At 66.3% G+C, this 43,754-nt stretch carries 43 protein-coding genes; 25 read left to right on the top strand and 18 right to left on the bottom strand.

Going from position 1 to position 43,754, the window contains the following annotated elements; genetic code table 11:
• The coding region (locus IP86_RS26160; RefSeq protein WP_054165375.1) for a hypothetical protein at window positions 1–323 on the bottom strand (323 nt) is incomplete at its 3' end.
• 247 nt (window positions 324–570) lie between these two features.
• Between IP86_RS26160 and IP86_RS26155 the strand changes: the two genes are divergently transcribed.
• On the top strand, window positions 571–2,631 hold the full coding sequence (locus IP86_RS26155) for an ATP-dependent helicase (RefSeq protein WP_054165373.1): 2,061 nt from the start codon (window positions 571–573) through the stop codon (window positions 2,629–2,631).
• A gap of 149 nt (window positions 2,632–2,780) precedes the next feature.
• On the top strand, window positions 2,781–2,999 hold the full coding sequence (locus IP86_RS26150; RefSeq protein WP_054165372.1) for a hypothetical protein: 219 nt from the start codon (window positions 2,781–2,783) through the stop codon (window positions 2,997–2,999).
• Window positions 3,000–3,012: 13 nt separating this feature from the next.
• Here IP86_RS26150 and IP86_RS26145 read toward each other — a convergent pair whose 3' ends face one another.
• Entirely contained in the window at window positions 3,013–3,330 is a 318-nt protein-coding gene (locus IP86_RS26145) for a YdhR family protein (protein ID WP_054165371.1), read from the bottom strand.
• Window positions 3,331–3,539: 209 nt separating this feature from the next.
• Between IP86_RS26145 and IP86_RS26140 the strand changes: the two genes are divergently transcribed.
• Entirely contained in the window at window positions 3,540–5,837 is a 2,298-nt protein-coding gene (locus IP86_RS26140; RefSeq protein ID WP_156332626.1) for a DNA/RNA non-specific endonuclease, read from the top strand.
• Between the two features lie 9 nt (window positions 5,838–5,846).
• Here the strand turns inward: IP86_RS26140 and IP86_RS26135 are convergent, their stop codons facing one another.
• Window positions 5,847–6,653, bottom strand: a complete 807-nt coding sequence (locus IP86_RS26135; protein WP_054165369.1) for an enoyl-CoA hydratase/isomerase family protein — start codon at window positions 6,651–6,653, stop codon at window positions 5,847–5,849.
• A 90-nt stretch (window positions 6,654–6,743) separates the two neighbouring features.
• Between IP86_RS26135 and nthA the strand changes: the two genes are divergently transcribed.
• The 4 genes from nthA (at window position 6,744) to IP86_RS26115 (ending at window position 10,020) form a co-directional block, all read left to right on the top strand.
• Window positions 6,744–7,388 (top strand): nitrile hydratase subunit alpha, encoded by a 645-nt coding sequence (nthA, locus tag IP86_RS26130; protein WP_054165368.1) that lies wholly within the window; start codon window positions 6,744–6,746, stop codon window positions 7,386–7,388.
• The gene (gene nthB, locus IP86_RS26125; protein ID WP_054165367.1) at window positions 7,388–8,044 is read left to right on the top strand and encodes a nitrile hydratase subunit beta; all 657 of its coding nucleotides are present in this window, start codon (window positions 7,388–7,390) and stop codon (window positions 8,042–8,044) included. Before nthA ends, nthB begins: the two co-directional genes overlap by 1 nt.
• A complete protein-coding gene (locus IP86_RS26120) occupies window positions 8,044–8,436 on the top strand; it encodes a nitrile hydratase accessory protein (protein ID WP_054165366.1) in 393 nt (130 codons plus the stop codon). Before nthB ends, IP86_RS26120 begins: the two co-directional genes overlap by 1 nt.
• A 477-nt stretch (window positions 8,437–8,913) precedes the next feature.
• The gene (locus tag IP86_RS26115) at window positions 8,914–10,020 is read left to right on the top strand and encodes a GNAT family N-acetyltransferase (protein ID WP_245290740.1); all 1,107 of its coding nucleotides are present in this window, start codon (window positions 8,914–8,916) and stop codon (window positions 10,018–10,020) included.
• On the opposite strand, the gene IP86_RS26110 is transcribed toward IP86_RS26115, so the two are convergent.
• Together IP86_RS26110 and queC are read right to left on the bottom strand one after the other, a co-directional pair.
• Complete coding sequence (locus tag IP86_RS26110; RefSeq protein ID WP_082364269.1) at window positions 9,993–11,246, bottom strand: serine hydrolase domain-containing protein; 1,254 nt, start codon at window positions 11,244–11,246, stop codon at window positions 9,993–9,995. The genes IP86_RS26115 and IP86_RS26110 overlap by 28 nt on opposite strands.
• Window positions 11,247–11,596: 350 nt before the next feature.
• Complete coding sequence (gene queC / locus IP86_RS26105; protein WP_054165363.1) at window positions 11,597–12,313, bottom strand: 7-cyano-7-deazaguanine synthase QueC; 717 nt, start codon at window positions 12,311–12,313, stop codon at window positions 11,597–11,599.
• Window positions 12,314–12,423: 110 nt separating this feature from the next.
• Here queC and mazG point away from each other — a divergent pair, with 110 nt between their 5' ends.
• The 3 genes from mazG (at window position 12,424) to IP86_RS26090 (ending at window position 14,993) form a co-directional block, all read left to right on the top strand.
• Window positions 12,424–13,257, top strand: a complete 834-nt coding sequence (mazG, locus tag IP86_RS26100; RefSeq protein WP_054165362.1) for a nucleoside triphosphate pyrophosphohydrolase — start codon at window positions 12,424–12,426, stop codon at window positions 13,255–13,257.
• An 84-nt stretch (window positions 13,258–13,341) separates the two neighbouring features.
• Window positions 13,342–14,637 carry a hemolysin family protein gene (locus IP86_RS26095; protein WP_054165361.1) on the top strand — a complete coding sequence of 432 codons (1,296 nt, stop codon included), beginning with the start codon at window positions 13,342–13,344 and terminating at the stop codon, window positions 14,635–14,637.
• Entirely contained in the window at window positions 14,634–14,993 is a 360-nt protein-coding gene (locus tag IP86_RS26090; protein WP_054165360.1) for a hypothetical protein, read from the top strand. The genes IP86_RS26095 and IP86_RS26090 overlap by 4 nt, the downstream gene beginning before the upstream one ends.
• A 74-nt stretch (window positions 14,994–15,067) precedes the next feature.
• Here the strand turns inward: IP86_RS26090 and IP86_RS26085 are convergent, their stop codons facing one another.
• A complete protein-coding gene (locus IP86_RS26085; RefSeq protein WP_054165359.1) occupies window positions 15,068–15,613 on the bottom strand; it encodes a single-stranded DNA-binding protein in 546 nt (181 codons plus the stop codon).
• A 465-nt stretch (window positions 15,614–16,078) separates the two neighbouring features.
• Between IP86_RS26085 and IP86_RS26080 the strand changes: the two genes are divergently transcribed.
• The 6 genes from IP86_RS26080 (at window position 16,079) to IP86_RS28885 (ending at window position 22,842) form a co-directional block, all read left to right on the top strand.
• On the top strand, window positions 16,079–16,795 hold the full coding sequence (locus IP86_RS26080; RefSeq protein ID WP_054165358.1) for an outer membrane protein: 717 nt from the start codon (window positions 16,079–16,081) through the stop codon (window positions 16,793–16,795).
• 423 nt (window positions 16,796–17,218) lie between these two features.
• Entirely contained in the window at window positions 17,219–17,986 is a 768-nt protein-coding gene (locus tag IP86_RS26075) for an outer membrane protein (protein ID WP_054165357.1), read from the top strand.
• 265 nt (window positions 17,987–18,251) lie between these two features.
• A complete protein-coding gene (gene uvrA / locus IP86_RS26070; RefSeq protein WP_054165356.1) occupies window positions 18,252–21,284 on the top strand; it encodes an excinuclease ABC subunit UvrA in 3,033 nt (1,010 codons plus the stop codon).
• A gap of 6 nt (window positions 21,285–21,290) precedes the next feature.
• Complete coding sequence (locus IP86_RS28345) at window positions 21,291–21,614, top strand: DUF4258 domain-containing protein (protein ID WP_082364267.1); 324 nt, start codon at window positions 21,291–21,293, stop codon at window positions 21,612–21,614.
• The gene (locus IP86_RS26065) at window positions 21,611–21,826 is read left to right on the top strand and encodes a hypothetical protein (protein ID WP_054165374.1); all 216 of its coding nucleotides are present in this window, start codon (window positions 21,611–21,613) and stop codon (window positions 21,824–21,826) included. Before IP86_RS28345 ends, IP86_RS26065 begins: the two co-directional genes overlap by 4 nt.
• A gap of 392 nt (window positions 21,827–22,218) precedes the next feature.
• Complete coding sequence (locus tag IP86_RS28885) at window positions 22,219–22,842, top strand: hypothetical protein (protein WP_156332625.1); 624 nt, start codon at window positions 22,219–22,221, stop codon at window positions 22,840–22,842.
• Window positions 22,843–23,124: 282 nt separating this feature from the next.
• Here IP86_RS28885 and IP86_RS26060 read toward each other — a convergent pair whose 3' ends face one another.
• Window positions 23,125–23,352: a DUF433 domain-containing protein gene (locus tag IP86_RS26060; RefSeq protein ID WP_054165355.1), complete on the bottom strand. Its 228-nt coding sequence runs from the start codon at window positions 23,350–23,352 to the stop codon at window positions 23,125–23,127.
• 209 nt (window positions 23,353–23,561) lie between these two features.
• On the opposite strand from IP86_RS26060, the gene IP86_RS26055 reads away from it, so the two are divergent.
• Window positions 23,562–23,930: a hypothetical protein gene (locus IP86_RS26055; protein ID WP_054165354.1), complete on the top strand. Its 369-nt coding sequence runs from the start codon at window positions 23,562–23,564 to the stop codon at window positions 23,928–23,930.
• 79 nt (window positions 23,931–24,009) lie between these two features.
• Here IP86_RS26055 and IP86_RS26050 read toward each other — a convergent pair whose 3' ends face one another.
• Window positions 24,010–25,137, bottom strand: coding sequence for an acyltransferase family protein (locus IP86_RS26050; protein WP_054165353.1), 1,128 nt, complete (start codon window positions 25,135–25,137; stop codon window positions 24,010–24,012).
• Between the two features lie 817 nt (window positions 25,138–25,954).
• Here IP86_RS26050 and IP86_RS26045 point away from each other — a divergent pair.
• Together IP86_RS26045 and IP86_RS26040 are read left to right on the top strand one after the other, a co-directional pair.
• On the top strand, window positions 25,955–26,731 hold the full coding sequence (locus tag IP86_RS26045; protein ID WP_054165352.1) for a potassium channel family protein: 777 nt from the start codon (window positions 25,955–25,957) through the stop codon (window positions 26,729–26,731).
• 225 nt (window positions 26,732–26,956) lie between these two features.
• On the top strand, window positions 26,957–27,247 hold the full coding sequence (locus IP86_RS26040; RefSeq protein WP_054165351.1) for a GNAT family N-acetyltransferase: 291 nt from the start codon (window positions 26,957–26,959) through the stop codon (window positions 27,245–27,247).
• 290 nt (window positions 27,248–27,537) lie between these two features.
• Here IP86_RS26040 and IP86_RS26035 read toward each other — a convergent pair whose 3' ends face one another.
• Window positions 27,538–27,930: a DUF3597 domain-containing protein gene (locus IP86_RS26035; protein ID WP_054165350.1), complete on the bottom strand. Its 393-nt coding sequence runs from the start codon at window positions 27,928–27,930 to the stop codon at window positions 27,538–27,540.
• A 419-nt stretch (window positions 27,931–28,349) separates the two neighbouring features.
• Between IP86_RS26035 and IP86_RS26030 the strand changes: the two genes are divergently transcribed.
• From IP86_RS26030 to trmFO, 3 genes are all read left to right on the top strand, one after another.
• Window positions 28,350–29,249 carry a DUF2189 domain-containing protein gene (locus tag IP86_RS26030; RefSeq protein ID WP_054165349.1) on the top strand — a complete coding sequence of 300 codons (900 nt, stop codon included), beginning with the start codon at window positions 28,350–28,352 and terminating at the stop codon, window positions 29,247–29,249.
• A 476-nt stretch (window positions 29,250–29,725) separates the two neighbouring features.
• Complete coding sequence (locus IP86_RS28340; protein ID WP_011441614.1) at window positions 29,726–29,878, top strand: DUF1127 domain-containing protein; 153 nt, start codon at window positions 29,726–29,728, stop codon at window positions 29,876–29,878.
• Window positions 29,879–30,025: 147 nt separating this feature from the next.
• Window positions 30,026–31,465: a methylenetetrahydrofolate--tRNA-(uracil(54)-C(5))-methyltransferase (FADH(2)-oxidizing) TrmFO gene (gene trmFO / locus IP86_RS26025; RefSeq protein ID WP_054165348.1), complete on the top strand. Its 1,440-nt coding sequence runs from the start codon at window positions 30,026–30,028 to the stop codon at window positions 31,463–31,465.
• A 208-nt stretch (window positions 31,466–31,673) separates the two neighbouring features.
• Here trmFO and IP86_RS26020 read toward each other — a convergent pair whose 3' ends face one another.
• The 5 genes from IP86_RS26020 to yajC all read right to left on the bottom strand — a co-directional run bounded on the left by IP86_RS26020 (window position 31,674) and on the right by yajC (window position 36,108).
• Window positions 31,674–32,531 carry a phytoene/squalene synthase family protein gene (locus tag IP86_RS26020; protein WP_054165347.1) on the bottom strand — a complete coding sequence of 286 codons (858 nt, stop codon included), beginning with the start codon at window positions 32,529–32,531 and terminating at the stop codon, window positions 31,674–31,676.
• Window positions 32,528–32,911, bottom strand: a complete 384-nt coding sequence (locus IP86_RS26015; RefSeq protein WP_054165346.1) for an Mth938-like domain-containing protein — start codon at window positions 32,909–32,911, stop codon at window positions 32,528–32,530. The genes IP86_RS26020 and IP86_RS26015 overlap by 4 nt, the downstream gene beginning before the upstream one ends.
• Before the next feature lie 2 nt (window positions 32,912–32,913).
• Entirely contained in the window at window positions 32,914–33,939 is a 1,026-nt protein-coding gene (gene secF, locus IP86_RS26010; protein ID WP_245290741.1) for a protein translocase subunit SecF, read from the bottom strand.
• Window positions 33,940–34,033: 94 nt separating this feature from the next.
• Window positions 34,034–35,635 (bottom strand): protein translocase subunit SecD, encoded by a 1,602-nt coding sequence (gene secD, locus IP86_RS26005; protein WP_054165344.1) that lies wholly within the window; start codon window positions 35,633–35,635, stop codon window positions 34,034–34,036.
• 41 nt (window positions 35,636–35,676) lie between these two features.
• Window positions 35,677–36,108 (bottom strand): preprotein translocase subunit YajC, encoded by a 432-nt coding sequence (gene yajC, locus IP86_RS26000; protein WP_054165343.1) that lies wholly within the window; start codon window positions 36,106–36,108, stop codon window positions 35,677–35,679.
• Window positions 36,109–36,296: 188 nt separating this feature from the next.
• Between yajC and IP86_RS25995 the strand changes: the two genes are divergently transcribed.
• Together IP86_RS25995 and IP86_RS25990 are read left to right on the top strand one after the other, a co-directional pair.
• Entirely contained in the window at window positions 36,297–37,289 is a 993-nt protein-coding gene (locus tag IP86_RS25995) for an ATP-binding protein (RefSeq protein WP_054165342.1), read from the top strand.
• Window positions 37,290–37,421: 132 nt separating this feature from the next.
• The gene (locus IP86_RS25990) at window positions 37,422–39,131 is read left to right on the top strand and encodes an outer membrane beta-barrel protein (RefSeq protein WP_054165341.1); all 1,710 of its coding nucleotides are present in this window, start codon (window positions 37,422–37,424) and stop codon (window positions 39,129–39,131) included.
• Between the two features lie 398 nt (window positions 39,132–39,529).
• Here IP86_RS25990 and IP86_RS25985 read toward each other — a convergent pair whose 3' ends face one another.
• Both IP86_RS25985 and IP86_RS25980 read right to left on the bottom strand, forming a co-directional pair.
• Window positions 39,530–40,936, bottom strand: coding sequence for a LysM peptidoglycan-binding domain-containing M23 family metallopeptidase (locus IP86_RS25985; RefSeq protein ID WP_054165340.1), 1,407 nt, complete (start codon window positions 40,934–40,936; stop codon window positions 39,530–39,532).
• Between the two features lie 112 nt (window positions 40,937–41,048).
• Window positions 41,049–41,702, bottom strand: coding sequence for a protein-L-isoaspartate(D-aspartate) O-methyltransferase (locus tag IP86_RS25980; protein ID WP_054165339.1), 654 nt, complete (start codon window positions 41,700–41,702; stop codon window positions 41,049–41,051).
• Between the two features lie 209 nt (window positions 41,703–41,911).
• Between IP86_RS25980 and IP86_RS25975 the strand changes: the two genes are divergently transcribed.
• Complete coding sequence (locus IP86_RS25975; RefSeq protein WP_054165338.1) at window positions 41,912–42,283, top strand: response regulator; 372 nt, start codon at window positions 41,912–41,914, stop codon at window positions 42,281–42,283.
• Between the two features lie 6 nt (window positions 42,284–42,289).
• Here IP86_RS25975 and IP86_RS25970 read toward each other — a convergent pair whose 3' ends face one another.
• Together IP86_RS25970 and surE are read right to left on the bottom strand one after the other, a co-directional pair.
• Window positions 42,290–42,808: a GrpB family protein gene (locus tag IP86_RS25970; protein WP_054165337.1), complete on the bottom strand. Its 519-nt coding sequence runs from the start codon at window positions 42,806–42,808 to the stop codon at window positions 42,290–42,292.
• Between the two features lie 16 nt (window positions 42,809–42,824).
• A complete protein-coding gene (surE, locus tag IP86_RS25965; RefSeq protein WP_054165336.1) occupies window positions 42,825–43,592 on the bottom strand; it encodes a 5'/3'-nucleotidase SurE in 768 nt (255 codons plus the stop codon).
• Window positions 43,593–43,754 lie beyond the last annotated feature (162 nt).

Here is a 43,754-nt window from a genome sequence, read left to right as displayed (position 1 = left end):
CCGGCGGCGCCCGCCTCGCCCTTCGGGCCGCGCGGGCCGCAATTGGCGACGATCAGGTCCTTGACGGTCTCTTCGCCGGCCTTGAGGTCGAGCTTGCAGGTTTCGGGCAAATAGCTCAGCGAGAATTTGAAACGGCGCGAGGACGAACTCTTGATCTTGTCGCCGGTGCCGACGACCTCGACCTCCTGCCCCGGCTTGGTGGTCTTGCCGGTGATCACCAGCTTGCCGCTTTCGATCGCCACCGTGTCGAGATCGAGCGCCATCGCGCTCGCAGAGGTCATCACCACGATCGCAGCCCCAACAAATATGGATCCTCGCACCATCCAGCTCCCTCTGCTCGGCGTCGTTCGCACGCCATCGACCTGCACCCCGGCCACAGACCGCCCGCAGCCGCCACCGAACCATAACGCAACATCTGCGGCAGCATAGCCGGGACCGTGTGACATTTTTTCCGCAGCGTGGTCCGTCTGCCGGCAATTCCCCACCGCACGCGCCGGCGCGCCCACAACGCCGTTGCGAACAAAGCAGGAATCTGGAAGCGTCGCCTTTCATCCCGACAGGCGCTGATTCGTGTCTCTGCCCGCTTCATATCTCGACGCCCTGAATCCAGAGCAGCGCTGCGCCGTCGAGCACGGCGTCGGCGCGGCGGCGTGCCCGCCGCTGCTGGTGATCGCGGGCGCCGGCAGCGGCAAGACCAACACGCTGGCGCACCGCGTCGCGCATCTGGTGCTGAACGGCGCCGATCCGCATCGCATCCTGCTGATGACGTTCTCGCGCCGCGCCGCGAACGAGATGACGCAGCGGGTCGAGCGCATCGCCCGCAGGGTGATGGGCGATCGTGCCGGCGCCCTCACCGGCGCGCTGAGCTGGGCGGGGACGTTCCACGGCATCGGCGCGCGGCTGATGCGCGAGCATGCCGAGCGGATCGGGCTCGATCCGGGCTTCACCATCCACGATCGCGAAGACTCCGCCGACCTGATGAACCTGGTCCGGCACGACCTCGGCTTCTCCAAAACCGAGAGCCGGTTTCCGACCAAAGGCACCTGCCTCGCGATCTATTCGCGCTGCGTCAATGCCGGCCAGCCGCTCGATCAGGTGCTCGGCGCCAACTATCCGTGGTGCGCCGGCTGGGCGGCCGAGCTGAAGCAGCTGTTCGCCGCTTACGTCGACGCCAAGCAGCGCCACAACGTGCTCGATTACGACGATTTGCTGCTGTACTGGGCGCAGACCATGGCCGAACCGGATCTCGCCGAGGAGATCGGCGGCCGGTTCGATCACGTGCTGGTCGACGAGTACCAGGACACCAACGCGCTGCAGGCGCAGGTGCTGCTCGGGCTCAAGCCGGACGGACGCGGCCTCACCGTGGTCGGCGACGACGCCCAGGCGATCTACTCGTTTCGCGCCGCCACGGTGCGCAATATCCTGGACTTTCCCAAGGCGTTCAGCCCGCCCGCCCGCCTGATCACGCTCGATCGCAATTATCGTTCGACCCAGGCGATCCTCGGCGCCGCCAATGCGGTGATCGATCTTGCCCGCGAGCGCTTCACCAAGAACCTGTGGACCGACCGCGCCGCCGGCTCGCCGCCTCAACTCGTCGGCGTCCGCGACGAAGCCGATCAGGCGCGCTACATCGTCGAGCGCGTGCTCGAGCATCGCGAGAGCGGCACCACACTGAAGCAACAGGCGGTGCTGTTCCGCACCTCGTCGCATTCGGCGCCGCTCGAGCTCGAACTGACCCGCCGCAACATTCCGTTCGTCAAATTCGGCGGCCTGAAGTTTCTCGATGCCGCGCACGTTAAAGACATGCTGGCGCTGCTGCGCTTCGTGCAGAACCCGCGCGACCGCGTCGCCGGGTTTCGCGTGCTGCTGCTGATGCAGGGCGTCGGTCCGGCGTCGGCCCAGAAGGTGCTCGACGGCATCGACGCCGCCGCCGATCCGCTCGGCGCCCTCGCCGATCTGCCGGCCCCGCCGCGCGCCGGCGACTGGCGCGGCTTTGTCGAAGCTGTCGGTGAACTCCGCAGCGGTGCCGCCGGCTGGCCGACCGAAATCGAGCGCGCGGTCGCGTGGTACGAGCCGCATCTCGGCCGCATCCACGAAGACGCCGAAACGCGTCGCGCCGATCTGGTGCAGCTCGCGCAGATCGCCTCGGGTTATCCGTCGCGCGAACGCTTCCTGACCGAGCTGACGCTCGACCCGCCGGACGCGACGTCCGATCAGGCGGGGGTGCCGACGCGTGACGAGGACTATCTGATCCTATCGACGATCCATTCCGCCAAGGGCCAGGAGTGGAAGTCGGTGTTCGTGCTCAACGTCGTCGACGGCTGCATGCCGTCCGATCTCGGCACCGGCACCTCGGCGGAGATCGAGGAGGAACGCCGGCTGCTTTACGTGGCGATGACACGCGCCAAGGACGATCTGCACCTCGTGGTGCCGCAGCGCTTTTTTGTCCACGGCCAGGCCGCGATGGGTGACCGCCACGTCTATGCGTCGCGCAGCCGCTTCATCCCGGACCGGCTGCTCGGCGCCTTCGAGCGCGTGAGCTGGCCGAAAGCCACGGCGACGCCGGGTTATCCGACCCGCAAAGCGCCGCCGATCGATCTCGGCGCCCGGATGCGCCGGATGTGGCAATAGCCGCGCAGATAGATTGCGTCGCTGCACCAGACAGCGCCGGACGCCTGTCACGTGCAGCATCGTGCGCTTGCTCGGATTTCTCCCAATTGCCGCGGCTGCATCGGCAGCGCAGGGTGAGTTCCCGACGGTTCCCGATTCCGAGTCCATTGATGGCAGTCTTATTCATCTTCTTCGCGATCGCTCTGGGAGCGGCTGCGGCGATCTTCTCCAATGCGCACGGCCAGCTGTACTACGGCACGTCGTGGGCGGTCAGCGCCTGCGAGACCGCGCCGCTGTTCTGCGGCCATCCCGAATATTTGGCCTACGCGGCCGGCGGCTGCCTGGTGCTCGGCCTCGGCGCGGCGCTGGGCGGCGCGCTCAGCTCGTGAACGCCTGCCCCGGTCAGGCCGCCGCCGTAATCGCGCCGCCGGCGGCATTGTCGACGATCACCGGGCTATCGAACCACGAGATCACCGGCTCGGCGCCATAGAGCTGCGCAACCCGCGTCCGCCATTCACCGGAGTAAACCGCCTCGGCGGCTGCACGCGAGTCCCACAGATAGACGCCGCCTGCGGTGCATCCGTCTTCGGAGCGGATGTAATATTTGCGGATCAGGCCCGGCATCTTCTGATACTTCGGCGCGCTGCTCCTAAACCGCTTCGCCGCCTCCCCGAGGCTGATCGGCTCGGCCAGAGCGAACTGCACGATGGTAGTGATCATCGAACTCCTCCCCGTTGGTCCTGATATTCGAAAGTTTTCAGACGGAATGGCATAACATCAGTCCAGCCCCGGCAGAGGGAGAGAATTTTCCGAACTTCACGGTTTTGATCGAACAAAACACTGACAACTTACGACCAAGCGACGTAAGCTAATCCAGCTTATTTCCAAATGCCCGATTTTTACCCAAGTGTTTTCAGGAGTTGCAGCCCATGGCCGCCCCGATAGATAGCGATCAAGCCTACGATGAACTCTTGTTGCAGCGCGCGCGGGAAGCCGCGGAGCGCTGGGACGCGCGCAGCCAGGTCCGCGACGCCCGCACCGCGGCGGTCGAGGCCGGCAAGCCGCTGCAGGCGGACAGCCCGGCCCGGCTGGCACTGCGGGTCAACTACCTGATCGACGACATCCGCCGGACCTCGCAGGGCGAGCGGCCGCCGTCGAGCCCGCTGCTCAAAGAGCTGATCGCCAGCCCCGATCCGGTCGCGCCCGAGGATCTCAACGATCGCCTGGTCAACGAAGTGGTGATGGGTGCCCGCGATTTCCTGTCGATCGAATTCCTGCAGCGCGGCCTCGCGAGTGCCCGCTCGGTCGGCCGCGTGGTGGTGAAGGCCAGCAGCGGCGTCCGCGAACTGGCGACCGGTTTTCTGATCGGTCCGGGACTGATGCTCACCAACAAGCACGTGCTGGACACCGCCGACACCGCGGCGGCGTGCGGCGTCGAAATGGATTACGAGCACAGCGCCTACGGTCCTGCCAAGACCCCGCAGGTGTTCTGGTTCGAGCCGGAGCGCTTCTTCGTCGCCGACGACAAATTGGACTATGCGCTGGTCGCGGTCGCGCCGAGGAGCGTGCGCGACGCCCCGCTGTCGCGCTACGGCTGGCTGCCGCTGCACCAGGCCCAGGGCAAGATCGCCATCAACGGCAATGACTATCTCAACATCATCCAGCATCCGCTTGGGCGGCCGAAGGAAGTCGTGCTGCGCGAGAACCGGGTGCTGGACCTGCGCACCGGCGACGAGAAGGACGCCAACGACGCGATGGGCCCGTTCATCCACTACGAGGCCGACACCGAAAAGGGATCGTCGGGCTCGCCGGTGCTGAACGACCAATGGGACGTCGTCGCGCTGCACCATTCCGGCGTCCCGGCCCGTGACGCCAACCGCAACTGGCTCAACAAGGACGGCGGTATCTGGCACCAGGGCGATCCGGTGGCGAGCATCCAGTGGGTCGCCAACGAGGGCATACGGGTCTCCAGCCTGATCGGCGCGCTGTCCGGCCTCAAGGTCAGCGGCGACGCGCTGGCGCTGCTCAAGGAGACCCTCGCGGCGAAGGAGCCCGATCCGCCGGCGGCCGAACCGCCGACGCCTGAAAACATCCAGCCGGAGCCGAAGCCGAAACCGACGACGAAGGTGTCGCCGAAAGAGTCCATCGTCGACGTCGTCGTCGACCCCGTCCGCAGCGCCGGCGCGCGCACGCTCTCGGTCGACATTCCGATCCGCGTCACCGTGTCGATCGGCGACGTTGCGGCGGCGACGACTGCGCGGGTTGAGGCGGCGTCCGCCGCGCCGGAGTCGCTGCGGTCGGAACTCGTAGTCGAGCGGATCAATCCGGCCGACTACGCCGATCGCGACGGCTACGACCGCAAGTTCCTCGGCGTCGAGGTGCCGCTGCCGACGATCAAGCGCCGGCCGCGGTTCGGCCGCCTGCTACGCGTCCCGCGCAAGGCGCGGCCGGACGACACCTACGAACTGCGCTATCATCATTTCAGCGTGCTGATGAATGCCGACCGGCGGCTCGCTTACGTCTCAGCCTGCAACGTCGATTTCGACGCCGCGGCGCAGGCGTCGCGCAAGGAAGGCGGCGGATCGTGGCGGCTCGATCCGAGGCTGGACGATGATCAGCAGCTCGACAACGAATACTACAAGGGGAAAGACAACCTCTACGACCGCGGTCACCTCACGCGTCGTGACGATGCCGCCTGGGGCGCCGACGACGCCGCGGCGATCGCCGCCAACAAGGACAGCTTCCATTACACCAACTCCGCCCCGCAGCACTATCTGCTCAACCAGTCGAACGAGTTCACCGGCGCGAACCTGGATCTTTGGGGCGATCTGGAAAACTACATCACCGAACAAGGCAACGCCCAGCGCACCCGGCTGAGCGTCTTCAACGGCCCGGTGTTCGGCACCAACGACAAGCCGCTGAAGGACGCGCTGGTGCCGCTGGCGTTCTTCAAGATCGTGATCTGGCGCGACGGCAACGCCGACCCCGGCGCAATCGGCTTCGTGCTCGACCAGGCGGACCTGGTCCGCGATCTCGCCGTGGAGGCCATCAATCCCGGCCGGTTCGAAATCCGTCAGCGCCGGATCGCTGACATCGAGAAGTCGCTCGACATCAGCTTCGGCCCGGTCAGCGGCTGGGACGTGCTGCGCGAGACCGTGACCGAGGAAGCGTTCTCCGACCGCGGCATCACCATCCGACGCACCGCGGACATCCGCCTGCCGAGCTGACCGCAGGCGTCAGCGCCCGCGAAACCGCGGCTTACGCCGCTGCAGGAAGGCGCTCACGCCTTCCTTGTGGTCCTCGCTCATGCCGGCGAGTGCGAACTGGTCGAGGTCCATGTGGCTGGCGAGGTCGTCGAGCGCGTGGGCCAGCCGGTTGACGGTGAGCTTGGTCATCGCCACCGACATCGGCGGCTGCGCGGCGACTTTCTCGGCGAGCGCCATCGCTCCCGCGAACGCCTGTCCCGGGTCTGCAAGTTGTTCGACCAGTCCCCATTGGTAGGCTTCATCCGCGCCGATCCGGTCGTCGGCCAGGATTACCGCCTGCTTGGTGCGCGCCGGCCCGATCAGATGCAGCATGCGCGGCACGCTCTGCCAGCTCATGTTCATGCCGAGGCCGATCTCCGGCACGCGGAGATGCGCGTCGCGGGCCATCACCCGGAAATCCAGCGCCACCGCGAGCGCCACACCGCCGCCGACGCAGAAGCCCTCGATCGCTCCGATCGTGATCTGCTCCATCTCCTGCCAGGCCCGCGTCAGCCGTGGGCCGAGCTTGAGATGCCGGCGCAGCGCGCCGAGATCCATTTCGGCCCGGCTGCGGCCCTCGGGGTCCTTGAGGTCGAAGCCGGCGCTGAACGCCTTGGTGCTCCCGGCGAGCACGACGACCGAGGTGTCGCCATCATCCTCGAAGCTGCGCGCCGCGTCGGTCAGCTGCCGCATCGCCTCGGGCGACAGCGCGTTGAGCCCGTCGCCGCGATCGAACCGCACGACCGCAATGCGGCCCTCCGGCCCGAGCCCCCGCTCGATCGTCACGAATTCCGTCACGTCGCCTCCCCGATCGTCGTTCTTGATTGCCCGCAGGCTAACAGCTTCCCGGCTCGACAGCGCGACAATTTCCAATCTATGTTGCGTCGCATGAGCAACCATCACGACGCGCCTGCGCACCACTATCATCAAGATCACGACCATTCCGAGCTGTCCGAGACCGAACTGCGGGTGCGCGCGCTCGAGACCATCCTGACCGAAAAGGGCTATGTCGATCCGGCGGCGCTCGACGTGCTGATCGAGACCTATGAAACCAAGGTCGGGCCACGCAACGGCGCGCGCGTCGTCGCCAGGGCCTGGAGCGATCCGGCGTATCGCGAGCGGCTCTTGAAGGACGCGACGGCGGCGATTGCCGAACTCGGCTACACCGGCCGCCAGGGCGAGCACATCGTCGCGGTCGAGAACACGCCGGCCACCCACAACATGGTCGTGTGCACGCTGTGCTCCTGTTATCCGTGGTCGGTGCTCGGCCTGCCGCCGGTCTGGTACAAGTCCGCGCCGTATCGCTCGCGCACCGTGAAGGAGCCGCGCGCGGTGCTGGCCGATTTCGGCGTGACGCTGCCGGACGAGACCGCGATCCGCGTGTGGGATTCGACCGCGGAGATCCGCTATCTCGTGGTGCCGATGCGGCCCGAAGGCACCGAAGGACTGAGCGAGGACCGCCTCGCCGATCTCGTCACCCGCGACAGCATGATCGGCACCGGGCTCGCCCGCTCACCGGCGGAGATCGCCTGATGGACGGCGCGCACGATATGGGCGGGATGGACGGGTTCGGGCCGGTCATCCCCGAGCCGAACGAGCCGGTGTTCCACGCGCCATGGGAACGCCGCGCCTTCGCGCTGACGCTGGCGATGGCGCGGCCTGGCGGCTGGAACATCGATATGACGCGCTTCGCTCGCGAGAACCGCTCGCCGGCCGACTATTTGTCAAAGAGCTACTACCAGATCTGGATCGCTGGCCTCGAACAGCTGATGGCGGAGCGCGATCTGGTGACGCCCGACGAGATCGCCGCGGGCCGGCCGCTGCATCGCCGCCGCGATGTCGCTGCGCTGCGCGCCGACGAGGTCGCGCCCATGCTGGCGCGCGGCGGCCCGACTGATCGTCCGGCTACGGGGCCCGGCCGGTTCAAGATCGGCGACCGCGTCCGCGCCCGCACGTTGCATCCGCGCGGCCATGTCCGGCTGCCGCGCTATGTCCGCGGCCATGTCGGCGTGGTCGAACTGCTGCACGGCGCTCACGTCTTCCCCGACACCAATGCGCGCGGCGCCGGCGAGCAGCCGCAATCGCTCTACACCGTGACCTTCGATGGCCGCGACATCTGGGGCGACGAGGCCGAGCCCGGGCTCCGGGTCTCGGTCGACGCCTGGGACAGCTATCTGGAGCCGGCGTGATGAGCGCTCACGCGCAAGCTTCCGCGAGTGCCGCCGGCAGCGTGCCCGGCCTGCCCCGCGATGCCAACGGCCCGGTGTTTCGCGAACCCTGGGAAGCGCATGCCTTCGCCTTGGCGGTCACGCTGCACGCGCGCGGGCTGTTCACGTGGCCGGAATGGGCGGCGGCGCTTGCCGAAGAGATCACCCGCGCTCAGCAGCGCGGCGATCCCGACACCGGCGATACCTACTACCAGCATTGGCTCTCCACGCTGGAGCGCATGGTCGCCACCAAGGGCGTCGCCAGCGCGGCCACGCAGGCGCAGTATCGCGACGCCTGGGACGGCGCCGCCGACCGCACCCCGCACGGCCGTCCGATCGAACTGGTGCCGGACGATTTCAAAGCGTCCTCCTAGAGCGTTTCAGTTCTTGACGAAATCAGGGTTGGCGATCGGGACGGCTGCCACATAGTCAACCTCATGGTGAGGAGGCGCGAAGCGCCGTCTCGAACCATGGGCCGCATGGGATGCGGTGCCCATCCTTCGAGACGCCCGGCTTCGCCGGGCTCCTCAGGATGAGGGCTCAGTGCAATGTGGAAAGGACGTTAGCGCTTCGCTCAATCGATGAAGCGTTCTAGCGCCTCAGCGACAGATGGCGGCGGCTACTCTGCATGCGCGGCGCCGCCGCGTTCGAATTTACGACAAATCGAGCGATTTCACCTCGTCGCCGTTAAGGTTGCTGTTTTAAAAACTATTCGATTGCTGCGTGGATCAACGATCTGGCCACGTCGATCGGTCATTGTAGCTCGCCCGGACATCTTCTGTGATGGCGCGGCTGCGATGAGTTGAAGGTCGATGTTGCAGATCGAGACGTGTGAACGGTCCATCGGATGGGTGGCAAAAGCCACTGAGCGCTATGTGGCGGACTGTACCGACAACATCGGCCGTTTCCTGTCGCGCGCCGCGACCCTCGGCCCACAGGCGGCGGCGACACCGTTCCAGTCGGTGAACTGGCTGGCGCCCTGGCTTCGCGTGCTCGGCCCGTCGGCCGAGGCGGAGCCACTGCTGGTCACCGTCCGCGACGGCGTGCGCGGCGAGATCGCGATGCTGCTGCCGCTGGTGCTGCGGCGGTTCTACGGCGTCACGCTGGTCGAGTTCGCCGATCTCTCCGTATCTGATTATGGCTTTCCGCTGCTCGGTCCTGCAGCCCCCTCGACGCCGGCTGCCGCCGCCGAGGCGTTCGACGCGGCGCTCGCCGCGCTGCCGCCGGTCGACGTGGTGCGGCTGTGCAATCTGCCGGGCGTCAACGACGGACGGGTCAATCCGCTGGCGCTGCTCGCCAACGCGGCGCACGGCTCCGTGCGCAACGTCGCCGCGCTGCCGGCGAGCTGGGACGATTACCTCGCGGCCCGGCCGCGCAAGTTTCGCAAGGCGCTGCGCCAGCATCACCGCGCCTTCGACGCGCATGGCGGCTTCACCGTTCGCATGATCACCGACCCGGCCGAAGCGCTGCCCCTGCTCGACCGGCTCGACAGCCTGCAGCGCGAGCGCGTCGCCGGCCGGGGCAAGCGCTACGTGCTCGACCGGCCGGCCTATTCCAGCTTCTATCGCGCGGTCGTCGACCAGGGCGCGGCGCAGCGCTTCGCGATGCTGTCGGTGCTGGAATCGGCCGGCACCGTCGTGGCGATCGCCTACAGCCTGCTGCATCAGCAGAGCTGCACCACGGTGCGGCTGGCGCATCTCGGCGCCGAATGGGACCGCTGCTCGCCCGGGATCGTGCTGGTCAGCGAGATCATCCGCTGGCTGATCGAGAGCGGCGTGCGCCGGTTCGATCTCGGCGCCGGCGGCTACGACTACAAGACGCGGCTCGGCTGCGAGGCGGAGCCGCTGCTGACGTTGGAACGGCCGATGAGCATCAAGGGCCGCATGGCGCTGTCGGCGTGGACGACCTTCGCGGGCCGCCGCGCATTGCTTCAGTCGCTCGCCGCCAGGCCGTCATAGAGCAGCTTCTTGAACGCTGGGCCGACCCGCCCGCGCTCCGTCTCGGTCTGCTCCATCAGGATGTAGATCAACCCCAGCTTGCGATCGACGCCGAAATAGGTGCCGGCGCCGCCGTCCCATTTCAGCTCGCCGAGCGATCCCGGCGGTGGCGGTTTGGCCTCGCCGGGTTCGACGCGGACCGCGAAGCCGTAGCCGAAGCCGAAGCCGTCGCCTGGGAAATAGAAGTAATCGCGCTCGACGCCCGAGCCCGGCCCGATGTGGTCGGTGGTCATCGCCGCGAACGCCGCCGGGCTGAGATAGCGCCGGCCGTCGAGCTCGCCGCCGTTCAGGATCATGCGGGCGAAGCGCGCGTAGTCGGTGATCGTCGACACCAGCCCGCCGCCGCCGGACTGCCACTCCGGATGCGCCCGGCGCTGGCGCTCGGCGCGGTTGAGCACGACATCGTCCGGCCGAGGCTCGGCCATCCGCGCCTTCTCGTCGTCGGTGTCCAGCACGTATTTGGTGCTGGTCATGCCGAGCGGATCGAACAGGTGCTGCTTCTCGAACGCATACAGCGTCTGCCCCGAGACGATCTCGATGATCCTTCCGAGCACGTCGGTGGAATGGCCGTAGCGCCACAGCGTGCCGGGCTGGCGCGCCAGCGGCAGGTGCGCGATGCGCTCGGCGAAGCTCGCATTGTCGAATGCGCCATCGAAGATGTGCGCGTCGGTGTAGGCCTGCCGGATCAGCTCGCCGCCGATATAGCCGTAGGTGATGCCCGAGGTGTGGCGCATCAGGTCTTCGACCGTCACCGGCCGGTTCGGCGCCACGCGCTGCAGCACCGGCTTGCCGTCCGCCACGCTCTCGATGCCGACCTGCACGTCGGCGAAGGCCGGGATGTATTTCGACACCGGATCCTGCAGCGACAGTTTGCCGGCATCGATCAGCATCATCGCCGCGACGCTGGTGATCGGCTTGGTCATCGAATGCAGCGCGAACAGCGTGTCGGGCGTCATCGGATGCACGCGCGCCGCCGTACGGAAGCCGAAGCATTGCAGATACAGCGGATGGCCGCGCTGCTCGACCAGCACCACGGCGCCCGGCAGCTTGCCGGTGGCGATCTCGTTGTCGAAGTAAGCGGTGACGGCCTTGAACCGGCCGTGGGCCGGCGCGGTCGCCTGCGGATCGCAATCCGCCGCCGCGACGGGCGCGGACAGTGCCAGCAGCGCGAGCGCTGCTATGACCAAGCGCGCGGCGGAGCGCGATAACGACGAAAACGAAGAAGATCGCACAGCATTTCCTGGCTAGTTGTTTTCCATCAAAGTCAAGCTGGGAAATTCGAAGCGCCAGCCACAAGTAGAACCTCATGGTGAGGAGGCGCGCAGCGCCGTCTCGGACCATGGGCCGCCGGCACTGCGTGGCCCCATCCTTCGAGACGCCCGGCTTCGCCGGGCTCCTCAGGATGAGGACTCAGTGCTCGCGGCAAGCACCGATCATTCAATCGACGAAACCGCTCCAGCCGCCGCACCCCGATCATCATGATCGCGGCCCCGCAGTCCATCATACGCAAGTGTGATTCCGATGACGTCTGCGCGAGCTAGCCCGCGCGCGCCTGATATTCGCGCCAGCCTTTGGCGCGCAGCGCGCAGGCCGGGCATTCGCCGCAGCCGTAGCCCCAGTCGTGGCGCGCGCCGCGTTCGCCGAGATAGCAGGTGTGCGACTGCTCGCGGATCAGATCGACCAAAGCGGTGCCGCCGAGATCATGCGCCAGTTGCCAGGTCGCGGCCTTGTCCAGCCACATCAGCGGCGTGTGCAGCGTGACGTCGCGCGCCATGCCGAGGCTGACGGCATTCTGCAGCGCCTTGATGGTGTCGTCGCGGCAATCCGGATAGCCGGAGTAATCGGTCTCGCACATGCCGCCGACGACGTCGGCGATGCCCCGGCGATACGCCAGCGCCGCCGCGAACGTCAGGAAGATCAGGTTGCGGCCCGGCACGAAGGTGTTGGGCAGCCCGTCCGCGCCCATCGCGATTTCGACGTCACGCGTCAGCGCCGTGTCGGAAATCGCGCTCAGCGTCGGGATATCCAGCGTGTGGCTGTCGCCAATCCGGGCGGCCCATTCGGAATTGATGGCGCGAAAACCGTCGAGCAGTCTGTCGCGGCAATCGAGCTCGACGGCGTGACGCTGGCCGTAGGCAAAGCCGATGGTCTCGACGCGGGCGAATCGCGTCAGCGCCCAGGCGAGGCACGTCGCGGAGTCCTGCCCACCGGAGAACAGCACCAGCGCGGTCTGGTCGGAACGGTGTTCGGTCATGCGGCTCGCTCTAGCACCACGCGCCGCCGCCGCCAAATCACGCTGATTTTTGCTGGGCCGCCGCGCCCGCTTGCGGCATAGGAAGGCATCGCCTCACACCGGACCCCGCCATGACCCCTTCCCGCGATATCTCCCGCCTGATCGAGATCATGGCGCAGCTGCGCACACCGGGCACCGGCTGCCCGTGGGACCTCGAGCAGGATTTCGCGACGATCGCGCCCTACACCATCGAGGAAGCGTTCGAGGTCGCCGAGGCGATCGCCCGCCACGATCTCGAAGATCTGCGCGACGAGCTCGGCGACCTGTTGCTGCAGGTGGTGTTTCATTCGCGGATCGCCGAGGAGCGCGGCGCGTTTGCGTTCGGCGACGTGGTCGAGGCGGTGACCCGCAAGATGATCCGCCGCCATCCCCACGTGTTCGCCGACGCCGACGGCAACATCGCGCCGTCGCATGTCGAAGGCGTGTGGGATCGCATCAAGGCGGAGGAGAAGGCCGAGCGCGCCGCCCGCCGAGGTGCCGTCGAGGAGCCGGCGAACTCGGTGCTGGCCGGCGTCAAGGCCGGGCAGCCGGCGCTGTCGCGCGCCATGGAGCTGCAGCGCAAGGCGTCCAAGGTCGGCTTCGACTGGAACGATCCGCGCGAGGTGCTGAACAAGATCCGCGAGGAAGCCGACGAGATCGAGGCGGCGCTGGAGCGTGGCGACAAGACCGAGATGGCGGAGGAAACCGGCGACCTGATGTTCGCGCTGGTCAACCTCGCCCGCCACACCGGCGCCGATCCGGAGATGGCGCTGCGCGGCACCAACGCCAAATTCGAACGCCGCTTCGCCTACATCGAGCGCGCCCTCGCCGCCCGCGGCCAATCGCCGGAAGCCGCCACGCTGGCCGAAATGGACGCCTTGTGGAACGAGGCCAAAGCCGCCGAATCCGCCGGCACGGCGAGATAAAGCTGCACCGGCCGGTTCCGGTCGGGCCTGCGACACCCTATCTTGAGCGCTGGTGTAACCAGCAGAGGGGGCGGCGCAGGCGCCATGCTATCGGTGGAATTGGCAATCGTGGTGACGCTGATCGTCGCCAACGGATTGCTTGCGATGTCTGAGCTGGCGATCGTCTCCTCTCGTCCGGCCCGGCTGGCCCTGCTCGCCCAGAAGAACGTTCGCGGCGCCAAACAGGCGCTGACGCTGGCCGAAGACCCCGGCAAGTTCCTCTCAACCGTGCAGATCGGCATCACGCTGGTCGGCGTGCTGTCGGGCGCGTTCTCCGGCGCCACGCTCGGCCAGCGGCTGACCGAGTATCTCAACGCGCTGTCAGTGCCGTTCGCCGACATCCTCGGCTTCGGCCTGGTGGTGGCGGTGATCACCTATGCGACGCTGATCGTCGGCGAACTGGTGCCCAAGCAGGTCGCGCTGCGCAATCCCGAAGCGGTCGCCGCCAAGGTCGCGCCGGCGATGGCGCTGATCGCCAGGATCTCGCGGCCGCTGGTGTTCGTGCTGGATTTCTCCGGCAAGGCGATCCTCAGCCTGCTCGGCCAGAGCGGCGTGATGCAGGACAAGATCTCCGAGGAGGAGATCCACAATCTGGTGATGGAGGCCGAAACCGCCGGCGTGCTCGAACCCGGCGAGCGCGAGATGATCGCCGGCGTGATGCGGCTCGGCGACCGGCCGGTCGGCGCGGTGATGACGCCGCGGCCGGAGGTCGATCTGGTCGACCTCGGCGACTCGCTGGAGGAGATCCGCGAGGCCTTTTTGAAAAGTCCGCATTCGCGTCTGCCGGTCACCGACGGCGACCGCGACGATCCGATCGGCATCATCCAGGCCAAGGATTTGCTCGAGGTCTATCTGCGCGGCGACAAGCCGGATCTGCGCGCGCTGGTGCGCGACGCCCCGATCATCCCATCCTCGGCCGACGCCCGCGACGTGCTCGCCACGCTGCGACAGTCGTCGGTACACATGGCGCTGGTCTATGACGAGTTCGGCGCTTTCGAGGGCGTGGTGACCACGGCCGATATTCTGGAGTCGATCGTCGGCGCGTTCGGCACCGAGGAAGGCCCGCCCGAGCCCGCCGCGGTGCGCCGCGAGGACGGCTCGTATCTGATCGCCGGCTGGATGCCGGTCGACGAGTTCGGCGACCTGCTGCCGGTGTCGATCCCGCCGCATCGCGACTATCACACCGTCGCCGGCCTGGTGCTGCAGCACTACGGCGCGCTGCCGGGCATCGGCGACAAGTTCGAGTATCAGGGCTGGCAACTCGAAATCCTCGATCTCGACGGCCGGCGGATCGACAAGATCCTGGCGACCCGGATCCCCGACGTCGAGGCGGCGGCGTGACCAGGCCGGCCGGCACGGCGCACAGCGCCCGGGCGCTCACTGCGGTGCGCGCTGCGCACACTGCGATCTGGGCGTTCTTCGCCGGTTCGATCGTCCTGATCCCGATCGCCACCCTGCGCGGCGAGCTCATCGCCGCGCTTTGGATGAGCCTGTTTGTTTGGGGCGAAGTCCTGGTGTTGCTGCTGAATCGGATGCGCTGTCCGCTGACCAGCGTCGCCGCACGCTACACCGACGACCGAGCCGACAATTTCGACATCTGGCTGCCGCGCTGGCTCGCGCGGCACAATCAGCGGATCTTCGGCACGCTGTTCGGCGCCAGCCAGCTGCTGCTCGGCCACGCGTTGCTGAGCGACTAAGCGCGGCGCAGCTCCAAACGGCAGCGGCCGCCCGGTTGCCCAGGCGGCCGCGCATCCCCCACCCCGCTGAATACTCAGAACGGAATATCGTCGTCCATATCGTTGGCGCGGCCACCGCCACCGCCGCCGCTGCTGGCCGCCGCCGGACGGCGCGAGCCGCCGCCCGAGCTGTAGCCACCACCGCCCGAGCTGTAGCCGCCCGACGGACCGCCCGAACCGAAATCGCCACCGGCATCATCCGAGCCGTAGCCGCCACCGCCGCCACCCGAACGACCGTCCAGCATGGTCAGCACCGAATTGAAGTTCTGCAGCACAACCTCGGTGCTGTAGCGCTCGGCGCCGCTCTGATCGGTCCATTTGCGTGTCTGCAGCTGGCCTTCGATGTAAACCTTCGCGCCCTTCTTGAGGTACTGCTCGACGACCTTGCACAATCCTTCGTTGAAAATCACGACGCGGTGCCACTCGGTCTTTTCCTTGCGCTCGCCGGTGGCACGATCGCGCCAGCTCTCCGACGTGGCGATCCGCAGATTGGCGATCGGCCGTCCGTCCTGGGTCCGCTTGATCTCAGGATCGGCGCCGAGATTCCCGACCAGGATCACCTTGTTCACGCTTCCCGCCATCGCCGTCTCCTTCAAGTTCGAATCGTCCACGCGCCTCGCGCGGACCGCCGCGCCGGGCGTCTGCTGTCCCGATAGCGCTTACGCTGTCCGCCACGCGGCGCCCATCCTCGGAGGGCCGCAAAGCGGCCGACAGCCCCCGTTATCCACCGGGATCATACATATACGTTCCATCTTTGTTCCGGCCAAGAGCAGAAACGCCGGCGGCAGAGCGGACTTTTGACGTGGCGCAACGAGCACGGCGGATCGGGCGGCCGCCGTTCGGTATCTCGATGCCTCGAACGGCGGATTCCGGCTGAAATATCATCGCGTTCCGTATGCCTCACTTCGTCCTCAAGTGTGACTTTTCGGAGACGGCATTTTTCGCGGAACCGCGTATAGTTCCATCACGAAATCGACAAGGCGCGCGCGCCGGGCGGCATTTGCGGGGGACACGCAGCCGCCAAGGGGATAACCGGGGTCATTACGATGAAAAAGCTTTTGCTCGGCACTGTTGCATTGATCGCTTTGGGTGCGGCGCCTGCGATGGCGGCCGATCTCGCGGCCCGTCCTTACACCAAGGCTCCGCCGGTCATCGTCGCGCTCTACAACTGGTCCGGCTTCTACGTCGGCGCCAACGGCGGCTGGGGCACCAGCCGCAAGAGCTGGGATTTCTATACTCCCGGCCTGCTGAGCGAAGGCTCGCACGACGCATCGGGCGCCACCGCCGGCGGCCAGATCGGCTACAATTGGCAGGTCGGCGCCTGGGTGTTCGGCGTCGAAGCGCAGGGCAACTGGGCCGACTTCAAGGGCTCGAACGTCAGCCTTCTCGGCCCGGCCACCAACCAGTCCAAGATCGAAGCCTTCGGCCTGTTCACCGGCCGCGTCGGCTACGCCTGGAACAACGCCCTGCTCTACGCCAAGGGCGGCGCCGCGGTGGTCAGCGACAAGTACAGCTTCATTCTGCCGAGCGGCGCCATCAGCGGCACCGCGTCGGAGACCCGCTGGGGTGCGGCGGTCGGCGCCGGCTTCGAATACGGCTTCACCCCGAACTGGTCGTTCGCGGTGGAATACGATCACCTGTTCCTCGACAAGAAGGACGTCACCTTCACCAACACCGCTGTCGAGCGCATCAAGCAGGACGCCGATATCGTCACCGCCCGCATCAACTATCGCTGGGGCGGCCCGGTCGTCGCGAAGTACTGAGCTTCGCGCCTTCTCCGGAAGGCGACTATCGACGACGGCAATATCTAAAACACGAAAGGCCGGCCTCGCGCCGGCCTTTCGCTTTTTCGGCCAATGCGCTCGTTCACCGGCCGGTAGCGCCACCTGAGAAGCCAGGCGCCTCGGAAGCGGAGGAGTCGGGCGAACCCGAATCTGATCACACTCGCCTCGTGCCGTCCGACGCCGGCTTTCCGCTCGATCCACCCACCACCGAACACCTCCATCTGCCTCCGCTCGGCTCCGATAGACGACTCGTCGCGGTACTCGCATATCGTGTGTCATGTGATACAGGTAAAACTACTGGTTGTAATTTGGAACCGAGTGTAGCGGCCCTGCTACAGCCGTTTCTGGGTGTCCGTACTATCGTTCCGGTTGGAAGTTCGAGTCTTTCAACTGGAGAATGCTATGAAAAGGCTGTTGCTCACCGGCGTCGCAGCACTTGCGTTCGCCGCTCCCGCCGTCGCGGCGGACCTTCCCGTTCGCGCCTACAAGGCCGTGCCGCCGCCGATCGTGCCGGTTTATGATTGGTCCGGCTTCTATGTCGGCGGCCACATCGGCGGCGCCTGGGTCACCCAGGAAGCGACCAACACGGCCAGAACCGCCGCTTTCGCCGACCTCTCGCCCGGCCAAGGAGCCTCGCAGAAGGGCAGCGGGGTCTTCGGCGGAGGCCAGATCGGCTACAACTGGCAGGTGTCCAACGTCGTGTTCGGCCTCGAGGGCACGCTGGCCGGCATCGACATCAAGAAGTCGCTGCTGAACAACGAGTTCGGTGCGCGCGATGACGAGTTCAGCTGGAAGCTGGAATGGCTGGCGACGGTGACGGGCCGCCTCGGCATCGCCGTCAACAACAACCTGTTCTACGCCAAGGGCGGCTATGCCGGCGTGCAGTCGAAGCTCAGCGTCAGCGACGTCGTCCTGCCCTTCGTGGGCTCCGGCTCGGATTCGCAATGGCACAATGGCTGGACCGTGGGGGCCGGCTGGGAATACGGCCTCACCCGGAACTGGATCGTCGGCCTGGAATACGCCTATTACAGCTTCGAAACCAAGAACTACCAGCTCGCCGGCGCCGCAGCTCCCGCGACCTATGCGTTCGACGTCAAGCCGAAGGATCTACAATCCGCGGTGGTTCGTCTGAGCTACAAGTTTGGCGGCCCGGTGCTCGCCAAGTACTGACTGCGCTGAAATCCAGGAGTCCTCGAAGGCCGGCCTCGCGCCGGCCTTTTTTCTCGCGAGGACCCTCGCAGGCGGTCGCGGAGTGGGAACATTGCCGGCCGCTCTGGCATGGCGCGAGGGCTGCGCAACAATCCGGTTGATGGGCACGCCTCGGCTCTGGAAATTGCTTGTCGTTCTTCCTATGTTCCAGGCTCCGCTCCCATGGCGGCGGCCTGGTTGATCCGGCCGCGCCCAACCTGCGCCCCGTCGCGTCTGGACACCCTGCATGGACGAAGTGATCAAGGCGAAGCGTCAGCCGGCCGCCCCCTCGAGCCGCACCGCCATCACCATTCGCGGCGCCCGCGAGCACAATCTCAAAAACGTCGACGTCACCATCCCGCGTGACAAGCTGGCGGTGTTCACCGGCCTGTCCGGCTCCGGCAAATCCTCATTGGCGTTCGACACCATCTACGCCGAGGGCCAGCGCCGCTACGTCGAGTCGCTGTCGGCCTATGCGCGGCAATTCCTCGAGATGATGCAGAAGCCGGACGTCGACCAGATCGACGGCCTGTCGCCGGCGATCTCGATCGAGCAGAAGACCACCTCGAAGAACCCGCGCTCGACGGTCGGCACCGTCACCGAGATCTACGACTACATGCGCCTGCTGTGGGCGCGCGTCGGCGTGCCCTACTCGCCGGCCACCGGCCTGCCGATCGAAAGCCAGACCGTGTCGCAGATGGTCGACCGCGTGCTGGCGCTGCCCGAGGGCACGCGGCTGTATCTCTTGGCGCCCGTGGTCCGCGGCCGCAAGGGCGAGTACCGCAAGGAGCTCGCCGAGTGGCTGAAGAAAGGCTTCCAGCGCGTCAAGATCGACGGCGCCTTCCACGAGCTCGCCGAAGCGCCGGTGCTCGACAAGAAATTCCCGCACGACATCGACGTCGTGGTCGACCGCATCGTCGTCCGCCCCGACATCGGCCAGCGCCTCGCTGAAAGCTTCGAGACCGCGCTGAAGCTGGCCGAAGGCCTGGCGGTGATCGAATTCGCCGACGCGCCTGCTGCGGCAGCTGCGCCCGCGCCGGCCGCTGACGAGCCCGCCGAAGACGCCAAGACCGACAAGAAGAAAAAGGCCGACAAGAAGGTCGCCAAGATCCACGACAAGAGCGGCGCCGAGCGCATCCTGTTCTCGGAGAAGTTCGCCTGCCCGGTGTCCGGCTTCACCATTCCGGAGATCGAGCCGCGGCTGTTCTCGTTCAACAATCCCTACGGCGCCTGCCCGGAATGCGGCGGCCTCGGCATTGAGCAGCACATCGATCCCGATCTCGTCGTGCCCGACAAGGAGCTGACGCTGCGCAAGGGCGCGATCGCGCCGTGGGCGAAGTCGTCCTCGCCCTACTATCTGCAGACGCTCACCGCGCTCGGCAAGCACTACAAGTTCACGCTCGACACCAAATGGAAGGACCTCACCAAGAAGGTCCAGAACGCGCTGCTGTACGGCTCCGGCGACGACGACATCAAGTTCTCCTACGAGGACGGGGTGCGTTCCTACGACACCAAGAAGCCGTTCGAAGGCGTCGTCACCAATATCGAGCGCCGCTTCCGCGAGACCGAGAGCGAATGGGCCCGCGAGGAGCTCGGCAAGTACTTCTCCGACGTGCCGTGCGACGCCTGCCACGGCCATCGCCTCAAGCCGGAGGCGCTCAGCGTCAAGATCGGCGGCAAGCACATCGGCGAAGTCTCCGAGCTGTCCGTGAAGGGCGCCGGCGACTGGTTCGCCGCGGTCCCCGGCCTGCTCAATACCCAGCAGAACGAGATCGCCGTCCGCATCCTCAAGGAGATCCGCGAGCGGCTGAGCTTCCTGCTCGACGTCGGCCTCAACTATCTGACGCTGGCGCGCTCGTCCGGTACGCTGTCCGGCGGCGAAAGCCAGCGCATCCGCCTCGCCTCGCAAATTGGAAGCGGCCTCACCGGCGTGCTCTACGTGCTCGACGAGCCGTCGATCGGCCTGCACCAGCGCGACAACGCCCGCCTGCTCGACACGCTGAAGCGACTGCGCGACCTCGGCAACACCGTGATCGTGGTCGAGCACGACGAGGACGCCATTCGGCTCGCCGACTACGTGCTCGACATCGGCCCCGGCGCCGGCACCCATGGCGGCCACATCGTCGCCGAAGGCACGCCCGCGCAGGTGATGGCCAATCCGAAATCACTCACCGGCAAATATCTCACCGGCGAGATGTTCGTCCCGGTGCCGGAGCGCAGGCCGCCGAACCATCGCCGCACCCTGAAGGTCGTTAACGCCCGCGGCAACAATCTCAAGAACGTCTCGGCCGAGATCCCGCTCGGCCTGTTCACCTGCGTCACCGGCGTGTCCGGCGGCGGAAAGTCGACGCTCTTGATCGACACGCTGTACAAGGCGATCGCCCGCAAGCTCAACAACGCCAGCGAGCCGCCGGCGCCGCACGACCGGATCGAGGGCCTCGAGCACATCGACAAGATCATCGACATCGACCAGTCGCCGATCGGCCGCACCCCGCGCAGCAACCCCGCGACCTACACCGGCGCGTTCACGCCGATCCGCGAGTGGTTCGCCGGCCTGCCCGAAGCCAAAGCGCGCGGCTACGAGCCGGGCCGCTTCTCGTTCAACGTCAAGGGCGGCCGCTGCGAGGCCTGCCAGGGCGACGGCGTCATCAAGATCGAGATGCACTTCCTGCCCGACGTCTACGTCACCTGCGATGTTTGCAAAGGAAAACGCTACAACCGCGAAACCCTCGAAGTGCTGTTCAAGGGCAAGTCGATCGCCGACGTGCTCGACATGACGGTCGAGGAAGCCGCCGAGTTCTTCAAGGCGGTGCCGCGCGTCCGCGAGACCTTCAAGACGCTGCAGCGCGTCGGCCTCGACTACATCCATGTCGGCCAGCAGGCCACCACGCTCTCAGGCGGCGAAGCCCAGCGCGTCAAGCTCGCCAAGGAGCTCTCTAAGCGCGCCACCGGCCGCACGCTGTACATCCTCGACGAGCCGACAACCGGCCTGCATTTCCACGACGTGGCGAAGTTACTTGAGGTGTTGCACGAGCTGGTCGCGCAGGGCAACACCGTGGTGGTGATCGAGCACAATCTCGAAGTCATCAAGACCGCCGACTGGGTCATCGACCTCGGCCCCGAAGGCGGCGACGGCGGCGGCGAAATCGTCGCCTGGGGCCCGCCGGAAGATATCGTCAAGGCACCGCGGAGCTACACGGGCAAGTTCTTGAAGCCGGTGCTGGAGAAGAAGCCGCCGGTGAAGGCGGCGAAGCGGAAGACGGACGAGGCGGCGGAGTGAGGGCATGTGAGCGAGACACTTCGCAGGGTGCAATCTCTTGTGTCAGCGGGCGACTATCTTGTCTCTCGGCACGGCTTCCGCGAACTCGCGAACGATGGTATTTTGGCAGAAGACGTAATTGCCGGACTGCCTGCGGCTATGGTGGTCGAGGACTATCCCGATAGTCGCAAAGAACCGTCGCTTTTGACGCTGCAGTTCGACCGCGTCGGTCCTATTCACGTGATGTGGGGAATTCCGAAGGCCACCAGCCGTCCGGCCGTTTTGGTGACGGCGTATCGACCTGATCCGCAACGATGGTCTGCGGACTTCATGCAGCGGAGGCCGCGATGACGCGAGTGTCGAAAGAGTTCATCCACGAAGGTCGATACTGCGCCGAGGTTCAAGTCGAATTGATCGAGGACGACACCGCATGGTCGCCCTATTTGTCGCCAGCAGAGGTGCGCAAGTTGGAATGCGCGCGCGAAGCGCTACGTCGCGGTGACCTGACCGAAGCGGCAAAATACGGACGCGTGTTCGAATTGATGCCTGTCGCTGCGGAGTGATTGCAGCATCCTGACCTGACTGATCTTCTATTTTCAATGCGTCCAGGGAATGACCGTCACCTCAGCCGAATGGGCGAGCAGCATGTGGAATCCAATTACACACTTGTGATCGTTCGTTGGCTCTTTAGTGCAAATCCGATTCTCACCGCAGGCCCGCTGTGCATGGAGAACCCTGCACATTTCGAATGCGCGAGCATCTCCGAACATCGGTTTTGCGAGACGATTTTTGAGACGGTAAGGAGCGAATTATTGATACAGCTGCCGCTTGTTGGCGGGTATCGAGTATTAGCCATTTGGACAATCTGTCCATCTTCTCGCTATCTTGATATTATAAAGGATTGTGAGACTCTTGATTTCCGACCACTCAACGCCCGTCATATTGGACGAATTCAATGAATTTCTTCAAAGACTACGGAGCTCAGTTTCTCGCCAACCCAATTCCTTTCATTGTGCTATTTCTACTAACCGTAGTTGGCACATTTGGAATTGCGCACCTGTTCTATTCAGAGCGCATTGAAACTGTAAAGGACCGTGCGGAGCTCGCACAGCGTCAGCGAGACGACTACAAAGAAAAGCTCAGCGGCGCCACTCCAGACGAAGCAAGAGCCCGCCTCGACAGGTTAGAGGCAACCGTCGCCTCGATGATGCCTCGAAAGCTGTCGCCTGACCAAACGAGGGCGATGTCAGGCGCGATTGGCAACGTCGCAGGCACCATCCTCATCACTAACGATATGGCCAGCGCGGATGCTACAGGGTATGCTGCCCACCTTTCCAATTTCTTCAAAAGTGTCGGATGGAAAGTTTCAAACGGGGCATTTTTGGGCAGCTCCTTTCATCCGAAAACTGGGCTCTCACTCAGTTTAAAGGACCCGAGCAATCCATCGCCTGCCGAAGCAGGTGTACTTCGCGCCTTAGCTGCCGCTGGGATCGCATTTGATGCGAAGTCTTCGCCACCGATGGCTCCTCCGAATGGAGGGCCGCCGGACGTGGAAATTGCGATTACGTCACCGCTTTGACTGGTATTCTCTCAACCTCCAGGGCCAGCAAGCGTAGCCCGGGTGAGCGAAGCGACACCCGGGGCTTTGGCGCTCCCCGCATGTCGCTGCGCTCATGCGGGCTACCGGCCAAACGCTGATCAGCGACGCGCCGACACCTCGATCACTGTTCTTCTCGCCCTATCCACTCGTCATGGCCGGGCTTGTCCCGGCCATCCACGCCTTTTGATATCATCAGGCTCTCAAGGCGTGGATCCCGCGACAAGCGCGGGCATGACGAGGTGTTGTCGATGCGTCGCGAAATCATTCCGCCGCGACGACCGGGCGATCCGCTTGCTCGGCGGCGAAGGCCAGGACCGCGTCGATGTCCGCGTCTTCCAGATACGGATAGTCTCGCAGGATGTCGTCGCGCGACGCTCCCGACGAGAGCTGCGCCAATACGTCGGAGACGCTGATCCGCATACCGCGAATACAGGGGCGACCGTGGAGCACGTTCGGATCGATGGTAATGCGTGCGAGCAGGTCTGACATCGAAGTCCTCCGTCACAATCTTAGCATCGGCGCGGACGATTGTCAGCGTGGCGACAGGTCGTAGCCCGGCTGAGCGAAGCGACGCCCGGGGCCATCGGCGCTCCCGCATGTCGCTGCGCTCATGCGGGCTACCGGCCGCGACCGCGCGCCACCCGCGTCGCACCCGAATGTGTCTCGCCCTCCCGCCCCCACCCGTCTAAACTCCCCCCATGACCCGCCTCACCTCCCTCACGCTCGCCGTCGCACTTGCGCTCGTTCCCCTCACCGCCTCGGCCGCCTCGCATAAGAAGGCCAAGCGCGCGCAGAGCAGCGGCCTGCCCGGCTATGTGCAGCCGCCGAGCAATTCGGTGCCGTTGTTCATGCAGAAGCTCAACCGCGAGCAGCTCGCGATGATGCACCGGCCGCGGCCGTGGTACATCGACCGGACGCCGGAATATTATCGCTGGAACGGCGGCTGGAGCGGCGAATGGCGCTATCTCGGCCGGCCGGGCTTCTATCGCGGCCGCTACAATGGCGGCAGCATCGGGCCGTGCTGGACGCAGACGCCGATCGGGCCGGTGTGGAATTGCGGGCAATGAACGCTGCGCGCATGCGGCGAGTCGGCCGCATTCAGAGAGCCTGAAGCTCGCCAGTCGCCGCGCTCGCGCCAGCGGCCCGCTAGACCAGCTTCCGCCCGAGCCGGATCATCGGCGTTTCGATCCAGCGGAAGCTGAGCAGGCCCACCACATTGGCGGCGATCAGGCAGGCGACCACGAGGATCGCCTCATAACCGACGCCGCCGAACGGCAGCACCACCATGGCGTGGCCGATCGCCGAGGCGACCAGCACGTGCGCCAGATAGGTCGAATACGACGCGTCGCCGAGACGCAGCATCCACGCCGGCAGCGCCAGCCGCTGGTGCAATTCCAGCCCCGCCACGCCGTACACGATCGCCGCGCAGGGCAACCCGATCAGCACGATCCGCAGCCACAGGCCGTGGCCATAGGTGAGCGACATCCGGTCGGACGTGAGGCCGATGCTCGCCAGCAAGGCGGCCGCGCCGAGCGCCAGCACGACGGCCGGCAAGCGAGCGCCGAACCGCTGCAGCGCGAGCGCGACGAGCACGCCGCCGATGAACTCGAAGGTGAGCGGATTGACCGCCAGCGCCAGCACCGGAAACACCGCCGCATTGCCCGCCTCCGCCGGCATCAGCAGCCACACCGCGCCGATCAGCGCCGACCATCCGGCGATGGCGGCGACGTAGGGCAGCCGCAGCGCCAGGATCAGCGCGAACACCACGTAGAAATAAGCCTCGTGGATCAGCGTCCAGCCGACCGCGAGCAGCGGAAACGTGCTGCCCGGGATCAGCAGATAGGAGCGCCAGATCGACGGCGCCTGGTCGAGCGCGCTGTTGACCCATTGCGGCTTGATCAGCGAGGCCGCCAGCACGAGCGTGGTGTAGAACCAGTATAGCGGCAGGATCCGGATGGCGCGCGCCGCCGCGAAGCTGTGCCAGCTCCGGCGCGTCAGCGACGCCATGATGAAGCCGGAGATGACGAAGAACACATCGACGCCGAACACGCCGCCGTCGAACCAGGCCGGCAGCAGCGCGGCGCCGTGATTGTACTTCTTCTCGATCACCGTGAGATGCGCGAGCAGCACCGCATTCGCTGCCAGCGCGCGCAACGCCTGGATGCCGTCGAACTTCGTCGCGGCGCGCGCGCTCGCCGCGGCCTCGGTGGCGGGGCGCAACGGCAGGGTCAGATCGGCAGGCATGATGATGGCGGCGGCTCGCTGCGGCGTCATAACACGCGCTGTGCAAGCGCCTTACCCCGATACTGTACCCAGGCGGCGGTATCCTGACAATGCCGCGGCGAGCTCGTCGGGCGAACCGACGCTCCGCGGCCGCGCGGGTGTCCATCGCGCCCGCTTGACAGGACTATAAACCTGTGACTATAGTCCGTTCGTCCCGCCTCGCTGCGAGGGGCGTTCGCGATCGTCACGGACGCGGGGCGGGATGCGGTGGACGGGAGAGGCGTTCTGGCCTCCGATCGCCTCACGGGTAACCGTGGCGCGTGAGCAGGGGTCGACGACCCGCGCAGCTCCCGGACGGCCAAAGTCGCGATATCCCGGCGCATCGTCCTTGCGCAGGGAGCAGCGCCAAGCCGCGCCCGCCCCGAGGTGCCCGGCCGCCGACCCGACAAGGCGGCGGCCTCACCTCCTCGGGCGAACGCGGACGGTGCGTCAGCCTCCCACAATGGTGGATTACTCAGGGCCGCCCACCAGGGGTCTTCGTCGAACCAGGCCGTTAAAACCACTGCGTGCGGAACGCCGGGCAAGTCCGGTGTGACCGTGGTGACTAACTCGTGTGCTTTGTTTGCTGCACACGAGGCCGCGGGTGCATCGGCACCCGGCGTTCCGCGCGCCCTCGTGATCCCGAGGGCGGAACGTTCACCGCAAAACCCGGGCGCGTCGCGCCGCGGGAACGGAGGGGTGTGCGTGACGTTCATTCGCGGCGATGATCCCCACCGACCGACCAGCTGCCGCCGCACCCGGTTCCGGCCTCGCCGAGCGTCCTCCGCGCCGGCTTGCTTCGGCCGCCCGTCCCGGCCACAACCGCGCCATGACGCTGCATGATTTCCGCGCCGGCGTGCGCGAACTCTACGAAGGCGCCTCGCCGCGCGGGGTGGCGTTCCGCTACGGCCTGCTCGCCTTCGACATCGTCACGGTGCTGTTCATCGTCGGCACCTCGTTCCTGCCGCCGCACGATCTGATCGAGACGCTCGACACCGTGTTCGGCGCGCTGATCCTGATCGACTTCGCGGCGCGGCTCTATGCCAGCCGCCGGCCGCTGCGCGAGTTCGGCCGGCTCGCGACCTGGACCGACATCGTCGCGATCGTGTCGTTCCTGGCGCCGCTGACCGGCGAAGCCGGCGGCTTCCTGCGCATCCTGCGCACGCTGCGGCTGCTCCGCGACTATCAGATGCTGGCGCGGCTGCGCAGCGACAGCAGCTTCTTCCGTCGCAACGAGGAAGTGGTGATCGCGATCGCCAATCTCGCGGTCTTCATCTTCGTGATGACGGCCCTGGTGTACGAGACCCAGCACTTCCGCAATCCGCAGATCGCCAACTACGCGGACGCGTTGTACTTCACCGTCACGGCGCTGACCACGACCGGCTTCGGCGACATCACGCTGCCGGGCACGACGGGGCGGATGATCACCGTGGTGATCATGATCTTCGGCGTCACGCTGTTCTTCAATCTGGCGCGCGCGCTGATCAGCCCCAACAAGGTGCGCTTCCCCTGCCCGACCTGCGCGCTGCAGCGCCACGATGCCGACGCGGTGCATTGCAAGGCGTGCGGCACCATCCTCAACATTCCGGACGAGGGGTTGGTCTGATGCTGTACCATCGCGCGCCTCAGGGATTTCCCGTATTGCGTCCGGCGTCTCCCTATGGCTTGAAGCGACGAGCCATCCACAGCGGTGCGCATTGCAGCCGTGACCGCCTTGCAATGCCGCACCACCCTTGACATGAGCAGACGCGACAACACCTGAAGGCCACGGCGCTGCCGGGGCGGCAGGAACCACAGCCAACACGGCGAAAGCAACCTAAGGGGAAATGCCATGAGCGGGACCACAACCGCGGCCGACGTGCGTGACAACAAGGCGCAAAGCCGCTTCGAGCTCGATGCCCATGGCGAGATCGCGTTCGCGAATTATCGCCGCGTCAATGGACGCGTCATCATCACCCACACCGAGACCCCGCCGCCGCTGCGCGGCCGCGGCATCGCCTCCTGCCTGGTGCGCGGCGCGCTCGAGCACATCCGCGCCGACGGATTGAAGGTCACCGCCGGCTGCGGCTTCGTCGCCGATTATCTCGACAGCCACCCGGAATATGCCGACCTGACGCGGTGACGCGTGCCCCGGACAAAGCGCAGCGCGCCGCCCTTCGCGGCGTGATGCGCTGCAGATCCGGGGCCCCGGTTAACTCTCCGAACACCCAAACCGGGGTCCCGGATCTGCGGAGCAGCACTTCGTGCTGCACCGCGTCCGGGACACGGAGTCATCAGACGATCTTGATCGACAAATCCGGCAAACCGTCGAGCTTGGCGAGTAGCACGTCGCCCTTCTACCCGCATCCTCACGACCAACGTAATAAAGGCCCGCCGAAGCGGGCCTTGTCGTTCCAGCGACTGTGCGGGCGCTCAGTGCTTGATATCGGCCGGCAGCTTGCCGCCATTGGCGGCGAGCTTGGTCATGACCTGCTTGTGCAGCCAGATGTTCATGCTGGCGCTGTCGTTCATGTCGCCCGTGAAGCCGAGCTCCTTGGCGAGTTCCTTGCGCGCCGACAGGCTGGAGTCGATATCAAGGGCTTTCATCAGGTCGACGATCGAGGTCCGCCACTCCAACTTCTCGCCCTTGTCGGCCACGGCCTTGTCGAGGATCGGCGCGACGTCGACGGTCTGGGTCGGAGCGGTCTGCGCCGGTGCGGTTCCAGCACCCGCCGTGGTCGTATCGCTCGCGCTGGGCGCGGTGGGCGATGCGGCATCGGCGCTGCTGCCGAAGATCGCGCTCATGATCTTGCCGAAAATGCTCATACGTTCTCCCATGTTGGCCGGAGCTGGCGACGATCCGCGCACTCCGGCTTGAAGCCTAGCCGCTCGGCGTGACCTTGCCAAATATGGCAGTGCGATGAATACCCACGTGACCCGATCACAGAGCGAACTAATCAATTTCTGCAGCGCATCCACCGCGGTGTGCGATCGTAACGCTGCATGTGCACAACTAACTCACCGCGAGATCGATCCATCGAAGCTCACCGAAGCGTGAGCAAGCGATCGCGGCAAACGGCGCTAAGCTTCACGCACAGCTCGCGGCATGCTCGGGTCAACAAGACCAGATCGTTCTGCTCTCGCGTCTGGTGCACTGTTCCTGATCGTTTCCGCGAACCAAGCCGGCCCGCCGGTCTCGGCCCAAGAGCCGGTTCGCAACATGTACCAACATGGGAGAAACGAACATGGCGACGATCTACCCTGTCGATAGTCCCGGAGTGACGACACGCGCGGCCGAGCCGATGGTTCATCGCCTCGCCTTCGCTGATCTGCACGACGCCCTGCGTCGCGGCTGGGAGGACTTCAAGGCGGTGCCGAGCCACGCCATCATGCTGTGCGTGATCTATCCGGTGCTCGGTCTGGCGCTGGCGCGGCTCGTGCTCGGCTACTCGGTGCTACCGCTGCTGTTTCCGCTCGCCGCCGGCTTCGCGCTGATCGGCCCGTTCGCCGCGCTCGGATTGTACGAGTTGAGCCGACGCCGGGAGGCCGGCGAAGACATCTCCGCGTGGCACGCCTTCGACGTGATGCGCTCACCGTCGTTCGGCGCAATGCTCGGGCTCGGCGCGATCCTGCTCGCCGTGTTCGTGGTGTGGATCGCGACCGCGCAGGCGATCTATGTCTCCGCCTTCGGCTATGCGCCGGCGGCTGCGATCCCGGATTTCCTCGCGCGCGTCCTGACGACGCCGGAGGGATGGATGCTGATCGTCGTCGGCTGCGGCATCGGCCTGTTGTTCGCGATTGCGGCGCTGTGCGTCAGCGTGGTGTCGTTTCCGATGATGCTCGATCGTCAGGCCGGCATCGCCGAGGCGATCGCCGCCTCGCTGCGCGTCACGGCGCGTAACCCGCTCCAAATAGCCGCCTGGGGCCTGATCGTGGCCGCGCTGCTGGTGCTCGGCTCCTTACCGGCATTCCTCGGCCTCGCGGTGGTGATTCCGTTGCTCGGCCACGCCAGCTGGCACCTCTATCGCCGGGCGGTCGAGCGGAACCCGATCCCGCCACAGATCCGTCCGTCCCGCCGCATCAGGCGCTCGGCCGCCGATTTCCCGGCGACCCTGCTGCAATGGAAGCCACGCAGCGAGGGCTGAGGGCCGGCACGCCCGATCCGGAAGCGTCGGCGCCAAACGGCGGCGCCGCGCTTCCGGACGATTGTGCATTGCGGCAGATCAATTTAACTGCTCGCATGAATACGAGTTCATTATGCGTTTAAGGCATGGACTTCACGACAATTGCGCCGATAGCTTAACCCGCTCAGCCCCCGGGTCGGAAAATTCCTGCATGCTTCCCGGGATTTTAGAGGCTTCAGAAGGCATCATCACACCTTCGAAATGCACTATATCTCCTAAATAGGCCGAATGTGAGCCAACCGTGACGAACTCGCGGCGTCTTGGGGCGGGCGGCGAGCTGCGCCGAAACGGTTAATCATTCCTTGTCGAAGGTATACCAATATCGCTTAGCTGCGGTGCAACATTTTCGCTGCTGGTTTCGGCGAGTCGCCCCTATATTCCGATCAACGGTTCGGCCCCTTCCGAAGGACTGAACCGCGACACAAGGAGACTTCGTCATGTTGCTTTCGCTCATTCGCGCCCTTCGCGCGTTCCGCGACTATCAGCGCAACCTCGCTGAACTCTCGCAGCTCAGCGATCGCGAACTGGCCGACATCGGACTCGACCGCTCGGACATTCCGCGCGTGGCGTCCGGTCACTTTAATGGCTGACCGTCCGAACCGACCCGTTCACGGATGACGCCCGCATCACTGCGGGCGTTGTCGTATCTGGACCTCGCCTGAGGCGGGACCTGATCGTGGGACGTATGGCCGGTCCGAAACGATTGACCCGGTGCTGAAACGCGCTAGCTGTAGCGCATGACCAGTACCCTCCCCACCTCGCATCATCCCGTCCACATCATCGGCGCCGGCCTCGCCGGCTCCGAAGCCGCCTGGCAGGTGGCGCGCGCCGGCGTTCGCGTCGTACTGCACGAGATGCGGCCGCACCGATCGACCGAGGCGCATAAGACCGACGGTTTGGCCGAACTGGTCTGCTCCAATTCCTTCCGCTCCGACGACGCCGCCAACAACGCGGTCGGCGTGCTGCATGCCGAGATGCGCAAGCTCGGCTCGCTAATCATGCGCGCGGCCGACGCCAATCAGGTGCCGGCCGGCGGCGCGCTGGCGGTCGATCGCGATGGGTTTTCGGCCGCGGTGAGCAAGGCGCTGGCCGAGCATCCGCTGATCGAAATCCGCCGCGAAGAGATTGCCGGCCTGCCGCCGGAGGATTGGGGCAACGTCATCGTCGCCACCGGGCCGCTGACCTCGGCGCCGCTCGCCGAGGCGATCCGGGCACTGACCGACGAATCCGCGCTGGCGTTCTTCGACGCCATTGCGCCGATCGTGCATCGCGACTCGATCGATATGTCGATCGCCTGGTTTCAGTCGCGCTACGACAAGGCCGGCCCCGGCGGCACCGGCGCCGACTATCTCAACTGTCCGATGAGTCGCGAGCAGTATGACGCCTTCGTCGACGCGCTGATCGCCGGCGAGAAGGTCGACTTCAAGGACTGGGAAAAGGACACGCCGTATTTCGACGGCTGCCTGCCGATCGAGGTGATGGCCGAGCGCGGCCGCGAGACGCTGCGTCACGGGCCGATGAAGCCGGTCGGCCTGACCAATCCGCACAATCCGACGGTGAAGCCCTACGCCATCGTCCAGCTCCGCCAGGACAACAAGCTTGGTACCCTGTTCAACATGGTCGGTTTCCAGACCAAGCTGAATTACGGTGCCCAGCAGCGTGTTTTCAGGACCATCCCGGGGCTGGAAAACGCTGAATTCGCAAGGCTTGGCGGACTGCATCGCAACACGTTTCTGAACTCGCCGAAGCTGCTCGATGAGAGCCTGCGGCTGCGCGCGGCGCCGCGGCTGCGCTTCGCCGGCCAGATGACCGGCTGCGAGGGCTACGTCGAATCCGCCGCCGTCGGCCTGTTCGCCGGCCTCGCCGCGGCGGCCGATGCGCTCGGGACGCCGCTGACCGCGCCGCCACCGACCACGGCGCTCGGCGCCCTGCTCGGCCACATCACCGGCGGCCACATCGAAACGATCGACGCCGGCCCGCGCTCCTTCCAGCCGATGAACATCAATTTCGGCCTGTTCCCGCCGCTGGCCAATCCGCCGACCAAAGGCCCCGACGGCAAGAAGCTCCGCGGCCCGGAAAAGTCCGTCGCCAAGAAGCAGGCCCTCAGCGCCCGCGCGCTGGCCGAGATGGACGGATGGATCGCCGAGGCCCTGCCGCGAACAGCAGCCGCAGCGTAGTTTCACTCCACCACCTCACCCCTGTGTCCCGGACAAGGCGGCGCGCCCAGCGCGTCGCCGCAGATCCGGGACCCCGGTTCAACGCCATCAACCTCGCGCGGAAGGGGTTGGGGAAGCACTAAAACCGGGGCCCCGGATCTGCGGCGCACCGCCGCGAGCGGCGCTGCGCCTTGTCCGGGGCACGGTTATTTCCGGGGAGGCCCGCGCATCAGCGGAAGCTGCGCGAGCGTGACGCCTTCCATAGGGTCCACAGCGTCGTCAGCCGCGCGCGATCGAACGGCGCGAACAAATCGGTGTCGGCCTCAGCCATCACGCCGAGGTCGCGGCGGGCGAGCGCCAGGGGCAGGAAGGTGCGCCGGGCGGCCGGAGGGGCTTCGGCGAGCAACTGCTGGGCAGCGTCGAGGTGCTCCAGCGCAATGGCGATGAGGTCATTAAGCGCTTGGCGCAGCGCCGGCGTCTCCTTGCCCGCATAGGCGTCCGCTTCGTTGCTGCCGTGGCGCTGGAGCAAATCGAGCGGCAGGAACAGCTGGCGCCGCGAGGCGTCGAATGGCAACCGCGCGATGGCCCGCGTCAGGCCCAGCGCCATGCCGGCGTGGCGGGCGAGATGGTCGATCGCGCCCGAGCCCTGATCGACGATCCGTGCGGCGAGCGCCAGCAGCGTGCCATCGGTATCGGCGGCGTAGGCCTCGAGCGCCGCCACGTCCGGCATCGGATCGTTGTAGAGGTCGAAGAAATGCGCCTCGATCAACTGCGACAGCGCCGCCACCGGCAGCGCGTGCTGGCCGACGGCGCGCAGCAGTTCGGCCGCGACCGGATTGCCCTCGACGCCGCCGTGGCCGCTGCCGGCCAGCGTGTCGGCCCACCATTGCAGCCGAATCTCGCCGGGCAGCGGCTGGCTGACCTGTTCGCGCACGCGGACGATCTCGGTGTTGAACGCATACAATGCCAACAGCGATCGCCGCACCGGCGGATCGACGAACAGCGTCGCGGCGTAGCGGTCGAAATCGGCGCCTCGCACCAAGGCGGCGCACAACGCCGCGCCGGTCTCGCCGCCGGGCTCGCTCATGGCACCGCGATCAGCGCGGCCGCAACCCGGCGGCGTTCGCCGATCATGATGTTGTAGGTCCGCACGGCGGGTCCGGTCTGCATCGTATCCAGAACGATGCCGACGGCGCGAAGTTGCTCCCGCAGCGGCCGCGGCGCGATCCAGACGTCGGTGCCGGTGCCGACGATCAGCGTTTCGATCGCGTTCGCATTGTCGAACACGCGCTGCAGCGCATAGCGGTCGATCTGGTCGGGCCGGGTGACGTCCCAGCCCCACACCGCGTCCGGCAGAAACAGCAGCGAGCCGACATGCGACATGTCGCCGAAATAGAACCCGCCTTTGCCATAGGCGTCGACGGACGCCGTCCGGGGAAAATGCGGGATCTCGGAGCGGTCCGCCAAACTCAGCGCTTCCCTGACTTGCCGGCCTTGGCGGGCTTCTTCGCCGCCGGCGCAGCCGCGGGGGCCGCAACCGCCGCGGCCGGCTCCGGGAGTTCCGGCTGATCGTCCGGCGTGTCGAGCCGGTGGGTGCCGACGCCGAGATAGATCAGGATCGGCGCCGCGATGAAGATCGACGTGTAGGTGCCGACCAGCACCACGCCGAAGATCATCACGGCGGTGAAGGAGTGGATCGCCTGCCCGCCGAACAGGAACAGCGCCAGCAGGGCCAGCGTCACGGTGACGTGGGTGATGATCGAGCGCGACAGCGTCGAGTTGATCGACTCGTTCAAGAGCTGCGGCATCGGCATCTTCTTGTAGCGCCGCAGCATCTCGCGGATACGGTCGTAGATCACGACGGTGTCGTTCAGCGAGTAGCCGAGAATGGTCAAGAGCGCCGCGATCGATGTCAGGTCGAAATCGACCTGGCTGATCGACATGAAGCCGATCGTCAGCACGATGTCGTGGACGTTGGCGATCATCGCGCCGAGCGCGAACTGCCATTCGAAGCGGAACCACAGATAGATCAGGATGCCCAGGATCGCCAGGATGAGGCCGAGCATACCGAACGCCAGCAGCTCGCTGGAAACGCGCGGGCCGACCACCTCGACGCGGCGATAGTCGACGGAGTCGCCGAGCGCCGCGCGCACCTTCTGCACCGCCGCCTGCTGCGCCTGGTCGCCGCCGGGCTGCTGCGCCACGCGGATCAGCACCTCGGCCGGGCCGCCGAATTGCTGCAGCTGAACGTCGCCGAGATCGAGCTTGCTCAGCGTCTGCCGCATCCCCGCGATATCAGCCGCGCCGGAATGCGCCCTCACCTCAAGCAGCGTGCCGCCCTTGAAGTCGATGCCGAAGTTCAGCCCGTGGGTGAAGAACAGCGTGATCGCGGCGATCGACAGCACCGCCGAGATCGGGAAGCTGATCCGCCGGAATTGGGTGAAGTCGAAATGCGTGTTGTCCGGGACGATCCGCAGCGACGGCAGCCAGCCCATGATGCTGACGATCGTCAGCACCGTCACCAGCGCGCCCAGCCCGATCAAAACCCACTGTGTCGATGTCACTTGCAGCTCTCTCGGATTAGCGTCGTCAGACCGGCACGACCTGCGGCCGCTTCCAGCGGACCCAGGCGGCGACGATCAGCCGGGTCACGGTGAAGGCGGTGAACACGGTGGTGATGATGCCGATGCCGAAGGTGACGGCGAAGCCGCGCACCGGGCCGGTGCCGATGTAGAACAGCACCGCGGCGGCGATGAAGGTGGTGATGTTGGAGTCGAGAATCGTCGCCAGCGCCCGCTTGAAGCCGGCGTCGATCGCCGAGATCGCGTTGCGGCCGGCGCGCAGCTCCTCGCGGATGCGCTCGTAGATCAGCACGTTGGAGTCGACCGCGATGCCGACGGTGAGCACGATGCCGGCGATGCCGGGCAGCGTCAGCGTCGCGTTGAGCAGCGACAGCACGCCGAAGATCATCGCGACGTTGACCGCCACGGCGATGTTGGCGAACACGCCGAACAGCCGGTAGGTCAGCAGCATGAAGATGATGACGAGGATCGAGCCGACATAGGCGGCGAGCTCGCCCTTGGCGATCGAGTCCGCGCCGAGGCCGGGACCGACGGTGCGTTCCTCGATGATCGTCAGCGGCGCCGGCAGCGCGCCGGCGCGCAGCAGGATGGCGAGATCGTTGGCCTGCTGCACCGTGAAGTTGCCCGAGATCTGGCCGGAGCCGCCAGTGATCGGCTCGCGGATCACCGGCGCCGAGATAACCTCGTTGTCGAGCACGATGGCGAACGGCTGGCCGACGTTTTCAGTCGTGGCGCGGGCGAATTTGCGGGCGCCATTGGTGTTGAAGCGGAAGCTGACGATCGGCTCGCTGGTGCGCTGGTCGAAGCCCGGCTGCGCGTCGGTCAGGTCGGCGCCGGACACCAGCACCTGTTTCTTGATCACATACGGCGTTTTCGGCGCCTGCGCGCTCATCAGCACGTCGGAATCCGGCGGCGCGCGGCCGGCCAGCGCCTGGTCCGGCGACACCGACGAATCGACCATGCGGAAGTCGAGCTTGGCGGTCTTGCCGAGCAGCTCCTTGAGGCGGGTCGGATCCTGCAGACCCGGCACCTGGACCAGAATGCGGTCGGCGCCCTGGCGTTGGATCAGCGGCTCGACGGTGCCGAGCTCGTTGACGCGGCGTTCGACGATCTGGATCGACTGGTCGACCGACTGGCGGACGCGCTCGGCGATCGCCGCCTGCGGCACAGTCAGCCGGATCACGCCGCCGCCGGCGTCGGCGACCTCAAGGCTGCGCTGGCCGCTCGAGCCCATCAGGCCGCCGAGCGGCTGCGACAGTTCGCGCAACTTGGTCAGGGCCTGCGGAACGTCGCTGTCCTTGCTGATCTTGACCTCGACGACATCGCCCTTCAGCGCCAGGCCGGTATAGGCAATCCGGGCCTCACGCAGCACGCGGCGGGCATCGTCGCGCACCGATTCCAGCTTGTCCTTCTTGACCGAATTGGCGTCGACCTCCAGCAGGATATGCGAGCCGCCCTGCAGATCGAGGCCCAGCACCAGATGGCGCTGCGCCCATTTCGGCCAGGTCTTGACGGTATGTTCGGGGAAGAAGTTCGGAACGGCGCAAAGGCAGACCACCAGCGCCGTCACAATGACCGCCAGCGCCTTCCACCGTGTAAAATACAGCATCGAGTTGTCCCGTCAGAAACCTGGAAGGCGCAGCGTCCGCATCAGCTCGATGCGGTGTCGTCCTTGGCGGGCTCGACCTTGGTGTCAGCCTTGGCCTCGCTCTCCTTGGCGGTGTCCTTCTTGCCTTTGCCCTTTTCCGGCACATCCTTGACCGGCTCGCCCTTGCTGCGCACGCCGGTGATCATCTGGCGCATCTGACGCGCCCGCACGCCGTCGGCGACTTCGAATTCCACGGTATCGTCGTCGATCACCTTGGTGACCTTGCCGACCAGACCGCCCGAGGTGATGATGGTGTCGCCGCGGCGGACGTTCTTCACCAGTTCGGCGTGCTCCTTCACCTTCCGCTGCTGCGGGCGCAGAATCAGGAAATACATGATGACGAAGATCAGCGCGAACGGCAGCAGCGACATCAGCATGCTGTTGGCGTCGCCGCCAGCGGCAGCGGCCTGAGCAAACGCAGGAGTAACAAACATCCGGATTCCCCGTGAAAACAAGCGAGCCGGCACGGCGCGGGGGCGACGTCCGGGGGGCGCAAATTCGCGCGGACTATAGCGGCCGCGGTCCCAATTGCAACGCTGCCACCTCCTTGACGGCGTCCCGTTTCCGCGGCTTGCCCGGGGTGCCACAGCCCGATATGGCTGCGCCGTCAGGAAGTGCAAGAATGGCCAAGACAACCAAATCCCGCTCCGCCCGCCCCGCCCCGAAATCAGCCGCCCGCAAGCCCGCCCGCGTGGCCTCAGCCAAGCGCCGCAGCCCGGCTGCCAAACCCGCCGCCGCGCCGCTCGACAGCGTCCTGCTGGAGCGTATCGCACACGCGCTGGAAGGCATTTCGGCCCATCTGGCCGGCACTTCGGCCCCGCCGGCCGACGCCGCGCTGGCCTCCGCGGAAGCCTTCATCTGGCATCCCGAGGGACGCCTCGCGCCGGTTCCCCGGGTCAGCCGGGTCGACCTGTCGCTGCTGCAGGGCGTCGACCGGATGCGCGACACCCTGATCGAAAATACCGAGCGGTTCGCGACCGGCCTGCCCGCCAACAACGCCTTGTTGTGGGGCGCGCGTGGCATGGGCAAATCGTCGCTGGTGAAAGCCGCTCACGCGCATGTCAACGCACGACCCGACGTCGCCGGCAACCTGAAGCTGATCGAAATCCACCGCGAGGACATCGAAAGCCTGCCGGCGCTGATGACGCTGCTGCGCGCCTCGGAGTATCGCTTCATCGTGTTCTGCGATGACCTGTCGTTCGACGGCAACGACGCGTCCTACAAGTCGCTCAAGGCCGTGCTCGAAGGCGGCATCGAAGGCCGGCCAGACAACGTGATTCTCTATGCCACCTCGAATCGCCGCCACCTGCTGGCGCGCGAGATGGTGGAGAACGAGCGCTCGACCGCGATCAATCCGGGCGAAGCGGTCGAAGAGAAAGTGTCGTTGTCGGACCGGTTCGGCCTCTGGCTGGGCTTCCACAAATGCAGCCAGGATGAATTCCTGGCGATGGTCCGTGGCTATTGCGGCCATTTCGGCGTGGCGATCGACGACGAGCAACTCGAACGTGAGGCCCTGGAGTGGTCGACCACGCGCGGCTCGCGCTCCGGCCGCGTCGCCTGGCAGTTCGTCCAGGACCTCGCGGGGCGGCTGAAGGTGCGGCTCGATACCAAGTAATCGTGGTCAAGTAATCGCCTCGATTACGATCCGCTTCGAAAACGGCGCCAACCGTTCCAAACTGCTCATATGATTCGTACATCGCGGTCGCAGGGACGGCGATGTCGGATCGGGGCAAACGGGGGAACTGGCGTGCGCAAATCCATTATCGGTCTCTCCACGGCGCTGGCCGCTTCCTGCGGCGCCGCCCAGGCATCGGATATCGCGCGCCCGTCGCCCGCTCCCCTGAATGCCGCCTGGAACTGGACCGGCTTTTATCTCGGCGCCCATCTCGGCGCCGGATATGGAACCACCAAGGTCGACAATCCCTACGGCCCCTCGATCTACGGCGATACGGTGAGAGTCCCGAAGGCCCTCGGAGGCCTGCAGGCGGGCTATAATTGGCAGCTGCCGGGCTCGCCCTGGGTGCTCGGCGTGGAGGTCGATGCAACGGCGCTCGATGCCGACGGCACCGATACCTGCCTGGCCTATTCGGGTCACTTCGTGTCGGCGAACTGCCGTGTGCGCGAACACGCGATCGGCACCCTCACCGGCCGGTTCGGACAGGCGTTCGGGCCACAGGGACGTTCGCTGGTTTATGTCAAAGGCGGCGCGGCGTTTCTGGTCGGCGACCTGACGATCACCACCAATGCGTCCGACTACTTGGAGCAGCCCGCCACGAATCTCAACGCGACCCGGTGGGGCTGGACCGTCGGCGCCGGCATCGAGCATGCGCTGTCGTCGCGCTGGGCGGTCCGCGCCGAATACGACTACGCCAATTTCGGCACGCGCGGGATCGATAGTCCTGGCGGCGGAATTCTGCAGACCCCTGGTGACATCACCAGCCTGCAGAACACGCTCGGCTCGCCGACCAGCGCCCGGCAGGACGCACATCTGGTGAAGCTCGGTCTCAACTACTATTTCGGCCGCCCCGCTGGCGCCGACGAAGCGGTCGGTTTTCTCCCGCTCACGGCACCGGTGCCCTCCGGGTCGGGGTGGCAGGTCGACGTCGGCGCGCGCTATTGGTACAGCCACGGGCGCTATCAGAACGACCTCACGCTGAACACCATCACGGCGCAGCAGAACCATCTCGTCTCCCGTCTCACCTACGAGAGCGAGGGGCATTCGGGCGAAGTGTTCTGGCGGATCGACAGTCCGCGCAAGCTGTTCGTGAAAGGCTTCGCCGGCGGCGGCGGTCTGGTCGCCGGGAAGATGAACGACGAGGACTGGTTCCCGACCGATCCCGACTTCGCGGCGGCGTATTCAAACACGTCGCACGCCAAGGTCACCGGCACGATCGCCTACGCGACCCTGGATGCCGGCATCGACCTCGTGAGTCATGCGTCCGGCAAGCTCGGCATATTCGCGGGCTACAACTTCTACCGCGACCGGAAGGATTCCTTCGGTTGCGAGCAGATCGCTCTGGTCGGTTTTGCCTCACCCTGTTCGGTGCCATTTCCGACGAACCAGATCGCGATCACCCAGAACGAAGACTGGCATTCGCTGCGGATCGGCGCGAACGGCAGCCTGACGGTAGCGCCCGGAGCGAAGCTGTCGCTCGACGCCGCCTACCTGCCCTACACCCACATCTCGGCGCTCGACATCCATCACAACAGGACCGACGTCGGCGTCAAGGATTCGCCGGCCTGGGGCGTCGGACAGGGCGTGCAGCTGGAAGCGATCCTCAGCTACGAAGTGACGCCGAATTTCAACGTCGGTGTCGGCGGCCGCTACTGGGCGATGTGGGCGACCGATGTCGAGACGGCGGGTTTCGGCAGCCCGGTGCCCACGCAGTTGCTGCCGATCCGCGTCGAGCGCTACGGCAGCTTCCTGCAGGCCTCCTACAAGTTCGACGTCAAGTAACAAGTCGGCCGCCGGCTTCACCGCTCCCAAGCTATCGGACGATCGGCAGCAACCGGGGTCCCGGATCTGCGACGCTGCGCGTCTTGTCCGGGACACGGATGAGCGGATATCGCCGTGCGGCTCGCCCGAGCCGGCCGGCTCGAGGGGCAGCGCGACGCGAGATAACAATCCGTCACGTGCCCCGGACAAGGCGCAACGCGCCGCTCGCGGCGGGTTGCGCCGCAGATCCGGGGCCCCGGTTTTCGGCGCCCGCCGCCGGCGAGAAGTAACCGGGGCCCCGGATCTGCGACGCTTGCGCGTCTTGTCCTGGACACGGCAGAGAACACCCGCAAAACAAAAATGCCCGGCATTGGCGCCGGGCATCCAGTCTGTCAGGCAGTTTCTCTCGACGGCGTTGCTCAGGCGCCGTTGAGGAACTTGAGCGGATCGACCGGGGACGATCCCTTGCGGATCTCGAAGTGCAGCTGCGGTGAGCCCACTTCGCCGGACTGTCCGGATTTCGCGATGACCTGGCCGCGCTTGATGGTTTCGCCGCGCTTGACCATCAGCTCGCTGGCATGGGCGTAGGCGGTGACGTAGCCGTTGGAGTGACGCACCAGCACGAGGTTGCCGTAGCCCTTCAGCTCGTTGCCCGAATAGGCCACGACGCCGTCTTCGGCCGCCTTGATCGGGGTGCCTTCCGGCACCGCGAGGTTGATGCCGTCGTTGGACTTGCCGTTGGTCTTGGCGCCGTACGCGGTGATGACGCGGCCACGCACCGGCCAGCGGAAGCTCGGCAGCGCGCCGGTGGCTTCGGCCGCCTTCACCGGCGAAGCCTCGGCCGGCTCGGCCGCAGCCGGCGTTTCGGTCGGCGCCACCATGCGGGCCTTCTGCACCGGCTCGGCCGGGACCGCAGTCGCCATCCGGACCGGGGCAGCCGCGATCGGCGCCGGCGCCTGGGCGACGGGAGCCGGCGCAGCAGCCACCGGGGCGGCCATCGCGGTCGCCTGCCCGCCCGGGATGTTGATCTTCATGCCCGGCTTCAGGTGCGCCGTGGTCGACAGATTGTTGGCCCGCGCCAGCTCGGACAGCGAGACGTTGTTGCGGCGGGACAGGCTCATCAGCGTGTCGCCGCTGTTGACGTAGTGCACCCGCGCAGGCGCCATCGCCGGAGCGGCGGCGACCGGGCGCGCGGCCGGCGGCGCCGCGACCGGAGCCTGGACCGCGGCGGTCCGCTGCGGGATCACCAGCGACTGGCCGGGCTGCAGGCGGCGCGGCCCCTTGTAGCCGTTGGCGTGCAGGATCTCGGCGGTCGAGACGTTGTAGCGGCGCGACAGGCCTTCCAGCGTGTCGCTGGTGCCGACGATGATGGTGGTGCCGGCGGCGGGCGCCGGGGCCGGACGCGCGGCGGCGACCGAGCGCGGCGCGACCGTGCCGGTCGCCTCGACCGGACGGGCCGGAGCCTCGTAACGCGGCGGCGGCTCGTAGGACGCCACACCGCGTCCCCCGCCGGACATGCCGTTGCCCCCACCCGCCACCGGATAGGAAGCCGGCGCCGAGATCGGCGGCAGGGCCTGCGACTGATACTGCGGCTGGGCGGGCTGATATTGCGGGCGCGCATATTGCGGCAGCTCGCGCGGTTCGGCGTAACGCTGCGGCTGCGGCCGCTGCTGCACCGACCCGGTGGATTCCACAGGCCCGAACGGCGCCTGCTGGAAGCGGGTCTGCATGTCCGCGCTACAGGCGCTGAATCCGACCGACACAAACGCCAGCACCGCCATCTGCGGAGCCCGACGCGAGCAAAGCAACTCGACTACGCGGGACATGGTTACTCACTCATACGCAACTCAAGGTAAATTGAGTAAACACGTACGGAGTAAACAACGCTTTAAGCCTGAGCCGAGACGGGCCTTGACGACACGCTTTGATGCACGCGTGTCACAGCTCGCGGGCGACGCCCGGTAGCGCCGCGACGAAGCGGACGTCGACCAGCGGCCGGCGGATCAGCTCGTCGTCCTTGCGCTGCACGCGGATCAGCGTCTGGCGGCCGCTCGCGGGCCCGATCGGCGCGATCAGCACGCCGCCCGGGTCGAGCAGGTCGAGCAGCGACTGCGGCATCTCGGCCACGGCGACGGTGACCAGGATACGGTCGAACGTGCCCTGACCGTCCGGCAGCGCGAAGCCGTCGGCCAGCAGCACCTCGACATTCCCGTAGTTCAGCTCGCGCAGCCGCCCCCGTGCGCGGTCGGCCAGCGTCCTGAACCGCTCGACGCTGACCACGCTTTGCGCCAGCCGCGACAGCACCGCGGCGTGATAGCCGGAGCCGGTACCGATCTCGAGCACGCGGTGGGCGGGCTCGATGCGGAGCTGCTCGGTCATGTAGGCGATGACGAACGGCTGGCTCAGCGTCTGGCCGCACGGAATCGGCAGCGCGGTGTCACGCCACGCGTTGGGCCGATGAATCGGATCGACGAAGCGATCGCGCGGCACCGCCTCCATCGCCTGCAGCACGCCGCGGTCGCTGATCCCGCGCCGCCGCAGGCTCAGCTGGAACATCATCTTTTCCGGCGGAGCCGCTACGGAACTGTGCATCACCCTCTCGCTGACCGGCACGAATCAGCGGCGTTCCGCCGCGATTGCCCGATTCCATCAAATTGTTGGATTGCTGCCGGAATTCTGGCAAGCCTGTGTTGCACTCCGGGCGAGCGGCGGAAGGTTGAGATTGCGTCCTACCGGTATATTTGCGAGTTTGTCGCCACCAGCCGACCCAGATTGCGGGCGGCTTCCAAGGGAATGATCCGATGACGATCGACAAGCCGGCCGGCACCGTCTTCCTGGTGGAAGACGAGGCCATGATCAGGATGATGGTCGTCGACATGCTGGAAGAGCTCGGCTTCAGCGTCGCCGCCGAAACCGGCGAGATCAATGAAGCCGTCAAGCTCGCCGGCACTACCGACTTCGACGTCGCGATTCTCGACGTCAACGTCAACGGCAAGGTGATTTCGCCGGTCGCCGACGTGCTCAAGGCCCGCAACCGCCCGTTCATCTTCGCCACCGGCTATGGCACCCAGGGCGTTCCCGAGGACTACCGCGACCGCCCTGCGCTGCAGAAGCCATTCCAGATCGAGTCGCTGAAAAAGGCGCTCGACAGCACCCTGCGGGGGGCGGTTTAAAGTCCCTCACTCATTGCGCGGCTCGCTCGAAGCGAGGCGCAGAACATTCGTCACGAACGCGTCTTTCGCAGCCCGATAATCGTCCATCGGCTGACCATCGTGCGCGATCTTCAGCGCATTGTAGCGGCTCACCAGAACCGGATCGGCGCGCAAGGCCGCGACGAAGCGGTGAAAGATGTCCAGCTCCCCGCCCTTCACGGTGAGCTGGATGCCCAGATGAGGCGTGCAGGCCTCGTCCTCGAAGGCAGCGAACGCATCGGTCTGGATTGAGCCCGAGTTGCGCGCGAACCTAGCGGCGAGCGCCGCTTCCGCGGCTTCGAAATCCTCACGTTTCACTCGCACGACGATGTCGAGGTCGCCTTTGGTGAGACAGCCCGGCACGGCCGTGGCGCCGATGTGAAGGACCTCGCAGGTCGCGGGGAGAACGGCAACGAGCTGCGCCTGCATCGACTCAAACAGCCGCTCGGCCGCCTCACGGGCCAGTTCGTGATCCGCGGCCACGTGAAACCGTTCAGGCAGGGTCACTTGTCGTGACCCCGCTTCACCCCAGCGTCTGTGCCAGCGTCGCCGAGAACGCTTCGTCGGTGCGGTCGAGACGGAGCGGCGTCACCGAGACGTAGCGCGCCGCGAGCGCGGCGAGATCGGTGCCTTCGGCCGGCATGTCGGCGACCAGAATGCGCTCGAATCCGATCCAGTAATACGGATTGCCGCGTCCGTCGTGGCGCTGATCGATCTTCAGGAAGCCCTGATTGCGCTTGCCCTGCCGGGTGACGCGCACGCCCTGCACCTCGTCCGGCAGGCAGGCCGGGAAATTGATGTTGATCACCGTGTTCTTCGGCACGCCGGCCTTGATCGCCTTGCGCAGGATGTCCGGACCGTGCGCCTTCGCGGTGTCCCACAGCGGCGAAGTGCGGGTGTCGATCGAGAATTCCTGCGACAGCGCAAAAGACGGGAAGCCGAGGATGGTCCCCTCCAGCGCGCCCGCGATGGTGCCGGAATAGACCACGTCCTCGGCGACGTTGCGGCCCTTGTTGACGCCGGACAGCACGAGATCCGGCGCCTTGTCGCCGAGGATGTGCCGCGCGCCCATGATCACGCAGTCGGTCGGCGTGCCGCGCACCGCGAAATGCCGCGGGCCGACTTCGCGCAGCCGCAGCGGATCGTTCAGCGACAGCGAATGCGACACGCCCGACTGGTCGAGCTCCGGCGCCACCACCCAGACGTCGTCGGACAGCGCCCGCGCGATCTCCTCGACCATCTTGAGCCCGGGCGCATGGATGCCATCGTCATTGGTGCACAGAATCCGCATGTCGCTCGGGCGCCTCTCTGAAGGTCGTTGTTGAGGCCGACGTCATATCCGGCCCGGGCCAGAGAGGCAAATTCCGGGCGGCTGCGGTTGCATCAACCACCCCGCCCCCGTGTCCCGGGCGCGGTGCAGCGCGCAGCGCTGCTCCGCAGACCCGGGACCCCG

The sequence above is a fragment of the Rhodopseudomonas sp. AAP120 genome, from assembly GCF_001295845.1.
Classification (GTDB): Bacteria; Pseudomonadota; Alphaproteobacteria; order Rhizobiales; family Xanthobacteraceae; genus Rhodopseudomonas.
This window is presented reverse-complemented; position numbering and strand designations above follow the sequence as displayed.

What these genes read in the sequence shown, in the direction of transcription:
- IP86_RS26150 (WP_054165372.1), top strand. Translation starts at nt 2,781, where the DNA reads ATGGCAGTCTTATTCATCTTCTTCGCGATCGCTCTGGGAGCGGCTGCG.
- IP86_RS26145 (WP_054165371.1), bottom strand. Translation starts at nt 3,330, where the DNA reads ATGATCACTACCATCGTGCAGTTCGCTCTGGCCGAGCCGATCAGCCTC.
- IP86_RS26140 (WP_156332626.1), top strand. Translation starts at nt 3,540, where the DNA reads ATGGCCGCCCCGATAGATAGCGATCAAGCCTACGATGAACTCTTGTTG.
- nthA (WP_054165368.1), top strand. Translation starts at nt 6,744, where the DNA reads ATGAGCAACCATCACGACGCGCCTGCGCACCACTATCATCAAGATCAC.
- nthB (WP_054165367.1), top strand. Translation starts at nt 7,388, where the DNA reads ATGGACGGCGCGCACGATATGGGCGGGATGGACGGGTTCGGGCCGGTC.
- IP86_RS26120 (WP_054165366.1), top strand. Translation starts at nt 8,044, where the DNA reads ATGAGCGCTCACGCGCAAGCTTCCGCGAGTGCCGCCGGCAGCGTGCCC.
- queC (WP_054165363.1), bottom strand. Translation starts at nt 12,313, where the DNA reads ATGACCGAACACCGTTCCGACCAGACCGCGCTGGTGCTGTTCTCCGGT.
- mazG (WP_054165362.1), top strand. Translation starts at nt 12,424, where the DNA reads ATGACCCCTTCCCGCGATATCTCCCGCCTGATCGAGATCATGGCGCAG.
- IP86_RS26095 (WP_054165361.1), top strand. Translation starts at nt 13,342, where the DNA reads ATGCTATCGGTGGAATTGGCAATCGTGGTGACGCTGATCGTCGCCAAC.
- IP86_RS26085 (WP_054165359.1), bottom strand. Translation starts at nt 15,613, where the DNA reads ATGGCGGGAAGCGTGAACAAGGTGATCCTGGTCGGGAATCTCGGCGCC.
- IP86_RS26080 (WP_054165358.1), top strand. Translation starts at nt 16,079, where the DNA reads ATGAAAAAGCTTTTGCTCGGCACTGTTGCATTGATCGCTTTGGGTGCG.
- IP86_RS26075 (WP_054165357.1), top strand. Translation starts at nt 17,219, where the DNA reads ATGAAAAGGCTGTTGCTCACCGGCGTCGCAGCACTTGCGTTCGCCGCT.
- uvrA (WP_054165356.1), top strand. Translation starts at nt 18,252, where the DNA reads ATGGACGAAGTGATCAAGGCGAAGCGTCAGCCGGCCGCCCCCTCGAGC.
- IP86_RS26065 (WP_054165374.1), top strand. Translation starts at nt 21,611, where the DNA reads ATGACGCGAGTGTCGAAAGAGTTCATCCACGAAGGTCGATACTGCGCC.
- IP86_RS28885 (WP_156332625.1), top strand. Translation starts at nt 22,219, where the DNA reads ATGAATTTCTTCAAAGACTACGGAGCTCAGTTTCTCGCCAACCCAATT.
- IP86_RS26060 (WP_054165355.1), bottom strand. Translation starts at nt 23,352, where the DNA reads ATGTCAGACCTGCTCGCACGCATTACCATCGATCCGAACGTGCTCCAC.
- IP86_RS26055 (WP_054165354.1), top strand. Translation starts at nt 23,562, where the DNA reads ATGACCCGCCTCACCTCCCTCACGCTCGCCGTCGCACTTGCGCTCGTT.
- IP86_RS26050 (WP_054165353.1), bottom strand. Translation starts at nt 25,137, where the DNA reads ATGACGCCGCAGCGAGCCGCCGCCATCATCATGCCTGCCGATCTGACC.
- IP86_RS26045 (WP_054165352.1), top strand. Translation starts at nt 25,955, where the DNA reads ATGACGCTGCATGATTTCCGCGCCGGCGTGCGCGAACTCTACGAAGGC.
- IP86_RS26040 (WP_054165351.1), top strand. Translation starts at nt 26,957, where the DNA reads ATGAGCGGGACCACAACCGCGGCCGACGTGCGTGACAACAAGGCGCAA.
- IP86_RS26035 (WP_054165350.1), bottom strand. Translation starts at nt 27,930, where the DNA reads ATGAGCATTTTCGGCAAGATCATGAGCGCGATCTTCGGCAGCAGCGCC.
- IP86_RS26030 (WP_054165349.1), top strand. Translation starts at nt 28,350, where the DNA reads ATGGCGACGATCTACCCTGTCGATAGTCCCGGAGTGACGACACGCGCG.
- IP86_RS28340 (WP_011441614.1), top strand. Translation starts at nt 29,726, where the DNA reads ATGTTGCTTTCGCTCATTCGCGCCCTTCGCGCGTTCCGCGACTATCAG.
- trmFO (WP_054165348.1), top strand. Translation starts at nt 30,026, where the DNA reads ATGACCAGTACCCTCCCCACCTCGCATCATCCCGTCCACATCATCGGC.
- IP86_RS26020 (WP_054165347.1), bottom strand. Translation starts at nt 32,531, where the DNA reads ATGAGCGAGCCCGGCGGCGAGACCGGCGCGGCGTTGTGCGCCGCCTTG.
- secF (WP_245290741.1), bottom strand. Translation starts at nt 33,939, where the DNA reads ATGGGCTGGCTGCCGTCGCTGCGGATCGTCCCGGACAACACGCATTTC.
- secD (WP_054165344.1), bottom strand. Translation starts at nt 35,635, where the DNA reads ATGCTGTATTTTACACGGTGGAAGGCGCTGGCGGTCATTGTGACGGCG.
- yajC (WP_054165343.1), bottom strand. Translation starts at nt 36,108, where the DNA reads ATGTTTGTTACTCCTGCGTTTGCTCAGGCCGCTGCCGCTGGCGGCGAC.
- IP86_RS25995 (WP_054165342.1), top strand. Translation starts at nt 36,297, where the DNA reads ATGGCCAAGACAACCAAATCCCGCTCCGCCCGCCCCGCCCCGAAATCA.
- IP86_RS25985 (WP_054165340.1), bottom strand. Translation starts at nt 40,936, where the DNA reads ATGTCCCGCGTAGTCGAGTTGCTTTGCTCGCGTCGGGCTCCGCAGATG.
- IP86_RS25980 (WP_054165339.1), bottom strand. Translation starts at nt 41,702, where the DNA reads ATGCACAGTTCCGTAGCGGCTCCGCCGGAAAAGATGATGTTCCAGCTG.
- IP86_RS25975 (WP_054165338.1), top strand. Translation starts at nt 41,912, where the DNA reads ATGACGATCGACAAGCCGGCCGGCACCGTCTTCCTGGTGGAAGACGAG.
- surE (WP_054165336.1), bottom strand. Translation starts at nt 43,592, where the DNA reads ATGCGGATTCTGTGCACCAATGACGATGGCATCCATGCGCCCGGGCTC.